General features: G+C 39.2%; 33 protein-coding genes, 1 tRNA gene, 3 pseudogenes and 1 riboswitch (1 of these 38 cut by a window edge). Of the genes and pseudogenes, 30 read left to right on the top strand and 7 right to left on the bottom strand.

Annotated features, from left to right (window positions below; translation table 11 throughout):
* The 4 genes from ACFVS1_RS00360 to ACFVS1_RS00375 form a co-directional block, all read left to right on the top strand.
* Positions 1–80: the end of a COG4315 family predicted lipoprotein gene (locus tag ACFVS1_RS00360; protein WP_387544628.1), read on the top strand. The gene continues 391 nt to the left of window position 1, outside the view; the window shows 80 of its 471 coding nt (coding positions 392–471); its start codon lies off the left edge, out of view; it ends in the stop codon at positions 78–80.
* 80 nt (positions 81–160) lie between these two features.
* Positions 161–715 (top strand): RNA polymerase sigma factor, encoded by a 555-nt coding sequence (locus tag ACFVS1_RS00365; protein WP_192207939.1) that lies wholly within the window; start codon positions 161–163, stop codon positions 713–715.
* Positions 716–1,438: an anti-sigma factor domain-containing protein gene (locus ACFVS1_RS00370; protein ID WP_387544630.1), complete on the top strand. Its 723-nt coding sequence runs from the start codon at positions 716–718 to the stop codon at positions 1,436–1,438.
* A gap of 280 nt (positions 1,439–1,718) precedes the next feature.
* On the top strand, positions 1,719–2,414 hold the full coding sequence (locus ACFVS1_RS00375) for a YjjG family noncanonical pyrimidine nucleotidase (RefSeq protein WP_387544631.1): 696 nt from the start codon (positions 1,719–1,721) through the stop codon (positions 2,412–2,414).
* A 92-nt stretch (positions 2,415–2,506) separates the two neighbouring features.
* Here ACFVS1_RS00375 and ACFVS1_RS00380 read toward each other — a convergent pair whose 3' ends face one another.
* Positions 2,507–3,805: an MFS transporter gene (locus tag ACFVS1_RS00380; protein ID WP_387544633.1), complete on the bottom strand. Its 1,299-nt coding sequence runs from the start codon at positions 3,803–3,805 to the stop codon at positions 2,507–2,509.
* Between the two features lie 430 nt (positions 3,806–4,235).
* Here ACFVS1_RS00380 and ACFVS1_RS00385 point away from each other — a divergent pair, with 430 nt between their 5' ends.
* The 4 genes and pseudogenes from ACFVS1_RS00385 to ACFVS1_RS00400 form a co-directional block, all read left to right on the top strand.
* Positions 4,236–4,415 carry an IDEAL domain-containing protein gene (locus ACFVS1_RS00385; protein ID WP_137019900.1) on the top strand — a complete coding sequence of 60 codons (180 nt, stop codon included), beginning with the start codon at positions 4,236–4,238 and terminating at the stop codon, positions 4,413–4,415.
* 280 nt (positions 4,416–4,695) lie between these two features.
* Positions 4,696–4,824 carry a hypothetical protein gene (locus ACFVS1_RS00390; RefSeq protein WP_260359184.1) on the top strand — a complete coding sequence of 43 codons (129 nt, stop codon included), beginning with the start codon at positions 4,696–4,698 and terminating at the stop codon, positions 4,822–4,824.
* A 187-nt stretch (positions 4,825–5,011) separates the two neighbouring features.
* Positions 5,012–5,320 (top strand): annotated as a pseudogene (locus ACFVS1_RS00395) (antibiotic biosynthesis monooxygenase).
* Between the two features lie 387 nt (positions 5,321–5,707).
* Positions 5,708–5,976: pseudogene (locus tag ACFVS1_RS00400) on the top strand (BclA C-terminal domain-containing protein); the annotation flags it as partial.
* 184 nt (positions 5,977–6,160) lie between these two features.
* Here ACFVS1_RS00400 and ACFVS1_RS00405 read toward each other — a convergent pair.
* On the bottom strand, positions 6,161–7,564 hold the full coding sequence (locus ACFVS1_RS00405; RefSeq protein WP_352925694.1) for a sigma-54 interaction domain-containing protein: 1,404 nt from the start codon (positions 7,562–7,564) through the stop codon (positions 6,161–6,163).
* A gap of 299 nt (positions 7,565–7,863) precedes the next feature.
* On the opposite strand from ACFVS1_RS00405, the gene speB reads away from it, so the two are divergent.
* The 17 genes and pseudogenes from speB (at position 7,864) to ACFVS1_RS00490 (ending at position 26,481) form a co-directional block, all read left to right on the top strand.
* The gene (speB, locus tag ACFVS1_RS00410) at positions 7,864–8,862 is read left to right on the top strand and encodes an agmatinase (RefSeq protein ID WP_352925696.1); all 999 of its coding nucleotides are present in this window, start codon (positions 7,864–7,866) and stop codon (positions 8,860–8,862) included.
* 105 nt (positions 8,863–8,967) lie between these two features.
* Complete coding sequence (locus tag ACFVS1_RS00415) at positions 8,968–10,401, top strand: sodium:solute symporter family protein (RefSeq protein WP_352925697.1); 1,434 nt, start codon at positions 8,968–8,970, stop codon at positions 10,399–10,401.
* Positions 10,402–10,443: 42 nt separating this feature from the next.
* The gene (locus tag ACFVS1_RS00420) at positions 10,444–11,205 is read left to right on the top strand and encodes a class II aldolase/adducin family protein (RefSeq protein ID WP_387544634.1); all 762 of its coding nucleotides are present in this window, start codon (positions 10,444–10,446) and stop codon (positions 11,203–11,205) included.
* Between the two features lie 74 nt (positions 11,206–11,279).
* Positions 11,280–12,269: a D-2-hydroxyacid dehydrogenase gene (locus ACFVS1_RS00425; protein WP_387544636.1), complete on the top strand. Its 990-nt coding sequence runs from the start codon at positions 11,280–11,282 to the stop codon at positions 12,267–12,269.
* A 156-nt stretch (positions 12,270–12,425) separates the two neighbouring features.
* Positions 12,426–12,518: a putative holin-like toxin gene (locus ACFVS1_RS00430; RefSeq protein WP_220126990.1), complete on the top strand. Its 93-nt coding sequence runs from the start codon at positions 12,426–12,428 to the stop codon at positions 12,516–12,518.
* Positions 12,519–13,494: 976 nt separating this feature from the next.
* Entirely contained in the window at positions 13,495–14,364 is an 870-nt protein-coding gene (locus ACFVS1_RS00435; RefSeq protein ID WP_352925702.1) for a 5-oxoprolinase subunit B family protein, read from the top strand.
* Entirely contained in the window at positions 14,361–15,359 is a 999-nt protein-coding gene (locus tag ACFVS1_RS00440; protein WP_387544638.1) for a 5-oxoprolinase subunit C family protein, read from the top strand. The genes ACFVS1_RS00435 and ACFVS1_RS00440 overlap by 4 nt, the downstream gene beginning before the upstream one ends.
* On the top strand, positions 15,352–15,600 hold the full coding sequence (locus tag ACFVS1_RS00445) for an acetyl-CoA carboxylase (RefSeq protein WP_352925705.1): 249 nt from the start codon (positions 15,352–15,354) through the stop codon (positions 15,598–15,600). The genes ACFVS1_RS00440 and ACFVS1_RS00445 overlap by 8 nt, the downstream gene beginning before the upstream one ends.
* Before the next feature lie 31 nt (positions 15,601–15,631).
* Entirely contained in the window at positions 15,632–16,987 is a 1,356-nt protein-coding gene (locus tag ACFVS1_RS00450; RefSeq protein WP_387544639.1) for an acetyl-CoA carboxylase biotin carboxylase subunit, read from the top strand.
* A 5-nt stretch (positions 16,988–16,992) separates the two neighbouring features.
* Positions 16,993–17,757, top strand: coding sequence for a LamB/YcsF family protein (locus tag ACFVS1_RS00455; protein WP_352925708.1), 765 nt, complete (start codon positions 16,993–16,995; stop codon positions 17,755–17,757).
* Between the two features lie 383 nt (positions 17,758–18,140).
* Positions 18,141–20,186 (top strand): sigma-54 interaction domain-containing protein, encoded by a 2,046-nt coding sequence (locus ACFVS1_RS00460; RefSeq protein ID WP_387544640.1) that lies wholly within the window; start codon positions 18,141–18,143, stop codon positions 20,184–20,186.
* Between the two features lie 18 nt (positions 20,187–20,204).
* Positions 20,205–21,080, top strand: coding sequence for a 5-oxoprolinase subunit B family protein (locus ACFVS1_RS00465; RefSeq protein WP_387544642.1), 876 nt, complete (start codon positions 20,205–20,207; stop codon positions 21,078–21,080).
* Positions 21,081–22,058, top strand: coding sequence for a 5-oxoprolinase subunit C family protein (locus tag ACFVS1_RS00470; protein WP_387544643.1), 978 nt, complete (start codon positions 21,081–21,083; stop codon positions 22,056–22,058).
* A gap of 442 nt (positions 22,059–22,500) precedes the next feature.
* A complete protein-coding gene (locus ACFVS1_RS00475; RefSeq protein WP_387544644.1) occupies positions 22,501–23,073 on the top strand; it encodes a TetR/AcrR family transcriptional regulator in 573 nt (190 codons plus the stop codon).
* A gap of 61 nt (positions 23,074–23,134) precedes the next feature.
* Positions 23,135–24,565 (top strand): MDR family MFS transporter, encoded by a 1,431-nt coding sequence (locus ACFVS1_RS00480; RefSeq protein WP_387544645.1) that lies wholly within the window; start codon positions 23,135–23,137, stop codon positions 24,563–24,565.
* A 206-nt stretch (positions 24,566–24,771) separates the two neighbouring features.
* Positions 24,772–25,817, top strand: a pseudogene (locus ACFVS1_RS00485) (alkene reductase); the annotation flags it as partial.
* A gap of 142 nt (positions 25,818–25,959) precedes the next feature.
* Complete coding sequence (locus ACFVS1_RS00490; protein ID WP_387544647.1) at positions 25,960–26,481, top strand: P-loop NTPase family protein; 522 nt, start codon at positions 25,960–25,962, stop codon at positions 26,479–26,481.
* A gap of 124 nt (positions 26,482–26,605) precedes the next feature.
* On the opposite strand, the gene ACFVS1_RS00495 is transcribed toward ACFVS1_RS00490, so the two are convergent.
* The 3 genes from ACFVS1_RS00495 to ACFVS1_RS00505 form a co-directional block, all read right to left on the bottom strand.
* Positions 26,606–28,012, bottom strand: coding sequence for a M20 family metallopeptidase (locus tag ACFVS1_RS00495; protein ID WP_387544649.1), 1,407 nt, complete (start codon positions 28,010–28,012; stop codon positions 26,606–26,608).
* A 36-nt stretch (positions 28,013–28,048) separates the two neighbouring features.
* On the bottom strand, positions 28,049–29,308 hold the full coding sequence (locus ACFVS1_RS00500; RefSeq protein WP_387544650.1) for an amidohydrolase: 1,260 nt from the start codon (positions 29,306–29,308) through the stop codon (positions 28,049–28,051).
* 118 nt (positions 29,309–29,426) lie between these two features.
* The gene (locus tag ACFVS1_RS00505; RefSeq protein ID WP_387544651.1) at positions 29,427–30,971 is read right to left on the bottom strand and encodes an AbgT family transporter; all 1,545 of its coding nucleotides are present in this window, start codon (positions 30,969–30,971) and stop codon (positions 29,427–29,429) included.
* 469 nt (positions 30,972–31,440) lie between these two features.
* Between ACFVS1_RS00505 and ACFVS1_RS00510 the strand changes: the two genes are divergently transcribed.
* Complete coding sequence (locus tag ACFVS1_RS00510; protein WP_387544652.1) at positions 31,441–32,745, top strand: helix-turn-helix domain-containing protein; 1,305 nt, start codon at positions 31,441–31,443, stop codon at positions 32,743–32,745.
* A 363-nt stretch (positions 32,746–33,108) separates the two neighbouring features.
* On the opposite strand, the gene ACFVS1_RS00515 is transcribed toward ACFVS1_RS00510, so the two are convergent.
* The gene (locus ACFVS1_RS00515) at positions 33,109–33,237 is read right to left on the bottom strand and encodes a hypothetical protein (protein ID WP_323599568.1); all 129 of its coding nucleotides are present in this window, start codon (positions 33,235–33,237) and stop codon (positions 33,109–33,111) included.
* Positions 33,238–34,083: 846 nt separating this feature from the next.
* A complete protein-coding gene (locus ACFVS1_RS00520; protein ID WP_387544654.1) occupies positions 34,084–35,406 on the bottom strand; it encodes an alpha/beta hydrolase family protein in 1,323 nt (440 codons plus the stop codon).
* 357 nt (positions 35,407–35,763) lie between these two features.
* Positions 35,764–35,929, top strand: a riboswitch (M-box (ykoK) riboswitch).
* Between the two features lie 258 nt (positions 35,930–36,187).
* Here ACFVS1_RS00520 and mgtE point away from each other — a divergent pair.
* From mgtE to ACFVS1_RS00540, 4 genes are all read left to right on the top strand, one after another.
* Complete coding sequence (gene mgtE, locus ACFVS1_RS00525) at positions 36,188–37,546, top strand: magnesium transporter (protein ID WP_387544655.1); 1,359 nt, start codon at positions 36,188–36,190, stop codon at positions 37,544–37,546.
* A gap of 373 nt (positions 37,547–37,919) precedes the next feature.
* On the top strand, positions 37,920–38,948 hold the full coding sequence (locus ACFVS1_RS00530) for an NADP-dependent oxidoreductase (RefSeq protein WP_387544656.1): 1,029 nt from the start codon (positions 37,920–37,922) through the stop codon (positions 38,946–38,948).
* Positions 38,949–39,481: 533 nt separating this feature from the next.
* Entirely contained in the window at positions 39,482–39,895 is a 414-nt protein-coding gene (locus ACFVS1_RS00535) for a YbjN domain-containing protein (protein WP_063235961.1), read from the top strand.
* Between the two features lie 192 nt (positions 39,896–40,087).
* Positions 40,088–40,161, top strand: a tRNA-Gly gene (locus tag ACFVS1_RS00540).
* The last annotated feature ends 687 nt before the right edge of the window (positions 40,162–40,848 follow it).

Genomic DNA, 40,848 nt, shown 5'->3' on the forward strand with positions numbered 1-40,848 from the left:
AGGCAGCAGGAGATGTCAATGGAGAAGGTGTGAAAAATGTTTGGTATATTGTAAATAACAAGACGATTTTTCCAAAATAAGAAAAAAGGGACGATCATTGATGGTCGTTCCTGTTATACGTTTTTTTCAAAAATTTACTTGTGAGGAGTTGCAGGTGCGATTGAAAGAAAAACTTGATAAGGAATTGATGGCATTAGTAATGAAAAAGCATCGTCCTGCTCTGGAAGAACTTTATGACCGGCATATTAAATTAATCTATGGTTTTATTTTTAAGTTCACAAATGGAAATGCGGATAAAACGAAGGAGATAGTGCAGTTGGTCTTTTTAAAGCTCTGGACCACAAAAAGCAGTTACAATTCCGAAAAGGGGCACTTTGTAAGCTGGCTTTTGACCGTTACACGAAATGTGTGTGTGGATTATGTCCGTAAAGACAGCGTTCATATCCGGAATAACAAACAAATGGACATGAGTCATCCAATAGACATAGAAGATCCGAATAATGATATAGAAAATGGGCTATTATACAGTGAAATTGCCAATGCAAAGAGTAAGTTAAGCAAGCCGCAAAAAAGGCTGATTGATTTACTGTATTGGAAAGGGTACTCGTTAACGGAAATTGCCAAAATTGAAAATGAACCGGTTGGTACCATCAAGAGCAGACTTCATCAGTCGCTTAAATTGTTGAAAAAGTATTTGGAAGTAGGTGGTTTGTAAATGGATACAGAGTGCACTAACCTGCTTTCATTTTTATCGGGTGAACTGGGAGAAAAAGAAAAAAAAGCATTCACGGAACACTTAATGCAATGCTCTGAATGCACTAGGGAGTATGAACAAATGACGGAAGCCTGGAATTCATTGAAATGGGATTTCGAAGAAATAGAACCTTCTTCTTCCCTGAAATCAGAGGTTATGAATTTTGTCTTTGAGACTGATGATGAAGCTCCGGTGAGAAGGGAAAAGAATTGGAGTCGTTCTTTCTTTAAGCAGTTTACACCAGTCACTTCAGGTCTCGTACTGGCCGCACTGGCTTTGGCGTTTGTGCTGTTATATTCCAATATTCAACTGAAAAAAGAACTTGCGGCTGTCGATCTGCCAATGGAGGTTAAAACGTCGCTATCCTTGAAGCCAGCCGATATGACCGCTGTAAAAATGAATACGGACGGTGCTGCATACATTTTGCAGCAAGGTGAAGAAAGAAGGTTAATCGTTCAGATTCAGAATTTGCCTAGCCTTCAAGAATCAGAGGTGTATCAGGTGTGGTTACTGAAAGATGGAAAACGGACAAACGCAGGAACTTTCAAGCCTGATGAAGCCGGCACAGGATCGTTGACATACAAACTGTCCATTAAAGATAAATTCAATCATATTGGCATCACAAGAGAACAAGATGCAAATAGTACAAAGCCGAGAGGCGAAAAAATAGTAGGATCTTCTTAAAAATAAGAGACTTGCCCGAAAAGGGAAGTCTCTTATTTTTATGTGGTATTAAATGATAGCTGTGCTGATAGAATAAGCCTCATGGTTATGAAAGACTAAATATGATAACCGTTTACCGAGGAGTCATCCTCTATAAAGACCATACAAAAAGGACAGCCTTTGAAGCTGTCCTTTTTGTAGTTTTCCAAGCTTGCAGTATTAATTTACCATGTATCTGAATAAGTAATACGTAATTAAGGGAAATGTGTTAAGTTGGACTAAAATGATTATGGAGGCAGCGATGAAATACGAGATTATTTTATTTGATGTTGATGATACATTGCTAGACTTTGGAATATCGGAAAAAAGGGCACTGCATGAAGCTTTCTTAGAGTTCGGCTTGCCTACAGGGGCGGAGGAACATGCAAGTTGCTATCAAGAAATCAGTGAGGTACTGTGGAGGGAATTGGAACAGGGCCTTATTGATTTAACAAACCTGGGAGTGGAAAGGTTCAGGCGGTTGTTCCTGAAGCGTGGGCTAGATATCGATGCGGATGCGTTCAGCCGTGCGTATCTTGGACATTTAGGAAAGGAAATACATCTTCTGCCCGGGGCTTTAGAGGTTTGCGGGAAGCTTAGAGGATGCCGGCTGGCTATTATAACAAATGGCTTCACGACAGTGCAGACAGCAAGAATCGGGGGGTCACCCCTTTGCAATACCTTTGAGACTTTGATAGTTTCCCAAGAGGCTGGGTTCCAGAAGCCTGATAAAGGGATTTTTGATTATGCATTTTCCAAGTTAAAGATCACGGATAAATCGAAAGCGTTGATAGTGGGTGACTCCTTGACATCAGATATACAGGGCGGCTTTAATTATGGAATGGATACATGCTGGTACAATCCCCATCAAAAGGATAATAATCTGGGAATCAAGCCGACCTATGAAATCCGGACGCTGACTGATCTTTTGGAGATTGTAGGAAGTAAACAAGTATAGAGAGGTATATGCATTCTAAAAAAAACAGAGGCAGCTTGTCCGAGTGATAGGACGTGCAGCCTCTGTTATTACTTCTGCCAGGGATTTTATAATCAGTTCAAATCCAGCTCATGTGGTTTGAGTGTTTGATCCTTTTTAATCTTTCTGCTGGAATGCGGTGATAATATACAAAGTGTCAGGGAAATCGCGAGACCTGCCATCATGAATCCTCCAAATACCAAAGGAGATGGGCCATATGATTCCGCCATGGCTGTCCAGATGAGCGGACCGAAACCTGCAATGGCTGCCGCGACCTGATAACCGACAGATAATCCAGTATAACGGACCTTGGCTGGAAAGAGTTCCGAGAATAACGTCCCTTGTGTAGAAAAAATGGCTCCCCAGATGACGCCGAGTACAACTGCCTGCATCAAATAGAACCAGCCGACCCCTTGCCCAATCATTGTGAAATAGGGGATGGCCAAGATGAAAAGGAGAATCAGGCCTCCAAAATAGATGATTTTTCGATTGATGAAATCTGAAATGTACCCAATGACAGGAATGGTAATTAGCATTGTAGCGCAGCCAATCGTTAAACCGGTAAGGGCTGAATCTTGGGAATAACCAAAATACATTGTAGTAAAGACGAGAACATAGGACATGATGAATACATTGAAGAACCCGTCCCCGATTTTTAGTCCGATCACTTGCAGCACACTTTTCCAATCGTGTTTCAACGTTTCAATAATGGGAACTTTTGCAAGATCGCCGCTATCTTTCTGCTGCTGGAACTCCGGCGTTTCTTCAATGCCACTCCTTACCCAGATTGCCAAGGCAATCAATACACCGCTTAAAAGGAATGGAATCCGCCAACCCCAAGATAAAAATTGGGCATCGGTTGTCAAGGAACTGATAAGGGTCAGGCTGAACGAACCGGCAACCAAACCGATGGGGACCCCTAGTTGGGGAATGGATCCATATAACCCACGGACACCCTTTGGAGCAGATTCCGTTGCCAATAGGATGGCTCCGCCCCATTCACCTCCCAAGGAAATCCCTTGAATCAACCTCAGCACCACCAAGATGACGGGGGCGGCCAACCCAACCTGGGCATAAGTGGGAAGAACACCGATAAGCATCGAACTCCCTCCCATACCAATAAGGGTGAACATGAGTGCAGCCTTCCGTCCAATGCGATCACCCATATGACCGAATAGGATACTTCCGATTGGACGGGCTGCGTAACCAGCCCCGAAAGTGACAAAGGCGAGAAGAAGTGAAATGGCAGGATCGTGATTGGGAAAGAAAAGAGTTGTAAAAACCAGGCCTGTTGCTGTCCCGTATAAATAGAAATCATACCACTCAATAACGGAACCAGCTAAACTTGCGAAAAGAACTCGACTTTTTTTCATGATACATGCTCCTTTAATGCTAAGTTTTTCATCAAAATTGTTTTCAACAATAATAAAGCCGAAAAGAACAAAAATGATGGTCAATGAATATAAGTAAAAAAATGGATTATTTAGATTATTTTAGAGGGCTTATCCATACCGGTCAATATTTTTCTGACTTTTCTGAAAAAATGAAGCGAATAACTTAGCTCCAATCACCTGTAATGGAATATAATTCATTCTAAAGTAATGGAAATACATGCTTCGATATTCCTGGATAAAATGAAAAATTTTAAATTCAAACCATTTAGTATTTTTTATGTATGGAAGAGTGGCAAAGTGGAAATCATGTGGATAAGGAAATAAAAAAGAGGAAAGGAGAAGTTAATAAATAATAATAATCTCCAAGATATTTAGTATAATAGAAAAAAGGTTAAGGAGTTGGTTTCGTATGGAGAAGCAATTGCCGGGAACATCGCTTGAACCTGAAGAGATGGCTGAAATGGTTTTGAAAAAGGCCCTTAGTGATTATCGGAAAGCACAAATCGAAAAAGAAATCGATCACTCATTAAGAAATCGTGATAAGGAAGAGTTCCTGCGATTAACTGAAATATTGAAGGGCATTTCATGAAATTTAATACACTGTGAACAAGACAAGTAGTAATTGATTAAGGAAGTGCACTTAAAAGCCAGCACAGCTTAATAATAATTGTAGCTTTATATAACTGGAACATTCTAATTAAATAGCAATCTTAAGTATTATAATATTTTACATTGTAAGCGCTTTCTTGTATAATCAAATAAAGAAAACAATGGAGAGAAGTCATGTAAGTCCGCTAATGTCGGAATTCACAGGTATTAGTGGCTGAAAAGGTTTATGCACCGGGATAAAAACTAAAGGGGGAAAAGTTATGAAAAAGAATGGAGTGTCGTTAGTTGAATTTGTTCAGGAGGATCGATTCGAACTCAGCTCCTACATTACTTCTTTATTTAATAAACTGAATGACTATGTTCCCAAAAGTCTTAAAGATAAAAGGTGAATGACAATAAAAAAATGGATCAGGAAGATATGCCATAACTTCCTGATCCATTTTTTTGTTTTTTGGCTTTAGAGTTTTAAGTAGGGCACTTAAGTCGAAGTCTCAATAATTTACAATGAGAATCGTTATCGATTAAAATGATTCATTATACGTATATCGATTGGAGTTGTTCAGATTGTTCGTTCAGATGAGAAAAATGGTGGTAAAAGAGGGGAACGCAGAACTAGTAGTAAAACGGTTCAGTGGGGAAGGGATCATAGAAAAGCAGGAAGGGTTCATCGATTTAAGTGTGATGGTGAAAAAAGTGCGACGCGGGGATGAAGAGGCCATCATTATGATCAATTGGTAGTCGGAGGCGCATTGGAAGCAGTGGGAAAAGAGTGAAGCTCATATCGCAGGCCATAAAGCGAACCTTGAGAAACCAAAGCCTGAATATATCGTCAGTTCGGAAGGAGCATTATATGAAGTGAAAGCTATAAAAAAGGCAGTGACATAACCGACGATAAGCTAGCCTGTTTTACATTCTCTACAATAGAAAAGATAATTCCTAAGTTACTGGGTGGAATATCCCATTTCTCAATCATCGTATTAGCATAAGGATGCGGAATGGTTACCGTTTACATATAATAGCTTACCTTCACTAAAAGTTCAGGCCCCCATTATGGGTGCCTCTTTTTGTTGATGAAATAATCCCGGGATAGGTTATGTAATTCCTATTCTGTTGATATAGTAAAATATCTTTTATATTCATTAGAATGGAGACAATCATGGAAATGTGAAGAGAAGGGGAGCAGGAGTAACAGGTGCAATTGGAGCAAAGGGAATAATGAGCTACTGGATCAACCGGTACAACAGGAGAAGTGGGGGAAATCGGTATACGCTTACAATTCCTGCAACTGGTCGTTATTACTTGACGGATCAATTAAATACAACTGCTGGACTTCTTGCTGGTTCGAGATTGCTTCTAAATGGTGCTACACCCATTCCCAGCTCCATAATATCACCATCAGTCGCGAATTCTAATTATAATAATCAGCAGGGGATACAATCTCGCTTCTGCTATTTGGTTTATTGGCTACCGTTGTCTTAACAGGTGGGAGATCTGCAGGGGCTTCACTGACGATCATCTGTTTGAATGAATGTGAGCTGTAACATTCATAATTAGGAAACGTGATATCTTGAATTCCATTCAACTTGAATGTGCCTATATTGGAATTATGGCGGTAATCTTCATAGTTTCACTTCGAATTGCTGTCATATAAGGCTTCAAAATGTGCCCTTAGCTTTAATTAGCTAAGGACCATTCATGGTTTGCAGGGATTTTAGTCAGAAGCATTCACAAATACTCTTTGTATTTCTTTAATTTATAGATGACTGTTGGCTGGCTGATGCCTAAATGTTCTGCCATTTCGTATGTGGTTTTACATTGTTTCCATGCTTTTGCAATCAGTTGCCTTTCAACCTTTTCCAGTGTCTTCTTTAAATCGAAATTTTCTTCACCTTCCTGTTCGATTGCCAGGAAGGTGGAATCTTCAGGCTGTTCTATTTGCCCTGTGATGGATTGGGGAAGGTGTTCGGGAAATATAATGGGTTCTTCGATGGTCAGGATCAACCGTTCAATTAAGTTTTCTAATTCCCGTATATTTCCGGGCCAATGATAATGAGTCAAAACTTCATAAGCCGATGGATGGATTTTTTTGAATTTCTGATATTTATCACTGGTTTTCTGTAAGTAATGCTGAATTAAGAGAGGGATATCTTCTTTACGTTCATGTAATGCCGGTATTTGGATGGGAATCACATTCAAACGATAAAATAAGTCCAATCTGAACTTGCCTTGACTTACCATCTCCTTCAAATCTTGATTAGTTGCGGCAACCAGGCGGAAGTTAATATGGTTTTCTTTTTTTCCGCCGATGCGCTTTATCTTTTTTTCCTGTAATACTTTCAGTAATTTAGCTTGCATGGCAAGTGGGAGTTCCCCGATTTCATCTAAGAAAAGAGTCCCGCTGTCAGCCTGCTCAATCAGGCCTTGCCTCCCTTGTTTATTTGCCCCTGTAAATGATCCCGCCTCATAGCCGAATATTTCTGATTCAAACAAACTTTCAGGTATCGTGCTGCAATTCACTTCGATAAAAGGTTCTTTTTTTCGGTTGCTTTGGTCATGAACAGCACGGGCAACAGTGCTTTTCCCTACACCGGAAGGTCCTAATAAGAGAATCGTGGCATCGGTTTTTGAAACATTATGGATCGTTTTTAAAATATGCTTCGTTTCATTGCTTCTGGCAATCAAATAATGGTTATCCAGTTCCTTTTCTCTTAAATCCTCGACTTCCGTTTGATAGCCTTTTATTTTTCGTTGTAATTGCTCAAATTGATCCTGCAATTGCAAAATCTCGGTTTGATCCTGACCATAGCTGATTACCCTAACGAGCAGTCCTTCCTTATTAAAAATGGGATAGCCAGTCGACATGACGACATGACCCGTTTTCGTTTCTTGCATAATGCGCTTCGCTTTCTTTTCTTTTAAAACAATCGCATTGATGGAAGGTGTAAGAAGGCCTTCACTTTCTAATTGATAGACGGAGGTACCGATATAAGAGTCACTTTTCATACCATAAATCTCCCAAAGCTTTGGGTTGGAATATAAAATGATCCCATCTTGATCGGTAATGAGAATGTTATTATTCGATGTTTCAATAATCTTATTTAGTTCTTCCTCCAGCATATCATCGTACATAAGTTCCGCTCCTTTAGGTTTTGGGATGCTGTTTAATTAAAATATAAATCAAAAAGTCGAAATAATCAAAAATTAAATTAAAAAACAAGAAAATGATTAAGTTTTTGATCAATTGAATGAAAAAAATAACGAAAAGCCCCATATACCACAGCGAAATAGTTGGCCTGAATCTTGCTTATAATACATAAGAAGAGAATTTCCATGGCCATTCTATTAGAAAAGATGGAAGTTTGTAGGACAGCTGCAATGGCAGTGGAGTCAAAAAAATATGGCAGAATTAGAATTTAGGAGGATGTTACATGATGAAGTATCAACCGAAAGACTCATTCAAATCACCCCGTTTTTGTGGAGTGCGTACGTTTATGCGGCTCCCATTTGTTGAACGGGTAGATGAACATATGGATTTTGTCATTACCGGAATTCCTTTTGATTCCGGGCAATCATTTAGAACGGGTGCGAGATTCGGACCAGAAGCCATTCGCGATTTTTCAATCCTTTTACGTCCTTATAATCCAGAACAAGATATTAATATTTTTGACTATATATCAGGAATAGATTATGGGGATATTCCGATCATTCCGGGTTATATTTCTGAAACATATAAGAAGATTGAAGAAGAGCTTACCCCCGTCATTGAAAAAGGGATCATTCCCATTTCATTGGGAGGCGATCATTCCATTACGCTAGGGGAGTTACGTGCGATCGTAAAAAAACATGGACCTGTTGCCCTGCTTCAATTCGATGCTCACTCTGATACTTGGGATAGTTATTTTGACCAAAAGTATAATCACGGAACCGTTTTTCGCCGTGCAATAGAAGAGGGTCTCATCGATGTATCACGATCTCTTCAAATTGGTATGAGGGGCGGTCTGTACGGACCGGAAGATCTTCAGGATGCCCGGGATTTAGGTTTGGGCGTTTATACGACAAACGACTATAAACGTCTCGGGGTCGAAAAGATGCTTGGGGTCATTCATGAGCGTGTTGCGAATGGTCCGGTGTTTTTATCTTTTGATATTGATTTTTTAGATCCGGTCTATGCTCCGGGAACGGGTACCCCTGAAGTTTCGGGTGCCAGCATTGATGATGCTTTAGCCTTAGTGAGAGGCTTGACGAATATAGATTTTGTTGGATTCGATCTTGTTGAGGTTTTACCATCATACGATCACGGACAAATCACGGCTGCCGCAGCCGCTAATATTGTCTATGAATTCATCACACTCATCGCTCTCGCAAAAAAAGGGAAACTGGAGAAAAAAGAGAGAGTCGGAGATTTGGAAACCCAGCTTAACAACTAGTTTCCCCATTTAACTGTAAAGAAGGAAGGAAATCAGGTGAAATCCTTTCTTCCCTCTTTACAAAGCGATAAGAAGAACAATACAAGCCCAAAAGGAGATGTGTACATGCATATTTTGGATATATCGATCATGATTCTATATTTTTCTGTTTTAATCATTGTGGGAGTAATCGGATCCAGACGGGCAAAAACAGCAGATGATTTCATTGTAGCAGGACGTAATCTTGGTCATTTTATGTATTTATCTTGTTTAGCTGCTGTGATATTAGGGGGTGCTTCTACTCTAGGAACAGCAAAGTTAGGTTATCAGTTTGGGATATCCGGTATTTGGCTAGTGGTGATGATCGGGCTCGGCATAATCGCTATCGGGTTGTTTTTAACAAATAAGATATTTAATTTAAAAGTATTGACGATCAGTGAAATGCTTGAGAAGCGATACAACTCTCAGACAAGATTGATCAGTGCACTTGTCTCTGTTATCTATACATTCATGCTGACTGTAACGCAAGTGATTGGGATGGGAACAATTTTACATGTTTTGGCTGGCTGGAATTTAACGGTTTCCATGATTGTCGGGGGTGGGATCGTCTTATTTTATACAATATTAGGCGGTATGTGGTCAGTCACCATGACAGATGTCGTGCAATTCGTCATCATGACAATCGGCATTTTCTTTATCATGCTTCCGATGAGCATCTCTAAGGCAGGAGGGTGGGGCTCGCTTAAAGAAAATCTCCCTGCCTCACATTTCGAGCTAGGCAACATTGGCGGAGAGACAATTTTTCAATATTTCCTACTATTTACTCTAGGGGTAGTTGTTGGCCAAGATATTTGGCAGCGTCTTTTTACCGCACGAACCAAAGCTGTTTCTCGTGGCGGAACGGTTGGAGCGGGACTTTATAGTGTTTTTTATGCGATTGCAATCAGTATCATTGGAATGTGCGCTTTTATTATTCTTCCTGATTTAGGTGATCCCCAAAATGCATTTACAAGTATAGCGATGGAAACTTTACCTGCCGGTCTATTGGGGGTTGTGATTGCGAGTGTGGTATCGGCCCTAATGTCCACTGCTTCAGGAACTTTGCTTGCTTCGTCCACTTTAGTTGTTAATGACATCATTAAAAAATATTTTGGTCCAAAAATGAGTGAACGACAATTTTTAAAAACATCGCGAATTACAACTTTAACGATTGGTGTATTGACCATAATCGTTTCGATATGGATTCAAGATATTTTAGTTGCATTGGATGTAGCTTACGCAATATTATCCGGTGCTGTGTTCTTTCCGATCATCCTTGGTTTCTTTTGGAAAAGGGTCACGGCTACAGCGGCATTTTACTCGATTCTGGCCAGCATGATCGTTATCATTGTCGGATTGGTGATTAATGGACCTTCCTCCACTCAACCAATCCTGTACGGGCTCGCTACTAGTTTTGTCGTCATTACTACGATCACTCTCCTAAGTCCGAATAATGATCAAAAGAACAAAAGTGAAGTAAAGCAAAAGGGTAAAGCCGACATGGACACAATGGCTAATTGATGGTTCGGCAAAAAAACGGAAAAATGGAGGAGGAAGGTAAAAATGACAAAGACAATTTCCCTGCAACCGGCAACATTCAATACATTGGAAGAAGAGCGCATTCACAGGAAGCAACGGTTGGCAGCTTCATTCCGTCTTTTTTCAAAGTTTGGTTTCGATGAAGGGATAGCTGGCCATATTACGGTCCGTGATCCTAAATATACAGACCATTTCTGGGTTAATCCGTTTGGGATGCATTTTAGTCAAATTTCCGTTTCGGATCTAATATTGGTCAATCATAAAGGTGATATTGTAGAGGGTGAACATTCCGTGAATGGTGCTGCCTTTGCCATTCATTCTGAAATTCATAAAGCGCGACCGGACGCCATTGCAGCGGCACATGCTCATTCAGTCTTTGGAAAGACATGGTCTTCCTTAGGGAGACTGTTAGATCCGATTACGCAAGATGCCTGCCAATTTTACAATGATCATGCATTATTTGATGATTTTACTGGTGTGGTTTATGCATCCGAAGAAGGGAAACGCATTGCTAAGGCTTTAGGTCAATACAAAGCTGTCATTCTCCGCAACCATGGATTGTTAACTGTAGGCCAGTCTGTAGATTCAGCTGCGTGGTGGTTCATAACGATGGAACGGTCATGTCAAGCACAGATAATGGCTGAGTCTGTAGGTAAGCCTATTTTTATAGAAGAAGAGTATGCAAAGTTAACGGCAGAACAAACGGGAACGGAATATGAGGGATGGCTGAGTTTTCAGCCTCTTTGGGACAGAATCAGAAAAGAGCAGCCAGATTTCTTGAAGTGACCATAAAGCAAGGCATGGTCTAATACGGAACGGATTGCTTTCCCATAAAAGAGGGTCTTGAGGAGGTTTTTATAATGTCCGGTCCTAAGAAAACAGCACCTTCACTTTATATCAGGGTCGATATACCGGAAAAATACATCAATCAGTTTAAGGAGATTTGTTCAGAAGTTGTTGTCGAGCCATGGGAATTCGGAGAACCTGAACCACAGCCAACAGTTGATCTATCAAAGTTTGATGTCATTTATACGCTGGGGCTTCATGATAATCTTAACATTATAAAAAAAGCTCCAAAGATTAAATGGGTCCATTCAGACACTGCTGGAGTGGAGGCCATGCTGAATGAAGATATACAAAACAGCGATGTCATCATCACCAATGTCAAAGGCTGCACATCTGTCCCGATAGCGGAGCATACAATAGCGATGCTGTCTTCATTAGCAAGAGGTGTACCGACAATGATCAGAAATCAAATAAACAAAACCTGGGTTGAGATTCCTGTGAAAGATCTCGAGAATGCGACTGTGGGGATAATTGGGTATGGTGATATTGGCTATGAGATAGCAAAGAGATGTAAAGCACTGGGGATGACCGTTATTGGGTGCCGCCGGAATCCCTCCAAGAGGAACACAGAATATGAACCTGCTGATTTGATAATGGGAATGGATCAAGTGGATGAGGCTCTTTCCAGGTCCGACTTTGTCGTCTTGGCCCTTCCGTTTACAAAAGATACATCATACTTTTTTAATAAAGAACGCTTAAATAAAATGAAAAAAGGCAGCTATGTAATTAATGTCGGCCGAGGTAATACGATTGTTGATGAAGATTTAATTCATTCCTTGAGCAATGGGCACATAGCAGGAGCGGCTCTAGATGTGTTTGAAGTAGAACCTTTACCTAAGGACCACCCTTTCTGGCAGCTGGAAAATGTCATGGTTTCCCCACATAATGCTTACAACTCTTCCAAACACCTAGATCGGGTAATGGAAGTATTCCTGAAAAATTTAAAGCTTTATTCGGAAGGTAAACCCCTAATGAACGTTGTAGAAAAAAAACTTGGTTATTAACAGTAATCGGTCTTTTGAAAAGAAATTCGAATGGAGTACAAGGGCAGACCCTGATTGGGTTTGCTTATTTTTTGTTTAAAAGCCACTGCTTCATCTTTTTCTTGTATAGGACAATCTCTGATCAGGAAAAGCTGGATATAAGGAGGCGATGTATGAATGGGTACTTTCGAAGTTATTTCCCTGATGCTAAGCTTTGGCATGTTTGTAATTGCTATTCTTGATTTCAAAAATCATGACAAGAATCCTTGAAGATAAAGATGGCCGGCCGATTATTTTGATTATTAATGGAAGCGTTTTAGTGAGCTGTAAGATTCCTCGATTTTTTAAACTTGCAAGAGCACCATTATGAGGTGTTCATCAGACTGTAGACAAACTCGATGAAAACTCAGTTTGCCTGCAGTTTTTTATTTAAAAAGTTCAGTTGATTTCAGAAATCCGCTCCCTTTCCGCCGACTGTCTGCCAAGCCTCCTCGGCGGAAGCGCCTGGGGTGTCTCGTCTAGCCAGTTTTTCGGCAGGAGTGTCGCAAATTTCTTCAATCCGATGAGGCTTGCAGTAAAAAAACATAAAGACCGGAGCACAGTATCCGAATCGCTGCACTATCTTGGGCCGTTGACGCAGTTTTTCGATCTAAACCACACTTTATTCAGTCATTCACACACAGTATTCGACCTACCCCGCAAAGTATTCGACCGTTGGGGCACTAAATTCGACCTACCCCGCAAGGTATTCGACCGTTCACAAGTTTTTTTCGGCCTTCACCTTTCTATGAGGTGGTTTTCAATCCATTCATAAGTATCATCCTTGACAAAACAATGATAGACAAGTATAGTCTCTGACCGGTTGGTATAATTTTGAGAAGTGATTCTGCTATGGCAGTTTAAAAAAGTAAGTTAATTCACCGAGGATAGTCTGATATAAAGCTTAAGCCATTAATAAAAGAAACCTGGGTTTGGGAATATGGAAAATTCAAATTTTACATGTGAAACTGATGATATAAATGTGAGAGACTGCCAAGCCTAGAACGCTTTAATAGACCTTATGATCTGTGAATTATTAATATATTTCATTTATGAAAGAATGTATTTCAATATTGAAATAATACTAGAGGTATTTAGACGTTTTATCAGTTTAATAGTCTGAAAAATCGATAAATAATATGAATATCAGTTTTGGCATGAATATTGCAACGTTTTAGGATAAATCCAATAAATGAGGTGAAGTCCATTGACCCGTTACGAATATGGCGGTGATGAGTTTATTTTTGTTGAATTAGCTGAGGCAATGAGTCTTGAAACGAATTTTAAAGCAATGGCAATTACCAAGGCGTTACGAGAAGAAAAGGTATCAGGAATACTGGATATTTGTCCTTCCAATGCTTCTTATATGATTCGGTTTAATCCAGATCTCATGCATCCAGATGATTTAATTTCAAAATTGAAAGAACTTGAAGAAGATGTTACCTTGGAGAACTTTGAAATAACTGCTCGCGCAGTTGATGTACCCATTTTATTTGAAGACCCTTGGACACATGAGGCATTAATGCGTTTTAGAGATCGACATCAGGATCCAACATCAACAGATATTGAATATGTGGCACATACAAATGGCTTTCAATCAAAAGAAGATTTAATTAAATCAATTACAGATGCCCCTTATCTTGTGTCGATGATAGGCTTTGTACCGGGGTTGCCATGGTGCTATCAAATGGTTCCAAACGAGAAGCAAATCGAAGCACCTAAATATGTCCGTCCTCGAACATATACGCCAGAGAGAGCATTCGGATTCGGTGGTTCATTTGCTGTTATTTATCCGGTTCAAGGTGCTGGAGGTTATCAATTGTTTGGAACTGCTGCAGCACCGATTTTTGAAAAAGAGCAGCGTTTGCATGATTTTAAAGAGTCAATGACCTTCCCTAGACAAGGGGATGTTTTTAGATATCGAAGCATTTCGATGGAGGAATATGAAGATATTCGAAAACAAGTTGAAAATGGGGGATTCAGATATTTGACGAAGGATATCACGTTTAAACCGAAAGATGTTCTTGAAAATCCAAATGCGTTTTCAGAATCTGTGATAAGGAGGTTATATGCATGATTAAAGTTATTAATCCTGGACTTCAAACGACTGTTCAAGATTATGGAAGGATCGGCTTTTATGAAGTGGGGATGCCGCCATCGGGGGCAATGGATAAATACTCATACAGAGCAAGCAACATACTTGTTGGGAATGATGAAAATGCAGCTGTTCTCGAGATTACTTATATGGGGCCAGTCTTAGAATTCCAACAAGATGTAACTGTTGCTATTACAGGGGGGGAAATACCGCCAAAAATTAATGATCAGTATGTTCCTATGTGGGAAACATTAGAAGTTATGGCTGGGGATGTACTGTCATTTGATTTCGTTAAACAAGGAGCCCGGGTGTATTTAGCGGTAGCTGGCGGAATTGAAGTGCCGCTTATTATGGAATCACGATCCACATATACTTTGTGCGGAATTGGAGGTTTCGAAGGAAGGCAGCTCCAGGCTGGGGACTATTTAAAAATTGGTAATGATAAGCAATCAGAGGTGGCGATTGGAACACGGATAAGTGATGAATTAATTCCGGTCTTCTCTAAAACGAATGTGATTCGTGTTGTTGTAGGATTGTGCAGTTATCGCCTGACTGAAGAAAGTAAAAAACGCTTTTTCTCCATCGATTGGACGGTTACAACGGAAGCAAACCGTGTTGGCTACCGTTTTAAAGGGGAGCGTTTGAATTTCGTAGAGCGTGAACAACCATTTGGTGCTGGTAGCAATCCTTCAAATGTGGTTGATCTAGGGTATCCAATTGGGTCCATTCAAGTACCGGATGGTGTCGAACCGATCGCTTTGTTAAACGATGCTGTGACTGGTGGAGGATATGCGACGATTTGTACAATTATTAGTACGGATTTAGATAAAATGGCTCAAATTAAAACAAATGAGAAGGTTCGGTTTGTGGCTGTTGATATTAATGAAGCCCTTGAGGCAAGAAAACAATACAAAGATAAAATCAATCAAATAAAAAAACATGTATTAGGACAAATAGGGGGAATAAATCATGGCTGAACAAAAAAAAGTTCTATCACCAATCCCAGGAGTATTTTATCGCAAACCCGCTCCTGGTAAAGACGTGTACGTAAAAGAAGGAAATGCCGTTAAGAGAGGTGATGTTCTTGCTATGGTGGAAGTTATGAAAAACTTCTATGAAATTAAAGCAGAAACAGATGGGGTACTTGCTCAATTCTTTGTTGAGGACGAGGACCTTCTTGACGCTGGACAGGAAATAGCGGTAATCATTGAACAGTAATCATTCTTGGGGAAGGAAGGAGGAAAAGTATATGGGCTATTTTAAAAAAGTGCTGATTGCAAACAGAGGGGAAATTGCTAGGAGAATTATTCGTACTTGTAATAAGGGAGGCATTCAAACAGTCGCTGTCTATTCCGAAGCCGATGCAGAGGCTCCTTATGTCAGTGAGGCGACTGAAGCTGTATGCATAGGTCCGGCTCAAGCGAAAAAGAGTTATCTTGATATTGAAAAATTGATTCAGGTAGCAAAAGAAACTCATGTCGATGCTATTCATCCTGGGTATGGTTTCTTATCTGAAAATCCGGAATTTGTACGCAGATGTGAGGAAGAAAACATTGTCTTTATCGGTCCCTCTGCGGAAACAATAAATATTATGGGTAGTAAGCTTGAAGCTCGTACCCAAATGCAAAAGGCGGGCGTTAGGGTTGTACCAGGTACGGATAAAAGCATTGAGTCAGTGGATGAAGCATTGCTGATTGCGAACGATCTTGGCTACCCGCTCATGTTAAAAGCTAGCGCCGGTGGTGGTGGTATCGGGATGCAACTTGTTCAAGATGATGCAGAGCTAATAAAAGTGTTTGATGCGACAAAACAGCAAGCTACTTCATTTTTTAAGGATGGAACAGTCTTTTTAGAAAAATGGATTTCAAAACCCCGACATATTGAAGTGCAAATTGTCGCTGATACATTCGGGAATGTCTTACATTTATTTGAACGGGAATGTTCGGTCCAGCGCCGAAATCAAAAGGTGATAGAAGAAAGCCCTTCACCATTTCTAAATGATACCCTTAGAAAAGAATTGTTGGATGCAGCCATTAGAGGTGTAAAACAAATAGACTATACAAATGTAGGCACTATGGAATTCATTTTTGATGAAAATCAAAATTTCTATTTTCTTGAAATGAATACTCGTTTGCAAGTAGAACACCCAGTAACTGAAGAAATAACAGGACTGGATTTAGTTGAATTACAGTTAAAAATTGCTGCCAAGGAAAAACTGACAATCACACAGGAAGAGATAAACAAAACAGGACATGCGATTGAATGCAGACTTTATGCAGAAGATCCTATTACTTTCTTTCCTAGTCCCGGTGTAATTTCTAGGTTGAAATTACCTGAAAACGATGTAAGGTTTGATTTTGGCATCATTGAAGGCAGTGCGGTGACCCCTTTTTATGATCCGATGATCGGAAAAATTATTGTACACGGCATAACACGTGATCAAGCAATAGAAAAAATGCAGCGAGTGCTTGATGAGATTGACGTACAGGGAGTTAAAACAAACCTCCAGCTTTTAAAACAAATCATGAAAAATAACCAGTTTATAAGTGGTAGTTATACGACTCAATTTTTATCAGAAAATAAAATTCTCGTGCTTGAGGGGTGAAAACAATGTTTAAGGTAGATTTGAACTGTGATATGGGTGAAAGCTTCGGTCTTTATGAATTAGGTAATGATGAAGAATTAATGCAGTCCATTTCCTCAGCAAATATTGCTTGTGGTTTTCATGCCGGAGATCCCCATGTTATGAGAAAAACAGTGGAACTCGCAAAAAAATATGATGTGGGAATTGGTGCACATCCAGGGTTTCCTGATTTATTGGGTTTTGGTCGTCGCTTCATGAACTGTACACCCTTAGAAATTAAAGACTATGTGATGTATCAAGTAGGTGCTTTAAGAGAATTCAGCGCTGCAGCAGATGTCAAAATCCAGCATTGTAAACCACACGGAGCTTTATTTATGAAAGCAATGGAAGATAAGACTATAGCACGAGCAATAATAGAAGCAATTCATGCTATCGATCCAAATATGGTCATATTTGCGCTTAGCCAATCTGAAGTGATGGAGGAAGCGATAAAAATGGGTGTCCCTGTTGCGAAAGAAGCTTATGCTGACCGGGAACATACTGAAAGCGGGTCCATTTTGTTAACGAGAACAGGCGCACAAATCAATGATTATGAAGGAATGGCGCAGCGAGTTGTCCGTATGGTCAAAGAAGGAAGAGTTATCACACATGATGGAAAAGATGTTTCTATTAAAGCAGAGACCATTTGTATTCATGGAGATACACCAGGAGCGCCGACTCTGGCTAAAAAAGTTGTAGAAGCTTTAAAAGAGGGCGGCGTAGAGATTGTCCCTATTAAAAAGATTATCTAGTAAGGTACTGGTCCTAAAATGTATATTGGTATAGTAGTTGGCCTCTAATTATTGAACAATGCTCATTAAAAAGGATTAATAGATTAGTCAACCCAGTAAATGACTAGACTCCGGTATTGAATGCCGGAGTCATTCTGTTTAGCCCCCAATAAAACGAATTGTATTGTAATTGTATGCCTCTAGACACTCTTCAATTAAATTGTAAACTTCTCAAACTAAGCCCTAGTTCTTTCACTTGTCGTTGAAATTACAAATACTTATTAAAAGATATAATTAACATAATAATCAAAAAATTATATATATTAAAATAAATCTGGATTCATATCCGTATCAATAAAAAGTATAATAAGATAAAGATTTAGTTATCGGGAGGGGTGAGTAAGTTGATTATTTGGAACGATATTCTTAAACCGATTTCAGTATATGTTGATAATCAGAGCACTATTGGAGCTGTCATTCGAAAATTATCAGATCATAAAGCGAATATTGTGTTTGTAAAGGATGAGGGGTCTTTAGTAGGCTATAGCACAATAGAGATTCTAATGCACCAAATTGCTCAAAAGGAAGACTTATCACAGCCGATTAGCTATAAAAATGATATTTTAAAAGTTCCGCAGTTTCTCCCTGTTAAATTCTTCCATAACGTTACTCTCATTATAGGGGAAGATGCTAATGGAGAAATTGTTGGCTACACTACAATTGAACAAGCACGGAATAAAATCAGTGAGTTGAATTTGAAGGATTTAAATCTCCTTTTACATGGAGCTGGAGTAGGAATTGTCCGAACGAATATCGATTACCAAATAGAATACATTAATGAAACAGCAGAAAGTATTTTAGGTCTCCACCGTTCATTTCTACAGTTTCGAGACTATAAAATGCTTTTAACTATAGATAAAAATCTTGATAAAGTCAGGACTGGGGAAACTCTTATAAGTGTGAACGCTTCTATTAACTTTAAACATACAGTAGGGAATTTTTACCCCTTAAAAATGGAAGATAAAATAAAAGGACTTATACATATTTTTTTCTCGCGTGAAGTTTTCGAGGATTCTGTTAAAGAATTAGACTTTGTTCGAAGTCTGAATTCTGATTTACAAACGGTATATTCTTCATCCCAGGAACAAATACTTGTCATTGACGAAAGTGGTAAAATCATCCGAGTGGCGGGAATGTTTCTTCATGATTTTTGGAAAGTGGATAATCCAGAAAACATAATTGGTAAGCATATAAGTGAGTTTGCGGAAAAAAACATTTTTCAGCCAAATGTTTTTGAACTATGCAAGAAACAAAAGAAAAAGGTTACATCGATTCAGGACTCCATGGGAAGAAGTAGAGTCTGGTCTGTCGCAACCCCGGTATACCATGAAGGGATTTTAGAAAAAGTAGTTGTACTTTCAAGGGACATAACACATGAAAATTCCTCTATTCTAGATCAGTCGGAAGTAGGTTCTCAAACGCAACATGATTATGATGATTTAAAAAATAACGAAAAACAACTAGTTTATCGTTCGAAAATAATTGAGCGCTTAATGGTAGAGATAAAGCGAGTAGCACAATTTAATTCGACTATTCTACTCGAAGGTGAATCCGGTGTTGGGAAAGAAGTATTCGTCCAGCAAATTCATTCAGCCAGTCCCCGGAGTAACCAGCATCTAGTTCGGATTAACTGCGGTGCTATTCCAGAAAATCTCATAGAAAGTGAATTGTTCGGTTATGAGAAAGGGGCATTTACCGGTGCAGATAAAAACGGGAAAGCAGGCTTGTTTGAGATTGCTAATAACGGCACGCTTTTTCTCGATGAAATTGGTGACCTCCCTTTAAATATGCAAGTGAAGCTATTACGTGTGTTTCAGGAACGAGAAGTGACTAGAATTGGCGGAACCCAACCGAAACCTGTAAATGTTCGAATAATAACGGCAACGAATAAGGATTTACGAGAGTTGGTGAACCAAGGTGAATTCAGGGAGGATTTATACTACCGATTATATGTTATTCCATTTAGTATTCCGCCATTACGAGAACGAAAAGAAGATATCTTTCCCCTCGCCATTTATTTTTTGGAACAATTTAAAAAAATGTATGATATCAATAAAAATTTCACCCCAGAAGCCATTGAAGTTTTAGAGACATATTCATGGCCGGGAAATGTAAGGGAACTTCAAAATATAGTGGAGCGCTTAACGTTATTGGGAGATGGAGAATGGATAAAACGGGAGCATGCATTGAAATTTCTGTACGGGGAAGTTCAAAAAAAGAAAACACAACTAATGGTTTTAGAATTAATGCCACTTAAAGAAGCGGTAGAAGAACTGGAAACTCAACTTATTCAAAGAGGGATGCAAAAATACGGAACTGCCGATAAATTATCTAAGGTGCTAGGTGTTAGTCCTGCGACAATAAGCAGGCGGATGAAAAAGCTGAAATAATAAAGGGGGCGACAATTATTGTTTAATTTGCCGGAAACTCATTTTAATTTTGGTGGAGACGAATACATTTATGCTGAAATTTCTCGTGATATGAGGATTGAGAGTAACTTTAAAGCAATTGCGGTGACGGAGGAGCTAAGAAAAAGAGAGATTCCAGGCATTATTGATATTGTTTCATCCAATTCCTCCTATTTAGTTCGTTATAACCCGGACATCGTCTCAGCAAGAGATTTACTGGACTATTTAAAAGAAATAGATTTAACGAAAAGCAATCCTGAAAAGTTAAATTTATCTGTACGAATAGTAGAAATTCCAGCATGGTACGATGATCCAATCTCACGAGAATATTCCCAGCGTTTTAAGAGCAGACACCCTGACCCTGACTTAACAGACTTTGAATATGTGATGAAAGTAAATGGGTTTACAGACAAAGAATCATTTATAAAATCTCATTCAGAGACACCCTATTTAATTACGATGGTTGGATTCCTGCCAGGAACGGGTTGGCATTTCCCGCTTGGATTGCAGCCAAATGAGATCATTCAAGCACCAAAATATAATAGTCCCCGTACAGAAACGCCGGAAAGAGGCATTGGTATAGGTGGAGCATTCAATGTGGTTTATCCAGTCAATGGACCAGGTAGTTATCAATTGATAGGACGATCAGCTATCCCTTTAGTAGATAAAGCAAACCCATTAGAAGAGACTTCTTTTTTGGCGAGACCTGGTGATATATGGAAATATCGTCCTGTTAAGGAATCTGAATATAACCGGATAGAAAGTAGTGTACATACTGGAACATATCTTAATAAAGTAAAAGAAATTGATCTTTCTCCACTTGAATATGTACAAAAAGGAAAAAAGTATATCGATGAGCTCATGGAGGATTTTTAAATGATAGAAATTAAGGAGCCTGGGTTATGGACAACGGTACAGGACATGGGACGCATCGGGAAGTATCATCTGGGCGTACCGCCATCAGGAGCAGCTGATAAATATTCATTTATGATTGGGAACCTTCTTGTAGGAAATCCAGCTGAATTTGCATCACTTGAGATGACATTATTAGGGGGAAAGTTTGAATTTCATAAAAATTTAATTATTGCCCTTACAGGTGCTCCAATGGAAGCTTACTTAAATCACCAACGATTATCATTCTGGGAAACCCACCAAGTAAAAGAAGGAGACATTTTAACGATAAAAGCTTGCCAACAAGGGGTGAAAAGTTATTTAAGTATCTCTGGTGGCATAAAGGTTCAAGATGTTTTAGGTAGTAAATCAACCTACGAACTAAGCCAGATTGGGGGCTTTGATGGCAGAAAGTTAGCTTCAGGCGATAGAATACAGATTAATGAACCATTGCCAGGGGCTTCAAAACAGATTGGTAAATCTGCTCCACTAGAATTCGTCCCAACCTTTAATGATTTTCAAGAATTACGTGTCACAATGGGGTTATCGGGTTACTTATTGAGCGATCAAGGGTTAAAAACTTTCCTCAATTCGGAATGGATCGTTTCGCATGAATCCAACCGGGTTGCTTACCGATATACTGGCCCAAGAGTATCATTCACTGAGCAATATCCACCATTCGGTGCAGGAACTAGTTTTTCGAATGTTGTTGATTTTGCATATCCTATAGGATCTATTATGTTTACAAATGAGGAAGAACTGATTGTTTTACATAATGATGCAATGACAGGAGGTGGTTTTGTCACAATAGGCACCGTCATAAGCCAAGATTTAGATTTAATTTCTCAATCTAGACCTTTATCGAAATGTCACTTCATGACAGTTACCATTGACCAGGCCATCCAAGCGCGAGCAGAAAGATCGAAAAGGATGGAAATCTTGGTTAGTCAGATTAAAAGATAAGTAGTGACTAAACCTTTGTACTAAAATAATAACGCTCTTTTCTATAAAGGGAGCAGAATGTACAGTATTAAGTGAAGAGGCTTAAAAAAACACTGCGATAGCAGAGGCGGAAAATCAAGAGGTTCTAGTCAAAAAGGAATTTAGTTGATTGAAGTCGACTTCCTGTTCCGGATAAAATGCCAGGGCCTAAGTAAATGAAAAATTTAATTGTTTTAAGTAGGCTTTTGTCTTGTGTTTTTCAGCAAAAAGAACACCAATCCGTGGTGTTCTTTTATGTTTTTATATAGTTATTCCTGAATAAAATCGCTTGGTCAGTTCGTTTTTTCTGCCTATAAGGAGACCCTATCCATTTCACATGCTGCTATCTACATTGACAAAACAATGATAGACAAGTATAGTCTCTAATAGACCGGTTGATATAATTTTAAGGGGTGATCCAGCTATGGCAGAGAAACGAAACTCTAAAGACATTCTTATTGAAGCTGCTTCCCGACTTTTTCGAATACGTGGATATTATGGTGTAGGGCTTAAGGACATTATTGAGGAAAGCGGAATCCCAAAAGGTTCACTGTATCATTATTTTCCGAAAGGCAAAGAAGAATTGGCGATAGAGGCGATTATTCATACAAAAGAATTCGTGATAGATGAAATTCAACGGGGTTTTGATGAAATCGATGACCCCATAAAAGCCATTCAGGCTCATATTTTTCAATTATCCGAGGTATTTGGTGATAGTGAAAATCTATTAGGACTGCCAATCGGAACGATTGCAGCAGAAACATATACGACGAGTGAGCAGATAAGAACGGCCTGCCAAGAAGCGATAGAACATTGGCAATCTATATATGTGAAGAAATTACTTGAAGCGGAATTCAGTGAGAAACGGGCAAAAGAATTGAGTATCGTAATTAATGCTTTAATTGAAGGCGGTATCCTTTTATCCTTAACGGCGAAAAGCGGGGAACCTCTCCATGCCATTGCCGAACAGATACCATTATTGCTGATAAATAAATAAGTCATACGGAAAAATTATCTTAAGCTTAGGTCGAACAGTTAGTAATTGGAGGAAATATTGTATGTCTACAGATGCAACACAGCAACAAAAAACAGTCATCAGAACGACCCCCATTTTAATAGCATTTTTAATTGCAGGGTTCATTGGGTTGTTCAGTGAGACGGCATTAAACATGGCGCTGGGCGATCTAATACAAGAGTTCAATGTCAGTCCTTCCACCGTGCAATGGCTGACAACGGGTTACCTATTAACATTGGGGATACTGGTTCCCGTTTCGGGACTCTTGATTCAGTGGTTCAATACTCGTCAATTATTCATTGCATCAATGGTGTTCTCCATCATTGGGACGCTCATTGCAGCCATTGCACCTGGGTTTGGCATCTTGATGCTAGCCCGTGTCATCCAGGCAATCGGAACGGGTCTTTTATTGCCTCTCATGTTTAATACAATACTATTGATTTTCCCTATTCATAAAAGGGGAGCGACGATGGGATTGATGGGGCTGGTGATCATGTTTGCCCCAGCAATCGGGCCGACAGTTTCAGGTTTGATTATTGAAAACCTGAAGTGGAATTACATTTTCTGGGTGTCTTTGCCGTTCTTTGTGATCGCTTTACTATTCGGCGTCAAATATATGCAAAACGTTTCAATAATCACCAAACCAAAAATTGATGGACCATCTATTATTTTATCGACCATTGGTTTTGGCGGAATTGTTTATGGCTTTAGTATTGTCGGAGAACAAGGATGGAGCAATGCGATGGTTCTTTCTTCGATCATTGTTGGACTTATAGCGCTATTCCTGTTTGCTGTAAGACAATTCAACATGGATAAACCGATGATTGACTTGCGCGTATTTAAATACCCGATGTTCACATTAGGTTTAATAACCGTCTTCATCACCTTCATGGTCATCATGTCATCCATGATTCTCTTACCACTATACCTGCAAACAGGGCTTGCATTAGCTGCGTTTTCTGCTGGGCTTGTACTATTACCGGGTGGAGTGCTTAATGGTATCATGTCTCCGGTTACGGGGCGCATTTTTGATAAGTTCGGGCCAAGAGGGTTAGTGATCCCTGGCTTCATTATCATGATTGTCATGTTATGGACCTTGACGAACGTAACGACTGAAACGACGATCATTATGGTAGTCGTCATGCATTCCCTCCTTATGATTGGTGTTTCGATGGTCATGATGCCGGCCCAGACAAATGGGCTGAATCAACTGCCGAAAAAACTTTATCCGGATGGAACGGCTCTAATGAATACATTGCAACAAGTATCAGGGGCCATCGGTACAACCGTTGCCATTACTATCATGTCAGCATCCCAAAAAAGTTATATGGAAAATGCAGAAGATCAATTCGATCCATCTGCCATTAGCGGTTCATTGACTGCAGGCGTTCAAGATGCCTTTATTTTCGGTCTTGTCCTTGCAATCATTGGTTTGATCGTGTCCTTTTTTATCAGAACAGCGCGAGACCAATAAGATATTAAAATAAATTAGCCAGCAGGGGAAAGAGTTTCTCTGTCTGGCTTTTTCATTGGTCTTTATTACCAGATTTTATCAAAAGCTCTAAAATTAGAGTTAATTATTTGAAAATTAACCACTTATCGGATAATCTTACACAATGATAGTTACTAAATTTAGCTCAGGTAAAGCGGTTAACAGGAGGAACTTAAATGAAAACAATAAAAACCAAAATGTTTGAACCTGTAACAATAGGCGCATGGAATTTAAAAACAAGAACGGCTATGGCTCCTATGACACGGGCGTTTGCCGATAACGAAACTGGTGTTGTGAATGACCTGACCGTAGAATATTACCGAAAACGGGCTCAAGATGGAATCGGACTTATCATTACTGAAGGTGTAGTGATTTCACCAAGAGCAAAGGGCAATCCTGGAGTTCCCGGTATATATACTCAAGAGCAAATCAACGGGTGGAAAAAAGTAACGGAAGCAGTACACGCTGAAGGCGGAACGATTATTGCGCAAATCTGGCATGTGGGCCGTGCAAGTCACCATGAAATTGCAGGAGGACTTCCTCCACAGGCTCCGTCACCTATCGCTGCAGAAGGAAAGGTTTCACGATTCGGCAAACCTTTTGACACTCCTGAAGAAATGACAGAGACGGATATTGCAGAAGTGGTGAATCAATATAAACAAGCTGCAAAAAATGCAATGGATGCTGGCTTTGACGGCGTTGAAATTCATGGTGCACACGGCTACTTAATAGACCAGTTCAATTCTGACACCTCCAATAAAAGGACCGATCGGTACGGTGGTGATTTAAAACAGCGCCTGACTTTTATGAAGGAAGTGCTAAAAGCAGTTATTGATGCGGTTGGAGTGGAACGTACCCTTATTCGTTTCTCGGCTTTGAAAATTGACCAGCCATCTTACATGTGGGAAGACCCTGAAAAAGCGATCCAAACATTTATTGAAGCGTTCAATGAAGCAGGAGTCAAAATGATTCACCCATCCACGATGGAATTTACCAAACCGATTGCAAGAGGATTGACCATGCATGAATTGGTACGCAGTCATTGGGAGGGAATGATAGTCGGTGTGGGAGGGCTTGATCCTGAAACAGCAGAAGCTGCACTGGAAAAAGGCATCATCGACGTTGCTGCGATTGGACGTCCGCTTTTAGCCAACCCGGATTATCTGGCACGAATCAAGCAGGATGAAAAACTGTTGATTATGAGGCGAAGAAACATTTAGGGCAACTGATTTAATAAAGATAAGATATAAGGAAGGGCTTGTTCATGACAGGACACTGCAGAGAGCCATACTTCCTTTTCTATAACCGATGCGATTCTTCTTCAAGAAGGGTCGCCTTTTCTTATGAACATAAAAGGGAGAGTGGATGGTATATCAATGGAACGTATCATGGTTGTCGGAGTGTCCGCGGGTGTCGGGAAATCTACTTTTGCAAGAAGACTTGGAGATACTTTGAATATCGAGGTACACCATTTGGATACATACTACTGGAGGCCTGGCTGGGTGGAGGCTCCGTTAGAGGATTTTATTTCTGCTCAGAAGGAAATATTGAGACATGACAAGTGGATCATGGAGGGCAATTATAGTAATTCTATTAAGTTACGTTCGGAGCTTGCCGATACGATTATTTATTTAGAACTTCCTCTCCGTGTTTGTCTTTACCGTGTTATAAAACGATGGTTGTCTTACCTAGGTAAAACAAGGCCGGATATGGGCAAAGGCTGCAATGAAAAATTAGACTGGCAGTTTGTTAAATTTATCATGACCACCTACTTTTCTCGCAGGAAAGAAATGAAAATCAAATTGGCAGATATTCAAAAGAGAGACCCTGAAAAGGTGATAGTTATATTAAAAAGTAAGAAAGAAATTGAAGGATATGTGTTGAATGTGAAGGGATAAGCTTCTTCCTATTAATTTTTATGATACTTAGAGATTTTCAAATCTGGGGCTTTCCTGCTCTTAACATCTAGCTAATAAGCACAAATGGAAAAGGGATCTTCCAATCGAAGATCCCTCAGACTCTTCATCTTTTTACTGAAGGCTTTACATCATGCGGGATAGGGGTGATATAGCCTTTTCCTTGTAATCGTTCTTTTAGCTCTGTTTTTGCCTTTTCAATTAATTCCGGATTTTGAAGTACTTCTACTGCAGTTGCCGCAATAACCTTCCCAGCATGAAGCATTCCTTTATGGGCAATGGTTGTTGATCCCAGTGTAACCCACTGCCAGCTATGCAAAGGTGACCCAAGAACAAAACAAGCCGTTGTGCATTGGGCAGTAGGAACAATCCAGCTAACATCTCCCACATCCGAGGAACCTGTTAATGGCGCTTGGAGGCCCTCAATGGGTTCTAACCAATTTGCCAATGCATCACCTTGATTATCTTTAAAAGGGAAGATTGTACTGTTCCTTTCTTGTTCGGTTAAGGTGGAGCGGACTTCTTTGGCAAGCTGTTTTTCCCTATCATCGTGTTGTGGAATGCCTAATTCTTGAAAATTCTTGTACATGACGGAATCTAACACAGTGTTTTGGATAACATTGGAACAGGCTTTGTCGAAAACGATTTCCAATTCAGTTCCTGTCATCAGGGCAGCGCCTTTAGCAATATTACAAACTCTCAAATAAATATCTTGAACTTGTGAAACTTCTGGAGCGCGTAATAAATAAAGAACTTCGGCATCTTGTTGGACAACATTAGGAGATAATCCACCTGAATTCGTTATTGCATAATGGACTCTTGCTTCTTGGATGATATGCTCTCTTAAATAGTTCACACCAACATTCATAAGTTCGACGGCATCTAAAGCACTCCGTCCCAAATGTGGTGATGCTGCTGCATGGGAGCTTTTTCCTTTAAACTTATAATACACTTGGAAATTGGAAAGTGAATCCATCGACATGACGCCGTTAACATCCAGTGGATGCCAACAAAATGCAAAATCAACGTCATCGAACAAACCTTCTCTGACCATGAAGGTTTTGCCTGATCCTCCTTCTTCTCCAGGACATCCATAATAACGAACTGTCCCATTTATATGATTCTCTTTCATATAATCCTTCACTGCAACAGCTGCAGCTAAAGATCCCGTACCAAGTAAATTGTGACCGCAGCCATGGCCATTTGCACCTTGTACTATTGGCTCCTGTTTAGCTGTAGCCGCTTTTTGACTCATACCTGACAATGCATCGAATTCTCCCATGATTGCCACAATAGGTTTACCGGTTCCAAAGCTGCCAATAAATGCCGTTTCTATGTTTCCAACACCTTTTTCAACAGAAAATCCTTCGCTTTCCAATGTTTTGCATAGCAATTCAGCAGATTGATATTCTTCAAAACGTGTTTCTGCAAAATTCCATATACGATCACTAACTTCAATGAATTTATCTTTTTTTTGTTCAATGATTTCCGATAATCTATTTACATATGTCATTTTTCACTCTTTCCTTCCTATATATATTCTGAAGAATTATTTTAATAGGCGTCTTGCAATTAGATTCAAAAGTTTGGCACACCTTGGTAAAACTTCTTCTTGAATATCAAATTTAGGGTGGTGATGTGGTGCAGGAATATCAGTCCCGATAATCATATATGTCCCTTTCCCGCCATTATCCTGTACTCTTCGAATCATGAAACTTGCATCTTCGCTACCTGCAGAGCCGGATTCCCTGCAAGCTTTGATTGTTGAAAAACCATCTACATTCCTGGCTTCTTCCATGGCCAGTTCGACAAGTTCTTGATCACAACGAATCGTAATTGCTTGACCTATAATTTCAATTTCATGTTCAAGCTCATGCATACCTGCACTATGAGCCACGATATTTCGAACACGTTGCTCCACTTCAGCATTTGTTTCTTCGGATACAGAACGGGTTTCAATGATCATTTTTGCATGCGCTGGAATAATATTAGCGGCTGTTCCTCCATTAAGAACACCTACGTTCACACGGGTTGAGCCTGAACTGAATCTAGGAATGGCATGAATATTTAACAATGCGGTGGCTGCTCCTAATAATGCATTTTTACCTTTTTCAGGAGAAGCACCTGCATGAGAAGATACCCCATGAAAATGGGCAGTCATTTTCGTACTTGCTAAAAAGCCGGAAGACCCACCGTGAAATTCTCCCAGAGGGACATCTGTGCCAAGGTGCAGACAATATATATGATCCACATCATCCAAAATTCCTTTTTGTACAATTGAATAGGCACCGCGCACTCCCTCTTCAGCAGGTTGAAAAATAAGCTTTACCGTTCCTGAAAAATTCCTATCCGCTAATTTTTCAGCAAGTCCTAAGCCAATTGCCGTATGGCCATCGTGTGCACAGGCATGCATATTTCCTTCATATTTGGAACGAAAACCGTTTATTTGCGGGAAGTGGTCAGAATCAATACTTTCCGTAACAGGCAATGCATCCATATCAAAGCGGAAAGCTACGGTTGGGCCATCCATTTTTCCTTTTAATACACCGATGACGGCAGTATATCCGCCCTCCATTTCTTGGAGGATTTTTGGATTGGCGCCATCTTGTAAGGCTCTATTAAATGTTTCCTCTAATACTTCGATAGAGGGGACTCCACGGCGAGAATCACCATCTAGAGCATCTTTGCCAAATATCACATTATATTTCAGTGAAGTTAATGCTTCCACTACCTTTGAAGCAGTTCGAAATTCCGTAAAGCCAACTTCCGGGTGTTGATGAAGATCACGTCTTAAAGAAATAATATCCAATTCGTTTCACTCCTAATTTATTTGATGATAATTCATATAATACGTTTGTTGTCTAGACCAAGCGGCCCAGCCCCTCAAGTCGCTTAAGGGGCATGCGAGGCGCTTGGGATTTTTCAAATTACGGTAATTTCGGAGATACCCCGGGACCAATTGGGAGGCCGAGGAAATACCAAACCACAACCAATAATGTCCAAATGATGAAGATGATAATCGGATAAGGCAAAATAAGAGAATAATAAGTTCCTAGTTTTGCATCTTTTCGATACTCTTGTAAGAAACTTAAGAATAGTGGGACAAATGGAGATACAGGTGCCAATGGCAATACAGATGAATCCGCTACCCTGAACAACATTTGGGCGAAGGCAGGATGATAGCCTAATACCATGAACATTGGGACAAAAACGGGTGCTAATATAGACCATATTGCCGATCCGCTGGCAATGAACATGGAAAGAAGTCCAGATAAGAACATTAGCCCTATTAGGACAGGTGCACCTTCTATGTTTAGCTGTTCCAGGAGATCTGTAATGGATAAAGCCAAAAATTTACCCATATTGCTCCAGTTAAAGCAAGCGACAAACTGGGAAAGCGGGAAAACCATAATAATGAATCCGGCCATTCCTTTGATTGGGTCTACCAATAATTCCGGAATGTCATTTTGTTTCTTGATTGCCCCCACCTTAACTCCATAAGTAATGGAAACTGTAAAAAAGAAGAGTAAGATGATTGCGACAATTCCAGACATGAATGGAGAAGGGAGGATGGCTCCAGTTTCTGGATTTCGTAATAGGGCTCCTTCTGGAACGACTAGAACGGCCATAACAGCTATAAAAATCAATGCTGAAATACCTGTAGCCAGGAGTGCTTTGTTTTGTTGTTTCGTTAATTGCTCCAATTTTTTATGCTGACCGCCACCTTCATACTTCCCTAAACGCGGCTCAACAAATTTATCTGTTATCAAGGATATAACTACTGTGAGTACGAGAACGGAAGTCGCCATAAAGAACCAGTTATCCGTAACATTAACGGTCAAATTTGCATTCATGCCTTTCGCTACTTCCGAACTGATTCCTGAAAGCAAGACGTCTGTTGTGACGATTAATAAGTTGGCAGTGAAACCTGAACCAACCCCAGCGATGGCAGCGAGCAACCCTGCAACAGGGTGCCGTCCCACAGCAAGGAAAATCAAAGCTCCAAGGGGAGGCATGATGACAAGTGCAGCATCAGAAGAAACATGACTGAAGAAGGCAACAAATACAACTAAATAACTTGCGTATTTCCCTGAGACCTTTAACGACATTTTCCGAATCAAAACTTCTAACAATCCGACCTTTTCAGCAAGTCCCACTCCCAGCATTAGGGCTAAAATAGATCCCAATGGTAAAAACCCTGAAAAGTTTTTAATCATATTCGGCAAAATCCATTGGATGCCTTCACGGCTTAAAAGGTTTTGCACTTCTACTTTCTCTCCACTAATGGGGTCCGATGCCGAAACATGGAAAATTGATAAGAGAGCGGTTACAACAAATAAAAAGGCAATCATATAAATAAATAAGATAAAGGGGTGGGGGATTTTGTTTCCTATTCGCTCTATTCGATTGAAAAAACCACCCGTTTTCTGATTTTGAAGATTAATTGTATCTTTGATTACTTTTTGTTCCATTACATTCTCCTCCTAAACCTTCTTCCATTTTTAGTTTTGCGTTTTTGCAGCATTCCATTTATAAAACTTTTTCTCTAAGCCTGCCCTACACTCAAATTACCGTCTTTGATCCTTTGTGAACTTCATTAATTCCTTCCCAATATACTGATTTTATTTAACGAATACTTAGCGCTATTTTCGTTAAATGTATTATATAATTAAGAATAATCTATTTCAATAAAATTTTCTGAATAAAGGGAAATTATTTTCTGGTAATTGTTGTGAAGTAAGCAATGGGATGCGAAACCATTGAATGATATGCCATTCTTGAACTTACGATAGATAAGTAAACTATATTAAGCAGCACCGTTTATTCATGTCAAAAGGTGCTTTAACATGCTTGTATTTTTGGATGCCATTTTTATTCCCTGTTAGGGTTGGTTATTTTGATATAATAAAACGAATAGTATGATGTAGGGGTGAAATAAACTTGTATAAAATTGGGGTTGTTGGTCCACTTTCATCTTTAAAGAAAATTCGGGATGTTACTAATGAATTTGAGCATGAAATAGATTTTATTGATTTTCCATATGAAGATGCACGTGAGGTAACGGACATTATAAAAAAACATCAAAGTACAGTAAATGGTTGGTTTTTCTCTGGTCCGGTTCCTTATAGAATAGCAAAAGGAATGTTGGATTCAGAGGCCAATTTTACATATTGTCCCCCTGTAGGATCTAGTTTATATAGATGTTTATTACAAATGTCTGCAGATCAAAAACATTTTTTCGATAAGTTGTCCATCGATATGATTCGATTGGAAGACTTTTTTCTTCATGAGTCGCTGCAAGAGCTGGGGATTTCCACTGAACATATTTATGTAAAAACATTTGATGAACAATATGATTATCAAGAAATTGTCCAATTTCATCTTCAGTTGTGGAGGGAAGGGGAGGTACATGGGGTCCTTACCGTTTTGCAATCTGTATATGAGGCCTTGAAAAAGGAAAATGTTCCTGTCTACAAAATTAATATGACAAAAATGGAAATTCGGCAAGCGGTCAAGATTTTAATTGAAAAAGCAAAAAGTACTTATTTCAAGGATAGCCAGATAGGTGTGGAGATCATAGAAATTGATCAGTTTGATCAATTTGTGGACGAGGTCAATATTCGTTACCATCTACAGCATTTGGAGCTTAAGATTAAACAAACATTGCTTACATTTTGCGAAAAATTAGATGGATCCCTCATCGAAAATGGAAACGGACGCTATCAAATATTTAGTTCACGAAAGGCCATTGAACGGGAAATTGGCAGCTTGCGAAGTACTGTTCAACAACTGGCTCTTGAGATGGATGCTTCTGTTGCAGTCGGCATTGGTTTTGGTGAAACGGCTGCATCGGCAGAAATCAATGCCCGCAAGGCAATCCGTCATTCAAAAAAGAAAGAAAGTTCTGGAATTGTTGTCATCCAGGAAGATGGTGTAATGATCGAATCCGTAGGTCAAGAAGAACAATTGGCATACACCTTCCGTTCCAATGATAAAGAACTGCTGGATAAATTGAATCAGGCTAACATTAGTGTGAAAACGTATAAAAAGATTGAAGCATTGATTGATCGTATGGGCTGGGATGGCTTCACTTCCTCGGATTTAGCTTCCCATTTATCCATGACCGTTCGAAATGCCCAGAGAATCATGAGTGGTTTGAGTGAAAGCGGTTTAGTGGAGTACAAAGGAGAAGAACTTCAATCTCCTCGAGGAAGACCTCGTAAAATTTATATGTTAAAGAAGTAACACCTCGACGTTCTTGGTAAACACGTAAATGAAATTCAAGTTCCGATGATAGTTTTGTGCATGAGGCTTCTAAAAAATGCTAATAAACCGCTAATTTCAGTCATAAGGGTGGTCAATAAAAAGTTTCCGGTGAGGATAGCCAATAATCCTAATGAGAACATCAAGTAAATTGCCCCATTTAATTGCGGAAGCACTTCTCCAGTACCAAAGGATAGTATGAGATTTGCACATGAGGTTTAACGAGTATTCATTTTTGGATTAAGGGGGAAGGCGAACTTTTGCCCTTTTTAATCTCTGCCAAATAACTAAGAAGATATCTGCAAAAAAACAACCGGTCTGAATATGACCGGTTGTTTCATTTAGTTACTCTGATTTAGAGCTCTGATCTTTATTTCTTTTATTTCCTTTGCTGTTGTCCCCGCTAACAGGGGCTTGTCCGTGTAATTGCGGTGAATTTTGGTTTCGGCTGCCTTTATTGAATTTTTTTGTCATGTCTCACATCTCCTTTCTTTTTTCAAATACAGTTTGTCCCTTTTTGGTGAACTTATGTTTTTCACTTGTAAGGAACAACTTTGTCATATTTTTCATTCACGCTAGTAAGGTAGCTCGGTAGAAGGATAGGTAGAATATCATTACCTGTTGAAGAAAGCTCTGCCCTATGGAGTTACAGAGGACTGAGTTAAAGTCTTAAAACGCTTGTTGTCGGGCCTCCCTGTTTATCAATCTGGAAACAGTAAGGGGAAATGTCATGTCACTTTGAGAATCTTGCAAAGACAAGACGTGCAAAACGGCTGTTATGACTGTTGAAAGTTCTAATTATGAAGAGAAAATAATCGTTAGGGAAAGTTCGGAAACTAGAGGATCCTTTAACATAGTTCGTTCAAGAGGTTAGAAGTACATAATTACCTTATTTTTAAAAGGCTTGCAGTAGTAGTTTGAAGCTCTGAAAAAAGAACAGCATATACAGATAAATGATTTCAAGGGTACATGTGGCATGGATTTATACAAAATCTTCCTCTTTATTAGATTACCTGCCATTTTTCTTCCATAATAAACGTATTTTTTATTCTTATGTTCTTTCAAAAAAGATTATTAGCTTAAAATATTTAAAAGTGACAGAGTATCCCGTAGAAAATATAAAAAACAAAAGGCAGAATGATTCTGTCTTTTGTTTCAGGAAATATAGAATTATTAAAAGAGATTTAACTCATTTAATTAACTATGCAATTTATATTCTCGAAGGGTGTAATCTTCAATTTTGATCTCCTTATATACCTTAGTATTATAGGCACGAGAATCATTTGAGTGATCTTTTCAAACCCGGGGAAGACACAATTCTCAATTGGTATTTATGTCATTTTTGTTTAAAAATTCAATGATGCCACTCACCAATCCAGGGGATAATGGTAGTTCAGGATCTGTATAGGTTGCTAGATTTCCCGCTCGATCTGCCGGGGCTTCTTTCAATACATGATTCATCTTTTCGAGTAATAGTAATTCAGAATCGCTTTTTTCCTTGTGTAACGCTTTTGCGTTAGTGGCCGGCACTTGAATGTCTCTATTGCCATTTACGATTAGAACAGGGATATTCAGTTCTTTTACTGATTCTAGCGGGTTATATCCAATCCAAGAAATCATGTAAGGTTGAACAGAGGGGCGGAATACACTTTGCAGATCAGCACTGACAGTCTCGACCTGTTTTCCTTGTTTTAGCTTTGCCAGGATATCTTTGGATTCCGTTAATAACGGCGGTGTAAGCTGCTCTTCAAGCTGTTTGATGAGTACTTGGTCAATAGGTTCGCCTGCACCGGCCAATGAAATGAATATGTCTGTTTCTGTTTTCTTTGCCGCTGCCATTCCAATTAAAGAGCCTTCGCTATGGCCGATGATGCCAACTTTGGAAAAACGGCCATCCTTTTTGGCAAATTGGACCCAAGCAGCTGCATCATCAATATACTGCTCAAATCTCAGGTCCTCTTCTTTTCCTGCCAATTTCATATTTTCGCCAATTCCGCGCTTATCATACCTAATGCTTGCAATCCCTTGTTCTGCAAGACTCTTGGATAACATTTTCAAACTATTATTTTTTCCGGGATTTGCGATGGTGTTACCATCTTTATCGGTCGGCCCGGAACCCGCAATTATAATCATCACAGGAAAAGGCCCTTCATTTTTTGGTGTTTCTAAAAGGCCTTTAATGGTTCCGTTCTTTAAGTCGGCCTGCACGATTTCACCGGATTCTTTTACTTTAACTGCCTGATCGGATTTCTTGAGCAATTCAAAGGGGAAGGCTTGCCCTTTTTGAACAAATGTTCCTGAAATCTTTTCCTGATCTACTTTCCCATCAAAAGTAATTTGCTGATTTTGGATTTTCATATCAAAAAACAAGTCTGATTCACTTAACCTTACCCTTGTTAAGGGGAATTCGCTCAACCCTTGTACAGGAATACTTATCGTTCCATCTTTCTTCGTAAAATGAACAATGATTGGAAGCGGTTGATTTGGGATCTTAATATCTCCTTCCCATCTGCCTTCAATAGCATTCAATGAGCTCACTTCCTTCGGTTTTTCTTCCACCTGTACCTCGTCCTTCGTTCTGCAACCTACCATTAATACAGCAGCACTTACGATCATGCATATAATCGACAAAGTTCTTTTCATTTTATCAAGTTCCTTTCTTAGAATAATTAGAGATAAAAAGATATTTTTTATGTGTATTGTTGTATCAGTCATTGGATATCTGTCTTCATTATAAGTAAGATTCAATATATAATTCCAATATTTTCCCTTGTGGTTGCATTTATTTCTCCGTTGTATCTTTTTAAATAGGGTGGCGATTGTGGCTGTGAAGAGGGACGTTTTAAAAAAGTATCGAAGAGACATTCAATCAGACCATCTTGATCGGGATTTTGTTTACACAGTAACTTTTTTGGGGGAGGGATGTCAGGTCAAAATTAGCATTATTTGAATCAAACATTGACATCTAAAAGAAACTCTTTTAGAGTGGATGTGTAAATTAAATATCCTCGTTAGGTGAGGCTCCTGTGTAGGAGATACGCTACTGCCCAAAAATGTCGAAAGACGCCAATGGGTCAACAGAAACCATCGACATAAGGTGGTTTTTAATGTAGCTGGCTTTGTCCTATGCCACACAGTGCTAAAGCTCTACGAATGGAGGAACTGGATTTATGCTTGTATTTGTCATTCAGTCATATACGACTGTTTGTATTTGTCATTCAGACAATGTACGCATCTAAACCGTATTTCACACCTTCATTTGTCATGGAGGTGTTTTTATTTTTTTCCTGGGGGTGGGGATGACTATTCACGACGACATACCCGAGAATGAAAACAAGATTTTGGAAGGGGAATAAATATTTTTTTACTCTTAATATTTAAGGGGAATATTTTTGGGCTCCCCTAAAAAGGAGTGAGTGACGAAATGATAAAAGTCCTGACGGAAGATCAAATGACTTTACAAATCATAAAGGTTTTAAAAGAAGGAAAAAAGAAAGAATTTCAAGCAATATTAGAAGAACTCCAACCATATGACATTGCGCGAACTTTTGAGGGGCTCCCAGAAAAACACCATACACGCTTCTTGTTATTACTTGATTCAGAACAAATCGCTGAACTGATTCAAGAAGTTGAGAAAGTGCATCAATTAAAAATCCTTAGTAAATTAGGAATAGAGAAATCCGGCCATGTAATGGATTTGATGGATAATGATGATTTAGCTTCATTGTTAGAGGACCTATCCCCTGGAAAAATTGAAGAACTTCTTTCAGGCATGAAACAAGAAGAATCAAAAATCGTTCAAAATATCATGAATTATCCCCCTGAAACGGCAGGGCGAATAATGACAAACCGTTTTGTCTGGATCCCCCAACATTATACGGTTCGTGAATCAGTTGAAAAACTGAAAATCTTTGCGGAGTTTTCGGAAACGATCAATTATCTTTATGTAATAGATCATGATAAAAAATTAGTAGGTGTTGTCTCATATCGGGATTTAATAATAAATGATGAATCTGAAAAAATTCAAGATATTATGTATAGCCGGGTTATCTCCGTTTTTGCTTATGAAGACCAAGAAGAGGTAGCTCGTGTTATTGAGCGATATGATTTTTTAGCAATTCCTGTAGTTGAAAAAAATAATGAGTTATTAGGAATTGTAACCGTCGATGATATTATTGATGTGGTCATTAAGGAAGCGAATGAAGATATTGAAAAATTATCGGCATCCGGTAAAGCTATAGACTTTGACACGAAGGCGCATGTGGCCGCATATCGCCGGCTTCCCTGGCTTATTTTACTTTTGTTTATCGGATTAGTGTCTGGAACCATTATAAGCGGTTTTGAAGAAACATTGTCCAAAGTTGTTGCTCTGGCCTTCTTTATGCCGATGATCGCAGGGATGACTGGAAATACAGGTACTCAATCTTTAGCTGTTGTTGTAAGGGGCCTAATCACTAGTGATACGGATGAAGGAGTCGTGACGAGACTTATTATTCGGGAATTGAAAGTGGGATTGATAATAGGCATTACCTGCGGAATATTGATTTCCATCATAGCTTATGTTTGGCAGGGAAATCCCGTTCTGGGATTAGTGGTTGGAAGTTCGTTAGTGATGACCCTGATTATCGGGACTTTAGCTGGGACCATTATTCCTTTAGTATTATATAAATTCAACATCGATCCTGCAGTTGCTTCCGGTCCGCTAATTACAACACTAAATGATATACTCTCGTTACTTATTTACTTTGGAATTGCCACGATGTTTATTTCAAAATTGATGTAGACTATCCATTAAGTTTTTTCAAGGGCGAACATGTTCTTAATGATTGCAGTACAAATTGTCCAGGCTGATGTTTTAAATCGGGAAATTGCGGAGTTTGAACATCTGCCAAGCAAACAATAAAAATAGAGTTTTAAACTGCGGCCTTTTCTCGGTAACCAATCGGGGAAAGGCCGTTAAATTTTTCTTGGGAGTGAACCGTATATTGAAATGAAAAACATGGGACATAATAGTTTGTAGCAAGTTTGGGGTTTTCAGGAAAGGTTACATAAAGAGTGTTATGGAAGCAATAGCCAATCATATTCTTTGACCTATGAACTTCATCAGTGATACGCTTCTTTTCGAAATTACGTATTCAAACCAAGGAGGAACAATGATGACACAAACTAAACAACAAGTAATCACCCTGGCAAATCGTCCAAAAGGTATGCCTTCGAAAGGGGATTTCAACTTTGTTGAGAGTGAAGTTCCCACACCAAAGGATAATGAGATTTTAGTACGTACACTATATTTATCTGTCGATCCATACATGCGTGGCAGAATGCAAGATACCAAATCATATATTGCTCCATTTGAACTGAATAAGGTCATTACGGGCGGCGTTGTTGCTGAAGTTGTTGAATCCAAATCGAATTCCTTCAAACAAGGGGATGTCGTTGTTGGAAATATCGACTGGGCAGAATACACAGTTGTCACCGAAAAGGAAATCCGCGTGATTGATCCCAAGGTGGCCCCGGTCACAACTCATTTAGGGATTCTTGGAATGACCGGTTTAACTGCATACTTTGGTTTGCTTGATATTGGTAAACCTCAAGAAGGTGAAACGGTAGTCGTTTCAGGAGCCGCTGGAGCAGTTGGTTCAGCAGTCGGACAAATTGCTAAGATTAAAGGTGCGAAGGTTGTGGGCATCGCTGGTTCAGATGAAAAACTTGAGTATTTAACGAAAGAGCTAGGATTTGATGGAGCCGTAAACTATAAAAGTGATAGTTTTGCGACAGATTTAGCTAATGCTGTTCCTGATGGGGTCGATATTTATTTCGATAATGTGGGCGGCGAGGTGTCCGATGCTGTTTTCACGCTTTTGAATGCAAATGCCCGAATACCATTATGCGGAGCGATTTCCTCGTATAACGCAGAAGGAAAAGATCTAGGACCGCGTCTGCAATCGGCGATGATCAAAACAAGTGCACTAATGAAAGGTTTCACAGTTGGAAATTATGCAGCTAGATTCCAAGAAGGTGCTACGGATTTAGGTAAGTGGCTTCAAGAAGGAAAGCTGAAGTATGAAGAAACGATTATTGAAGGGTTCGAAAACACGCCTGATGCATTTTTAGGTTTGTTTAAAGGAACGAACCTTGGTAAACAGCTTGTAAAAGTTGCGGAACCTGAATTCGCTCAACTATAAGTTTTCTGGAAATAAAGCTGAGAAAGGTCCTTTTTTGTGATTTTTAAGCAGCTTATGACAAAAGCGGCCTTTTTTCGATTTTCAATCGGGGAAAGGCCGTTTTCCTTTCAAGTTAAAATATGATCTTTCATTACCTTTAGTGTATCTTTTGATCCATATGAAGGATATTAATTATTAAAAGTCACTTCATCAGACATAGCTTTCACTACAGAGGTAATGGAATCTTTAATGAAAGGATACATTTAAAATGAGGAAGTCGATCACATACGAATAAAGAAGTGCCAGTAATAGAAGGATACTCAAAAATCCGCCAGTGAATTTTGGACCTGCAAGATGCGCTTCGGTTTTGCGGGGAAGCAACTGGCTAATCAATCTATTGATCCTCGTATGGGAGTTCATATTTGAATCCATTTCTTTAAATGAGTGATTCTTCGCCCCTATTAATAGGATGAAATTGGAAGAGTTATAGAAAAGTCTGTAAAAATGACAAATTTCATTATAAAATGTAATGATAAAGAGAAAGGTGATGAACCATGTCAAACGTTGCTAAATTTCGTGATTTTTTAACTAGTGAGAAAATCTATATGAATGAGTTGAATGAAGATGGCACCACCTTTTTTAGGGCTGAGCAAAAGTTAAAGGACGGGTGGAAGGTCCTTTTAGTATTTGCTTTCAATCAAGATGAAAATGTGGCGGACTTATTTTGCTTTAATGTCGCAGAATTGAAGAATCCTGAAAAGAAACAGGACGTACATACACTTTTGAATGAATATAATGCTAATTTTAGGTATTCTAAGCTGTATGAGGAAAATGGGACCATTTCCATTCGGTATTCATACTCCATTGAAGGGGATATCGTACCGGATCTGGCGTTCAGGAAGTTAATCATGCTGCTTGAAACGGCACAGCAGGTTTATCCGCGGTTAATGGAAGTCATTTGGTCTTAAATCATCATATATAGGATGAAAAAGTTCTCTGAATCAGGGGACTTTTTAACATTTTTACTAGAGTGAATGAATATATTAACGTTACAATACGCTAATTATTAATTTTTTTTAAAAGAACTATTGCATTTTTTCACATTAAACTATATAATTAATTTTGTTGATTGGTAATTCGACAAACTTCTACAAGAATCTGCGGGTGTAGTTTAGTGGTAAAACCTCAGCCTTCCAAGCTGATGATGAGGGTTCGATTCCCTTCACCCGCTCCAATACATACTCATAACGTAGGGTTTCGTTACCTGGAGAACGAAGCTTTGCGTTTAAATATTATTACAAGAATTCTACTGTTTACAGTGGGATTTTTTTTATTGTCCAAATGACCTGCATTTTATGAAAGCAGTGTTCCTGTATGTCATACGGAGTTTTTTTGCCCAAACTGGCAAGTTGTGAAGTCGAAGTCTGATTAGCGACGGGTAATGGGGAAGAGAAAGACGTGCCAGGCTATGTAACCATAGATTATTAAACCCGCCAATATTATTAGGGTGATTATCTATTCTAAAGTCAGAAAGTAACCATAGTTATGGTTGCAGTTTGGCGACAAAAAAGGATTGGGAGTCCGAATAGCTTCACTGGATTGTAATTAAAAGAAAAAAACTGTAGGCTGGACTCATCCGAACCAAGTTTAAGACTAGGTGATCTTTCATGTTTTTTACTGTAATCCTTAATAGATAGAAGAAATTTGCGACACTCCTGCCGAATAACTGGCTAGTCGAGACCCCGAAGGCGCTTGCGCTGAGGAGGCTTGGCAGACAGTCGACGGAAAGGGAGCAGATTTCTGGAATCAACTGGAATATTATTGAGAAAAAACTGTAGGCTGGACTCATCCGAACCAAGTTTAAGACTAGGTGATCTTTCATGTTTTTTACTGTAATCCTTAATAGATAGAAGAAATTTGC

The organism is Peribacillus sp. NPDC058075 (genome assembly GCF_042885195.1).
Classification (GTDB): Bacteria; Bacillota; Bacilli; order Bacillales; family DSM-1321; genus Peribacillus.

What these genes read in the sequence shown, in the direction of transcription:
- ACFVS1_RS00370 (WP_387544630.1), top strand. Translation starts at nt 716, where the DNA reads ATGGATACAGAGTGCACTAACCTGCTTTCATTTTTATCGGGTGAACTG.
- ACFVS1_RS00375 (WP_387544631.1), top strand. Translation starts at nt 1,719, where the DNA reads ATGAAATACGAGATTATTTTATTTGATGTTGATGATACATTGCTAGAC.
- ACFVS1_RS00380 (WP_387544633.1), bottom strand. Translation starts at nt 3,805, where the DNA reads ATGAAAAAAAGTCGAGTTCTTTTCGCAAGTTTAGCTGGTTCCGTTATT.
- ACFVS1_RS00385 (WP_137019900.1), top strand. Translation starts at nt 4,236, where the DNA reads ATGGAGAAGCAATTGCCGGGAACATCGCTTGAACCTGAAGAGATGGCT.
- ACFVS1_RS00390 (WP_260359184.1), top strand. Translation starts at nt 4,696, where the DNA reads ATGAAAAAGAATGGAGTGTCGTTAGTTGAATTTGTTCAGGAGGATCGA.
- ACFVS1_RS00405 (WP_352925694.1), bottom strand. Translation starts at nt 7,564, where the DNA reads ATGTACGATGATATGCTGGAGGAAGAACTAAATAAGATTATTGAAACA.
- speB (WP_352925696.1), top strand. Translation starts at nt 7,864, where the DNA reads ATGATGAAGTATCAACCGAAAGACTCATTCAAATCACCCCGTTTTTGT.
- ACFVS1_RS00415 (WP_352925697.1), top strand. Translation starts at nt 8,968, where the DNA reads ATGCATATTTTGGATATATCGATCATGATTCTATATTTTTCTGTTTTA.
- ACFVS1_RS00420 (WP_387544634.1), top strand. Translation starts at nt 10,444, where the DNA reads ATGACAAAGACAATTTCCCTGCAACCGGCAACATTCAATACATTGGAA.
- ACFVS1_RS00425 (WP_387544636.1), top strand. Translation starts at nt 11,280, where the DNA reads ATGTCCGGTCCTAAGAAAACAGCACCTTCACTTTATATCAGGGTCGAT.
- ACFVS1_RS00430 (WP_220126990.1), top strand. Translation starts at nt 12,426, where the DNA reads ATGGGTACTTTCGAAGTTATTTCCCTGATGCTAAGCTTTGGCATGTTT.
- ACFVS1_RS00440 (WP_387544638.1), top strand. Translation starts at nt 14,361, where the DNA reads ATGATTAAAGTTATTAATCCTGGACTTCAAACGACTGTTCAAGATTAT.
- ACFVS1_RS00445 (WP_352925705.1), top strand. Translation starts at nt 15,352, where the DNA reads ATGGCTGAACAAAAAAAAGTTCTATCACCAATCCCAGGAGTATTTTAT.
- ACFVS1_RS00450 (WP_387544639.1), top strand. Translation starts at nt 15,632, where the DNA reads ATGGGCTATTTTAAAAAAGTGCTGATTGCAAACAGAGGGGAAATTGCT.
- ACFVS1_RS00455 (WP_352925708.1), top strand. Translation starts at nt 16,993, where the DNA reads ATGTTTAAGGTAGATTTGAACTGTGATATGGGTGAAAGCTTCGGTCTT.
- ACFVS1_RS00470 (WP_387544643.1), top strand. Translation starts at nt 21,081, where the DNA reads ATGATAGAAATTAAGGAGCCTGGGTTATGGACAACGGTACAGGACATG.
- ACFVS1_RS00475 (WP_387544644.1), top strand. Translation starts at nt 22,501, where the DNA reads ATGGCAGAGAAACGAAACTCTAAAGACATTCTTATTGAAGCTGCTTCC.
- ACFVS1_RS00480 (WP_387544645.1), top strand. Translation starts at nt 23,135, where the DNA reads ATGTCTACAGATGCAACACAGCAACAAAAAACAGTCATCAGAACGACC.
- ACFVS1_RS00490 (WP_387544647.1), top strand. Translation starts at nt 25,960, where the DNA reads ATGGAACGTATCATGGTTGTCGGAGTGTCCGCGGGTGTCGGGAAATCT.
- ACFVS1_RS00495 (WP_387544649.1), bottom strand. Translation starts at nt 28,012, where the DNA reads ATGACATATGTAAATAGATTATCGGAAATCATTGAACAAAAAAAAGAT.
- ACFVS1_RS00505 (WP_387544651.1), bottom strand. Translation starts at nt 30,971, where the DNA reads ATGGAACAAAAAGTAATCAAAGATACAATTAATCTTCAAAATCAGAAA.
- ACFVS1_RS00515 (WP_323599568.1), bottom strand. Translation starts at nt 33,237, where the DNA reads ATGACAAAAAAATTCAATAAAGGCAGCCGAAACCAAAATTCACCGCAA.
- ACFVS1_RS00520 (WP_387544654.1), bottom strand. Translation starts at nt 35,406, where the DNA reads ATGAAAAGAACTTTGTCGATTATATGCATGATCGTAAGTGCTGCTGTA.
- mgtE (WP_387544655.1), top strand. Translation starts at nt 36,188, where the DNA reads ATGATAAAAGTCCTGACGGAAGATCAAATGACTTTACAAATCATAAAG.
- ACFVS1_RS00530 (WP_387544656.1), top strand. Translation starts at nt 37,920, where the DNA reads ATGACACAAACTAAACAACAAGTAATCACCCTGGCAAATCGTCCAAAA.
- ACFVS1_RS00535 (WP_063235961.1), top strand. Translation starts at nt 39,482, where the DNA reads ATGTCAAACGTTGCTAAATTTCGTGATTTTTTAACTAGTGAGAAAATC.